Here is a 57,671-nt window from a genome sequence, read left to right as displayed (position 1 = left end):
TGATGTAGCCGAGACCAACATCGACCAGCGTCTTGAGCTTGATATGGATCTTCGGGATCGGTTCGAAAAAGGTAAAAGCCTCCTCGACGCTCATTGCCAGGACATCAGCTATACTCTTGCCTTTGTAGAGAATTTCCAGCGTCTGGGCATTGTAGCGCGTGCCGTGACAGGCATCACACTTGACCATGATATCGGGAAGGAAGTGCATCTCGATCTTGATCTCGCCCTCGCCCTGACACTTCTCACAGCGGCCGCCCTTGACGTTAAAGCTGTATCGTGATGCTGTATAGCCGCGGATGTTGGACTCTTTGGTCTTGGCAAAGAGATTACGGATCTCATCCATCACACCCGTATAGGTCGCCGGATTGGAGCGCGGCGTACGGCCGATCGGGCTCTGGTCGAGGTAGATTACCTTGTCAAGCTGCTCCAGACCGTTGATCTCGACGCCGGCGACCTTGTTGACCTTGCGTGCATGGTTGAGCAGCTCGCGAGCCGTCGGCAGCAGTGTCTGCAGGATCAGCGAGCTCTTGCCGCTGCCGCTCACACCGGTGACACAGACGAAATTTTCCAACGGAATACGGGTAGAGAGGTCCTCAATATTATTGATACTGACATTCTTGATCTCCAGCCAGTTCTCCTGCCGACGACGGTGGAAGTACTCGACCATCTTGCGGCCGGAAAGGTAGTCCGCTGTGACCGTCTTCGCCTTCTCAAGCTGTTTACGCGTCCCGGCAAAGACCACCTCGCCGCCGAATTTACCGGCACCCGGGCCGATGTCAATGATGTAGTCGGCATTGTCGATGGTCTCTTTGTCATGTTCGACGACGATGACGGAGTTGCCCTTCTCCTGCAGAGAGCGTAGGGTACGGATCAGTTTCAGGGTATCGCGTTCATGCAGACCGATACTCGGTTCGTCCAGCACATACATCACCCCGGTCAGACCCGAACCGATCTGCGAAGCGATACGGATGCGCTGCGCCTCGCCGCCGCTGATAGAACGGGCATCGCGATCAAGGGTGATGTAGCCCAGTCCGACGTCGTAAAGGAAGAAGAGACGCTCTTTGATCTCATTGAGGATAGGCAGTGCGATCATGCTGTTCTGGTCATTCAGAAAATCAAAGGTCTTTTCATCGGCAAACCATTTGTAGCTCTTATCAATCGGCAGGTTGATCACTTCAAAGATCTTCTTGCCTGCCACATCGACGGCAAGCGATTCCCGGCGAAGACGGTTGCCGTTACAGACATTACATTTCTTCTCGCTCATATAGTCCTGCAGCTCTTTGTCGTCTTTGAACATATCGTAGGCGATACGGGTGATTCCCGGCCATACCCGCTTGATGGGGTGCCCTTTCCATTCGAACTCGATCTCGTCGATACCGCCGTGGATGACCGCTTTCTGCTCGTGCGGCTTCAACTCGCCGAACGGCACGGTGATATCTATATTGTTATGGGCACACATCCCTTTCAGAAAGGTGAAATAGTAGCCCTTGTTGAAACCGTAGATGATCTTGACGGCCCCCTTCTCAATCGGCAGGTCGACGTCGATGATCTTCTCCTGGTCAAGCGCATAACGCACGCCGAGACCGTCGCATTCGGGGCAGGCGCCCTTGGGCGAGTTGAACGAAAAGGTGAGCGGCTCAAGCGGCTCGAAACTCACTTTACAGTCGAAACAGGCATTGTGTTCCGAGTAGTGGATGATGTTCTCTTTATAACCCATCTCGGCATGGTTCAGAAACTCCAGTTCCACCTCGCCGTAGCTCTCTTTGAGCGCTTTTTCGACGTCCTGGGCGATACGGTCCTGGTTGTCCTCTTTGATGACGATACGGTCGATGACCACTTTGATGGTATGTTTCTTGGTCTTGGAGAGTTCGATCTCCTCGTCCAGACGGGTCATTACCCCGTTGATCATCGCACGGACATACCCTTTGTGGCGCAAAGATTCAAAAAGATCCTGAAAAGTCCCCTTCTTCTCACGGATCAGCGGTGCCAGAATGACGATCTTTGCACCCACCGGCAGTTTTTTGACCTGGTCGATAATGTCCGACGCAGACATCTGGGAGATCTCTTTGCCGCAGAGATGGCAGTGCTGCACCCCGATGCGCGCGTAGAGCAGACGGAGGTAGTCGTAGATCTCGGTGATGGTCCCGACGGTCGAGCGCGGGTTTTTAGAGGTGGTCTTCTGGTCGATTGCGATCGCCGGCGTCAGCCCTTCGATCTTGTCGACGTCGGGCTGTCCGATACGGTCAAGGAACTGGCGGGCATAGCTTGAGAGGCTCTCCAGGTAGCGGCGCTGACCCTCGGCGTAAAGTGTACCGAAAGCAAACGTCGACTTGCCACTGCCGCTCAGCCCGGTACAGACGACAAGCTGATTTTTGGGCACCTCAAGCGAGATATTTTTAAGATTATTTTCACGCGCGCCTGTAATTTTGATCTTATCCATTTTGACCTACCAATCTGTAAAATAAATATGCTGAGACACCGATGTAGAAGACCATCAGTGCGATCCTGTGCTGTTTGTCTACCACCTGGTGCTTCAACCAGATACCGCCGGCCACACCCGCCAGAGAGGCCAGCCCGATGACGGTACCGCTGTAGTAGTCGATCTGCCCTACCGCAGAGAGTCCGATAAGGCCAGACAGCGAGGAGAAGACGACAAAAAAGAGCCCGGCCGAGACCGCCTTTTTAAGCGGCACATGCAGAAAACCGACCAGCAGAGGTACCAGCAGGATCGAACCGCCGACCCCGATGGAGATGGAAAAAGCACCCAGCATCGCACCGATCAAAAAGAGAATGACCGGATGCGCGCTGCGTTCATCTTGGTGCTCGGTCGTCTTGAAGAACATTCGTCCCAGCGCAAAAAGGACAAAGCCGAGGAAGATCGCTTCAAGGGTCTTCGAGGAGAGTGTCATGATGATGTAAGGGCTCAAAAGCGCTCCCGCGAACCCGCCGAATCCGATCATCATGACCATCTTGATGTCAAGCGTCCCTTTGCGAAGGTTCAGGTAGGAGCCGTAAATCGAACTGAAGACCATCTGCACCACCGAGATACCGATAGCCGTCTTGATGTCATAGCCCATGAAGAGCAGTGCCGGCACAAGTATCGTCCCCCCGCCTATACCGAAAAAGCCCGAAAGCACACCGACGGCAGCACCCAGAAAAAGAAGTTCAATAATCTCTAGCATAATCTATATAAGTCCTTAGTAACCATTTCGCGCGATTATAACGGATAACGGCTTTGGAGGGGGTTATTGTTTGTAAGGTGGGTTTTGGGATTAAGGATAGAACGCACATGAAGCGCGGCAGCAGACCGGAAGACGCAGGCAGCGCTCCAGGCGGTCCGACGCGTTTAGGACATTTTCAGTGCGCAGGCCTCATCGTATGTCAGTTTCGGTGCGCGCAGTGTTGAGGCTTTCAGACCGTCGTAGAGCGTGTCCAGTTTCTCTTCGGCACCCATGCGCTTGAGTTCGCGCTTCTCCAGGTCGGCGTGATCGATAAGTTCGTTCCAGACCGAACTCTCGTCTAGAGAGAAGGCGTAGACAGGAATCCCCTCGTAATCAAAAAGAGCGTCGCTGAGCAGGTCATTGACAAACAGTGTTACCAGGGTATCGGCAGTCAAAAGACTCTTATAGCCTTCAAAAGCCGCGGCGAAATCATCAAAGCTCTCCAGCTCGGCGGCAAGCATCAGCATCGCCGCATCATCCGTAATGGCGATGGCATGCTTAAGCATCACCTTGGGCGGCATCTGTTTCTCGGGTGAGATAAACTTGCCCGGTGTGACGACAAGTGCGCCGCGATAGCCGAAGCGGCCGGGTACTTCTAATGCGCCGTTAAATGATGGCTGCCACTGCAGCTTGTTCTCATAGATATAATCGATCGGTGTTCCCATAGGAGGTCCTTGGTGTAGCAATATTTCCGTTCAAGTTATGTTCGAGCACCGTAAGAAAATGGTGTATGCATGCTGTTGCGCTTAAAAGAATACTTATATCAATGCATATAGTGTGCCCGAGTTAATGCGACATTAATGTTGGTAAAAGATTTAAAAAGAGAAAACCGGTACAAAAACAACGCTGCGAACATGCGTTCCGACTATAGTGCACTGTAACGCGGCACAGGCTATAATGGAAAAAATCTAAATTCCGGAGACACTATGCTCGGCCACTGGTTCAAACAACTTATACGCTATATCTTTGTCGGGGCACTCTCGCTCTTTCCTCTCGTATTGGTTCTCATCGTTGTCAACTTCCTCAAAGACATCGGTATCAGCGCCTATTTCAGCCTCCACCAGTACACCGACTCTTTCGGCATCACCGTTGGGCTGATGATCACGGTAGTCCTTCTCTTCGCCATGCTCGGCTATACCATAGAGAAGTACGGCCGATCCATCATCATCTCGACGATCGACCGTCTCTTTGACTACGTCCCTGCTATCAGGACCATCTACTCCGTTTCGAAGAAAGTGGCCAATATGCTTTCAGGGAATGAAGAAGGCGGCAAAAAAGAGGTGGTGCTGGTGGAGTATCCAAAACCGGATGTCTGGGTCCCGGCCTACGTGCTCAACAGGCACAAAGGGGTCTGCGTCCTCTTTGTACCGACCTCGCCGAACCCGACCAGCGGCTATACGGTGATCGTAAAAGAGGCGTTAGTGGTCTCGACATCGCTGAGTCTTGAAGAGGCATCGTCCTTTATCATCAGCATGGGCGCGGATTTTGTCAAAAAAGACGAACTCGCCGAGCTTATCAACTCGCATTACCCGTAAGCGTAGTCTCCACTCTTTTCTAAAAGAGCGGAAGCTTCCGAAGTGACTGAAATCACATGATTATCACGCTATGTAATATATTTTACGAATACCTGTCTTATAACGCTTTATTGATGTATCATACCCGACTTATTACATCTAAAAGCGGGGTATCCTATGCGTCTTTCCATTCTATTTATACTATCTATCAGTAGTATAATATTTGTGCCAAGCAGCGATGCTGCCATCTACAAAGGGCGTATAGCCTATGTTGAGGATTGCCAGTCCTGTCACCAGAGAGGTGACGAGCTCTTGTCATCCAGGACAAAAAGCGAATGGCAGACACTCATGCGGGATCAGGGCAACGGGTTGGCAAAACGCCATCTTTTGTCAAAAGATTCTATAAAGTCATGGGCGTACTTCGAAAGCCCGATCTATATTAAAAAGTCCAGACACCTCAAAGATTTTCTTACCGAATACGCCAAAGACAGCGGCAATATCCTGGCCTGCGAATAGATAAACATACCGTTATTACTCTTTAACACTCTTGCACGGCGGAGTGTCGGCATTCGGAGGCTGAGCCAATGAACGACGATTTCCAAGATTCTGCCTGGAAAACGGAATAGATGCCGGAAACAAAAAAAAGTTGACGGACCCGGGGGAGAACCGGTTTTTGAGTTTTGAGGTGTAAATGTAGCTGTGATCCAGTTTTCTGCAGATTATAGTCAAACGGTGAGCGGCACCGCCTGATATTAAGCCAGGGCCCCGTTGCCGAAAAAGTCGTTCAGAATTTTTCGGTACTCATCCATATCGTCGATGCGGTTCACACGGTCACGCATCGCAGAGGCACCAAGGTAGCCTTTTGAGTAGGTATGCGTGTGCTTTCTGAACATCGCCACGCCGCGGGGGCCGTAAAACTCGATCATCTTGTCGTAATGTTCCATGATGATCTCATGTTTAAGGTCGAGCGATATTTCGGCAGAACCGCTCTTAAGCTGATGAAAGATCCACGGTGCGCCGACTGCGCCGCGGCCGATCATCACACCGTCCGCTTTGGTGTGTTCAAGCACCCATTGCGCTTTTTCAAAACTGTCGATATCGCCGTTGGCGATAACAGGGATATTGACAGCCGCCTTGATCTCGGCAATAGCGTCATAGTCAACCGGTGCTTTAAATTTTCCGGCACGGGTGCGTCCATGGACCGCAATAAAGTCGACACCCGTTGCTTCAATCTCCTGTGCGATCTGAACATGATTCTTTTCGTTGACGCCCAAGCGGATCTTTGCTGTCAACGTCGACTTGTTGGATGTCTCTTTGATGGCACGCAATATCGAGGTCAGACGTGGCAAATCGTCAAGCAGTGCTGAACCGGAACCGTGACCGAAAACCTTAGGGACAGGACACCCGCAGTTGAGATCAATAACATCGATACCCTCTTCACCGTTGAGCACCTCGACAGCCTGGCGTGCCACATCGGCATCAGAAGCTGAGATCTGCACGGAATAAGGATCTTCAAGTACCGATTTTTCGAGCATCTTAAAGGTTTTTTGGGAACCGTGGGAGAGCGCGTTGGAACTGATCATCTCACTGACGGTAAGATCGGCACCGAACTTCTTTACGACACTGCGAAACGGCAGGTCGGTAAAGCCGGCAAGCGGAGCCAATACATAAAGCGGTTTGTCAAATGAGATCTTATCTGTCATGTTCTGCCTAGGAAATTAGATGTGGAATTATAGCAGAATATTGCTACGCAATGGTGAATGGTGAATGGTGAATGGTGAATGGTGAATGGTGAATGGTGAATGGTGAATGGTGAATGGTGAATGGTGAATGGTGAATGGTGAATGGTGAATGGTGAATGGTGAATGGTGAATGGTGAATGGTGAATGGTGAATGGTGAATGGTGAATGGTGAATGGTGAATGGTGAATGGTGAATGGTGAATGGTGAATGGTGAATGGTGAATGGTGAATGGTGAATGGTGAATGGTGAATGGTGAATGGTGAATGGTGAATGGTGAATGGTGAATGGTGAATGGTGAATGGTGAATGGTGAATGGTGAATGGATTATAGAAAGATGGCGAAGCTCATCTTCAAACAAACTGAACTTGAAAAAGTTTCAGATTTCAAGGAAACATCGCTACGCGAGCGGTACCCTTGTTTTGGTGCAGATTGTGCCGAAGTGAACCCGAAGGCGTACATCGGTACGTCGAGTGGTGAACTTCGGTGCAAGGTGTGCCAAAGCTGGAACTTTTACTAGTAGACTTTGTGAGGGATGAAGAGGTCGATACTGAAGTTCTGGTTACAGTCTTTAAGCGCCTTGTAGGCCTTAAAGTAGATGAACTCATCAGGCTGCGAGTTCTCAAGAATATCTTCCGCAGGTGCCAGCATCTCCAGGTCAAAAAGCGTGTAGAGGTATGCCGGCGTAGCAACTTCGCTGTTTTCAGAGAGCTTTTGGAAAAGCTTGATACGTTCATCAGGCAGCATATGTTCAGAAAGTGTTGCCGAGAGGTTGACAAGATCCTCTTCGTTCAACTCGACTTCGCTGAACATCGCGATCAGAGAGTCTGTCGAGATATCAAGAATATTTTCATCGGCATTCACCCGTGCCACGATCTTGAAGAGAACCTCTTTGTTCAAAAATGCTTTATATTTCTCAATCAGGTGAAGCGGTGCAGTTTTTGCATAGTTGGTAAATGCCAGCGAGACAAGTTCGTCTGAATATTTGTCGGCATTATTCAGGACCTGTTCTTCAGAAAGCTCGCTGTTTTTATAAGCATTCATGTCATTTTGCTGCACTAAAGGGTTTTCAAGTGAAAGGCGGTATTTTTTCAGATCTACGTTTTCACCGTTTTTAATCTTCGTCACCAGTTCGATCACATGGTCGAGTTTCTCGTCACCGGTAACACGGATGGCATTGATCATCTCAAGACGTGAGTTGTCAAGAACGTTTCCAAAAAGAGCATAACGGTCTGTTTTATATTGGTGATTGCGTTCCAGTCTTCCGAGGAGTGCATCTTTTATCGAGTCGGCAAATGTCTCTGAATCTTTACGGTATTTACGCAATTTGAATGAACCGATGATCGAATAGTAAAGCATATGCCCGACAGAAGCCAGGTAAAGGGCGAACATGGAGAGAACGACCCAAAAGGCCAAAGGAAGAACCGGAAGGTTTATTCCCAACACCACTACAGCGAGTTTCTCACTAGGAAATGAGATATAAAAATATGAGCCGACTAAGGCCATCAAGATAAATGCAGCTATAGTGTAGCGTTTAATATACATCGTATATCCTTATTGGTGTTGTTTTTCTACGATCCCCCGACAATCAATGCAGTACTTTGCATGCGGCTTCACTTTAAGACGCTGAATGGAGATGTTTTCTTCACACATCTCACAAATACCGTATTTCTTGTCTTTAATTTTACCCAAAGCAACTTCAATCTCTATCAATTCCAATTCCTGCTGCATCCCAATCGCCATCTCGCGCATATTTTCGTTACTGACAGAAGCATAATCGCCTTCATCATTAAGCTCTAACGTATGTAATTCGCCGAGCTCTTTTTGAACACCGGCGATGTTCTTTTCGATCTGTGCTTTGCGTGACTTTAGTAAGTCAACGAAAAATTCTAGTTCACTGTTGCGCATTTAATGTCCTATTTGTGATATGGATGGTTGCTTAAGATAGAAAATCCGCGATAGATCTGTTCCAGCAAGACCACTTTGGCGATCTTGTGGCTCATCGTGATCTTCCCGAGAGAGATCACCTTATCGCACTGTTTTAAAAACGGATCTTCAAAACCGTAGGCACCACCAATAAAAAATTTAACTGACATTTTATCTTCTAAAAGCTTACTAAAGTCAGTAGAACTGATTATTTTTCCATCAGGGTGCAATGCAACCGTGTAAGCACCCTGCAAATATGGTTCTAAAAGTTTTGTATAAGCCTTCTGTGCGGCCTCCGTAGAGAGGGTGTGTGCTTTCGTAACATCTTTGTTGAAAAGTTCGATATCGTTAATTTTTGCGAAGCGTGATGACATCTTTATGAGCTCTTTATTAAGCGGATCGTATAAAGATCGCTCTTTTTTGGCGATAGATATGACATCTACGTTCATTTAATCCTCTCCATACAGTGCACTGCTTATCACCCGGTACTTGACATTCTCGAACACATCTTCGAAACGGACACCGCCGATAGCGGCCACAGGGTGTTTTGAGCCTGCGGCTAGCGCATCCAACCGCTCTTTAAGCGGTGCGGCATCCTCCTTTGTACGGGTGGCTCTGAAGGCGCCTAAACCGATATAATCAAGGTCCAGCCGGTTTGCCTGGTCGATCTCTTCTTTGTTATGCGTCGAAAGCCCGATCAGCTTCTCTTTTCCGATAGCGCTACGGATCTTCTTGAGCGCGGTCACGGGATCACGATCGACTTTATAAAGGTCCTCTTGCCCCAAATGAACACCATCGCAGAAAGGGTGCAGTAAAAAAGTATCGTTTATGATCAGTGTCTTGGACCATAATGCCCGTAACGTCTTAAGCTGTTGGGTGATAACGTCAAGGTCTCCGCTTTTATTGCGGTATTGAATGATCTGGGCATCATGTCTGTTGCAGAGCGCTACAAATGCCTCCAAGGTGTAATTCTTTTTATCGAGTGTGGATTGATCGCAGAGGGCGTAAAGTTGCATAAATATTAAATCAGTGTGTTGGGCCTATTTGCCCAACATCATCTTAAGGAGATTGCTCAGAGTATCTTTCATCTCGTTACGGTTTACAACCATATCGATAGAACCCTTTTCAAGCAGGAATTCTGCTCTCTGGAACCCCTCAGGCAGGTCTGAACCGATAGTCTGCTTGATAACACGCTGACCGGCAAAACCGATCAATGAACCTGGCTCGGCGATAATGATATCGCCCAGTGTCGCAAAAGAGGCACTAACGCCGCCCATCGTCGGATCGGTCAAGAGTGAGATATACGGAAGTTTCGCTGCAGCGAGTCTGCCAAGTGCTGCCGACGTCTTTGACATCTGAAGCAGCGAGAAGGTCGACTCCTGCATACGCGCACCGCCTGAAGCAGAGACAATAATAAGCCCCTGACGTTTGTCAATGGCTCGGTTGATAGCGCGAACGATCTTTTCGCCCTCGACAGAACCGAGTGAACCGCCCATGAAACTGAAATCGAAAACGACCAGTTGTGTCCCGATTCCGTTGATGTCACACTCGCCGCTGATCACAGAAGAGTGGCGTCCCGTCTTTTTGACCCCCTCTTCCACACGTTTGACGTAAGACTTTTTGTCGACAAACTTCAGCGGATCGACGGGTTTGAGGTTCGCATCGTATTCGACAAAAGTATCTGCATCGGCAAGCAGTTTAATACGTGCATCAACACCAAGACGCAGGTGATAACCGCATTTTGGACAGACATAGTTCTGGTTCTCAACCTCTTTGTAGTACATCAAAGACTGGCAGGACGGGCATTTGATCCAGTGAGCCGGTGCTTCGCTTTTTGATGCTTGTTGTTTCGTTGAGTTTGAACTGCTAAAAAGGTCAAAAAGATTCATTCACTTGCCTCAGATAAATTAAAAATTGTCAGTATTTTAGCAAAGACATCCTTATTATGCGATACGATTAGGATATCTTTGCTTCTATAGGTGTACAGATCTTCGCACAAATAGAGCCCTGCCTCGACATCATAAAGACGCATAGGACCTACAAACACCATATACAGTGCAGAGTGGGCATACGCCAGAGAAAGGGCTACAGCCCCCGGAGAACGGAATTTAAACCCCGTATCCATCAAGGTGCGTGCTGCATCAGGATGAAGCCCCGGCTTCTCAAAAAGACCGACTTTCGCATGAATGTTGGCATGCACATCTTCACGCTCATCTTCTCTGAAAAGAGAGCGGCGGTAGTGTTCATTCTCCGTGCGCACAAAACAGTCACCGTTGGCGAAATTACAGACAATACCTGCCACTGTCCTGTTATCACGTTTGAGTGCGATGGAGGTGCCATAATAGGGAAATTCGGACATCAGGTTATCACTGCCATCGACGGGATCGATGATGATCAGATCCTTCCCCTCACCGATACTGCCGCTCTCTTCCGAGAGGATCTTACCGAAAGAGGAGAGATGTTTGACAAAAATTTCTTCTGCCAGAAGATCGTAATTGATGCTAAGGTCACCCCCGGCACCTTCAGTTTGCGGTTCACAACCGTAATGATGTTCGGTCGAGCGGATAAACGCTTCCACTTCGATAGCCGCTTTGAAACACGCTTCAATAAAAGCGTCCATAACTATCCGAGAAGTGACTTGATCATCTTACGGGCAGCTTCACGTCCATCAAGAGCCGCTGTAACAACCAGGTCCGCACCGCGATAACAATCCCCGCCGGCATAAACACCGGCAGTCGTCGTCTCGTAGTTATCATTGATCACAACACCGCCCCAAGCATTCGTCTCAATACCGTTTTCAGCGAGGAAAGAAGGGACTTCAGGATCAAAGCCCAAGGCTAAAATAACGATATCAGCTTTGACTTTGAACTCACTGCCTTGTACCTCTTCCATCCGTTGACGGCCGCTCTCGTCTTTGGCACCAAGTACCGTTTTGATCATCTCGACACTGACTGCTTTGCCGTTTTCATCAAGAATGATCTCTTTCGGTGCGGCGTAAAAGGTAAAATCAACACCCTCTTCCACCGCATTTTTGTACTCTTTTTGCGATCCCGGCATATTGTGGGCATCACGGCGGTAAAGACAGGTAACCGATCTTGCCCCTTCACGTTTGGAAGTACGCACACAGTCCATCGCCGTGTCACCGCCACCGATCACGACAACAACCTTGTCTTTAAAATCGAAGGCTTTGTCATAGCTCAGGCCAAAGTTTTTACGCTGAATCGCCGTAAGATACTGCATCGACATATAGACGTTATCGGCATTCTCGCCTGCGAGTCTGGCGCCTTTGGCTTTAGTCGCACCAAGGCCTAAAAAGATGGCGTCATGTTTGTCGGCGATCTCGTCAAAGCTGATATCTTTGCCCACTTCGGTATTCACGACAAGTTCCATGCCCGCATCTTTCAAAATAGAGAGACGGCGCTCGATCACTTTCTTGTCAAGTTTGAAGTTAGGGATCCCGTATGTCAACAGGCCGCCCGCACGATCACTGCGCTCATAAACCGTCACGGCTATCCCTGCACGAAGAAGATAGGTCGCAGCGGAAAGGCCGGCAGGACCTGAACCGATGATCGCGACTTTCTTATCGGTGGTGATACCCGGGAATTTAGGTGCCAGTCCCGCTTTGAATCCCTCTTCGTTGATAAAGGTCTCAACCGACCCGATGGTGATGGCACCGTGGCCGTCGTTAAGGGTACAGTCACCTTCGCAGAGGCGGTCGTGGGGACAGACACGCCCCATAACTTCCGGGAACGGCGACGGCTCATTCGAGAGGTTGAACGCAAACTCCAGATCTTTTTCAGCAACAGCCTTCAGCCACTGCGGAATATAGTTATGAAGGGGACATTTGTTTAGACAAAAGGGATCGCCGCACTGAATACAACGATCACTTTGAGAAGAGGCCTCTGCTTTGTCAAACTTTTCATAGATCTCTTTGAAATCCTTAGTGCGTTCGACAACTAAACGTTTTGACGGGTCAATACGACCTGTAGTTAGAAAGTTTCTCATATTAATCCCCTTTCTCTTGATTTAATGGTAGTTTTTTAAGGTTTTTAGGACGTACAAGCCAGAAATTACGGATCTCGATACGGAACGTGTCCAGAATCTCTTTTGCTTTCAGACTGCCTGTCGCACTCACATACTCTTTAAGAAGACGTTTCAGGTAATGTCTTGCCTCGTCCCCTTCGTCGGTATCGATACGGATCGCCTCAACCAGTTCACGGTTCACGTTCTCGATAAAATCATGATCTTTGTCATAGACAAAAGCGATACCGCCCGTCATACCTGCACCAAAGTTACCGCCTGTTTTACCCAGGATCGCAACAATACCGCCTGTCATATATTCACAGGCGTTATCACCGGTACCTTCGACAATCGCCAAGGCACCCGAGTTACGTACAGCAAAACGTTCGCCTACGGAGCCGGAGATAAAGAGTTTACCGCCTGTCGCACCGTAAAGACAGGTGTTACCGCCGGCAGAGAACGCTTCACCCTGGTGGATAGGGTTGATAATGATCTTACCGCCGCTCATACCTTTACCGATATAGTCATTGGCGACACCGTCGAGCTCGATAGAGACTCCCTTGATCAGGAAAGCACCGAGGGCTTGACCGGCGATACCGTTAAGCTTGACCCGGATCGTATCTTCTTTGAGTCCCTGATCACCGTAATACTGCGCTATTTCACCCGATACCAGCGCACCGAAACTTCGGTGCACGTTTTTGATCGTGCGCTCAATGCGCACCGGATGTTCCGGATGTTTGATCGCTTCGTAGGCCTCTTCAAGGACACTTTTTTCAAAGGCATTGTCATCGAACGGCTCGTTAAACGGCACCTGGCAGGTGTTGACGCCCTCTTCAAGGTGGAGCACCGACGAGAAGTCGAACTTCTTCGCGAAGTCGTCGTCAACGACTTTCAGGATATCGGAACGACCGATCATCTCTTCCATCGTTTTGAAACCAAGCTCGGCCATGATCATGCGCACATCTTCTGCCAGGAAGGTGAAGAAGTTGATGATCTGCTCAACCGTACCGTTGAAGTGCTCTTTACGCAGTCTTTCGTTCTGCGTTGCAATACCCACCGAACAGCGGTTGACATGGCAGATGCGCAGCATCTTACATCCGACGATCGTCAGAACGCCTGTACCGAACCCGTAGGACTCGGCACCGAGGAGAGCAGCTTTGACGACATCCAGACCCGTTTTGAGCCCGCCGTCGGTCTGCACTTCTACCAGGCCGCGCAGGTTGTTCGCTTTAAGCGCGTTGTGCGCCTCAGAAAGACCGAGTTCCCACGGGTTACCGGCAAACTTGATCGATGTCAGCGGTGCTGCACCGGTACCGCCGTCACCGCCGGAGATGATGATCTTGTCGGCATAGGCTTTGGCTACACCCGCTGCGATCGTACCGACACCGGCCGTTGAGACCAGCTTGACCGCGATTTTGGCCTTCGGATTGACCTGTTTCAAGTCAAAGATAAGCTGGGCAAGATCTTCGATCGAATAGATATCATGGTGCGGCGGCGGCGAGATCAAAGTCACACCCGGAACCGTATGGCGCAGACGTGCGATCAGACCGGTGACCTTATCGCCCGGAAGCTGCCCGCCTTCACCCGGCTTGGCACCCTGGGCGACCTTGATCTGGATCTCTTCGGCTGAACGCAGGTAGGCAGGTGTTACCCCGAAACGACCCGAAGCGACCTGCTTGATCTTCGAAACCCGGTTGGTGTTGTAACGTGCGACGTCCTCGCCACCCTCACCCGAGTTTGACTGGGCGCCGATGGTGTTCATCGCCACGGCGATCGCTTCGTGCGCCTCAGGCGAGATAGAACCGAGGCTCATCGCTGCTGATGCGAAACGTTTGAAGATCGCCTCTTTCGGCTCGACTTCGGAGATATCGATCGGTTTGCGGTCGGACTTGAACTCCAGGAAGTCACGGATAAAACGCAGACCACGGCTGTTGATGATATTGCGCAGCTTGGCGTAATCTTTCGGATCACCCGATTTGCTGATCGCATGGATCGCATGAATGGTGTCCGGACCGAAGTCATGATACTCCTGACCGTTGTAGAACTTGTAGAACCCGCCGATTTTGAGAGGGAATATCGTACTGAACCCTTTCTCCTCAAATGCCTCATCGTGAACGCTTTTCATACGGGCATCGATATCTTCGTACCCCAGACCCGGAATAAGACAGTGTGAATCACCGAAACAGTCATCAACGATCTCCCGGCTAAGCCCCATAACATCAAAAAGACCGGAGTTACGATACGAAGCGATCGTCGAGATACCCATCTTCGACATAATTTTCAAAAGTCCGGCATTGATCGCAGAGTGGGCATTCTTCTGCGCTTCGGCGCAGCTGATATCAAAGTTGTTCTTCTGATTAACACGGTGAATGACCGAAGCGAAGAGCAGTCTTGGGAAAACAGCGCTTGCCCCATAGGCCAAAAGTGTCGCGGCACTGTGCGAATCCATCACCTCGCTGGTGTCAGCGATGATCGAGACAAGGTGACGCACTTTTGCGTCAAGAAGTTCACGGCTCAGACGTCCCACTGCCAACAGCATCGGAATCGTGCGTTTCTCTTTTGAGAGTTCGCTGTCACTCAGGACGACAATACGGACGCCCTCTTCTTTGACCGCCGTAACAACTTCTGCTACAAGCGCTTCTATCGCGGCTTTCAGATCATTCTTATAGGCTACCGAGAAGGTCTTGTTTTTGTAAAAGTCCTGATAACGCGGCGAGTTGCTGTCACCGAACGATTTAAGCACTTCAAGCTTCTCATAGGTGATGATCGGAGATATCGCTTTCAGACGGTGTGCATGTGACGGGATCTCATTCAGGATGTTGTGTGTCTCGCCGAAACCGGTGTTAAGACTCATCACCACTTTTTCACGGATCGGGTCGATCGGCGGGTTGGTTACCTGTGCGAACTTCTGTTTGAAATAGTCGGAGAACGAGCGCTGTTTTGTACTGAACGCTGCAAGCGGCGTATCGTCACCCATAGAGCCAACTGCTTCCTTGCCGTCCGTAATCATCGGCTCAAGAACCTGCTCGACGACCTCCTGCGTGACATTGAAGTAGCGCTGACGATTGATCAGTTCACTCTCTTCAATACTGCAGTTTGTCGTATACTGGTCATCGACATGCTCCTGAAGATAGACCATGTGCTCATTCAACCACTCCATATACGGGTTGGATGATTTTAGGTAGTTATTGATCTCATCGTCTTTAAGCACTTTTCCAAACTTGAGGTCAAGTCCGATCATCTGGCCTGACTGCAGTCGTCCGCGCTCTTTGATCTGATCATCGGGAATGTCAACAACACCGTACTCGGAAGCGATCAGAAGATTATCATCATGTGTGATAATGTATTTTGACGGACGAAGACCGTTACGGTCCAGAACACAACCGATATAGCGGCCGTCTGTCAATGAGAATGCAGCCGGACCGTCCCAGGCTTCAAAGACTGTTGACTGGTACTCGTAGAAAGCACGGAGTTCCGGGTCCATGTGCGGTGCATTCTGCCATGGAGCGGGGATGACCGCACGTGCGGCCTTGAAGAAATCCATACCGTTGACGATCAGGAACTCAAAGAAGTTGTCACCCGAAGCACTGTCTGATGAACCCGGCTGAAGGATAGGTAGAATACGTGCGATCTCTTCCTCTGTAAAGACTTCACTCTTGATCGACTCCGATTTCACCTCGACGTTGAAACGGTTGGCTTCGACCGAGTTGATCTCACCGTTATGCGCAACAGCACGGAAAGGCTGCGCCAAACGCCACTCAGGTAGCGTATTGGTAGAAAAACGCTGGTGAAAAAGAGAAAAAGAGATCTTGAAACGCTCGTCCTGAAGATCTTTATAGAACTCTTTGATGTGCGTCGGCATCACGAGCCCTTTGTAAGATATGACACGTGATGACATCGAAGCGATATAGAAATCTCTCACAGAGACCAGTTTATGTTCAGTCTCTTTACGCGAAAGGTAAAGCAGCGCGTCAAAACGCTGATTCGCCATGATCGAATTAGCGGTGACAAAGACCTGTACAATATTTGGCAGTGAGGCAAGGGCCTGATCACCCAGTGCATTTGTATCTACCGGAACATCACGACGGTATACTATTTTAAGGTCGTTGTTGTTACAAACTTCCTCCAGCGTCTCCAAATGTTTTTTGTCTTTTGTAAAAACAGTCGCGACAGCAAATTGATCCGGCAGTTCGACACCCGCCTCTTTGGAGACGTGGCGCATAAACTCTGTCGGCATGGACAGCAGCAGACCGCTACCGTCGCCTGTCTTGCCGTCCGCAGCAACCGCACCGCGGTGCATCATACGTTCAAGTGCTGTGATCGCATTTTCGAGCGTTTCGTGTGAAGCGCGGTTTTTGATGTTAGCTACAAGCCCGAAACCGCAATTATCTTTAAATGATCGCAATAAATCGTGATGTTCCATCATATAAGATACCTTTTATATAAAATTTCGTTGAAATCTCTAAACTTTAAGCATTTTTAAAGCTTATTTAACATATTTAGAAATCGTACATTTGCTAATATTATACTGGCTGTCAGGTTAAACTTCTATTTAAGAGTTATAATTGCAAAAGAAAAAAAATTAAAACGTGTAGGTAAGAAACAGAGATGCAGGGCTTTATCATCAGTCTCAATCGCGCACGAGACGAAGATCTTGTTGTTACTATTCTATCTCAGAATCGCTTAGATACGCTTTATCGTTTCTATGGAGCGCGTCACGGCGTGATCAACCTCGGTTTTAAAATCGATTTTGAGATCATCACCAATGTAAAATCCAATATCGGCCAACTGCGCGATGTGCTCCACATCGGTTATCCATGGCTTACCGATCACCATCAGCTGCGTACATGGCAGCAGTTCACCGCCCTTTTCTACCCCCATCTGCGCGAGTCGGAAGATACCGGGTCATTCTATTTTGAGCTCTTGGATCAAGCGGCCTCGTCCTGGGGAAAACAGAACCCGAAACGTGTTGCCGTCGAGTCCTATGTTCGGCTTCTTGAACATGAAGGTCGTCTGCACAGCGAGTTAAACTGTTTTTTCTGTGATGCACCCATCACCAAAGAGGTCTCGCTGATCCGTTCCTACCTGCCCGCACATCCCAACTGCGCCCATACGCTCAGTATTGACCAAAAGGGGTTGATGGAGTTGTTTGAAAATCACTCCAGCCTCTTTTTAAGTGATAAAGAGGTGGAAAGGCTGTGGCTGGTTCTACTTGAAGGTCTTTAGAGTGTGATCCGAACGGTGAAGGTACGGTAGGGTTCTCGACTACGCTCTAATTCACATACTCGACAAAATAATATTTGAGATCCCATAAGCCGACACGTTTCGCTTCGTATGCAAGCTGTTTCTGGTTACCGAACAGTTTTCCGATCTCATCTACATGTCGCTTGCTTCTACCGATATAGAGACAGCGTCCCAGTTTCGGAATCGAAGACAAAGGGGACTCCATGGCAATCCCCTGATCGTCATGACGCCAGATGTTAAACTGTGAAAAACGTGCAGTATTAAGCACCAGTACATTGTTGTAGCGTCTAAAGAAGTAAGCCACTTCGGAGCCGTGGTAATCATCGATAAGGAGGTAGTCATACCGGTCGAGATCGAGGTGCATCGCTTCGATCTCCTCCTTGAACTTGTCAATATGACCCAGACGCAGATGGAGTCTCTCTATCGGCGGTATATAGTCTCCGATCGGCGTTTTGAGTATGATCAGCAGAAACGTACTGAAAGAGACCCCTGCGATCAAAAGCTTTCGATAGTTGTATTTGGCAAGATAGTGCCCCAATAAAACAGCAGCGCTCAGATAGGCGCCGGCCGCCCACTGCGCATTGGCCTCTTTGAATGCGGCGTTATAGCTGAAAAACAGCAGTACAAACAAAAACGGCAGAAGCAGATAGACTTTTTGCCGGCTAAAACGCTCTTTGTCCCGGAGAATAAAGTAGAGCAGCGGCAGAAGATAGAGCGGATGAAAAAGAGCGAACTGCAGCCCGACAAACGTGAAAAACGCTTTGGGATGAAACACTTTTTCCTCGGCCACACCGTGATGCAGCTGAAAAGTGAAAGAGATAAACTCATGCAGATAGTTCCAGTAGAGCACCGGCGAAAAGACGATCACCGCCAAGGCTATGGCCCCGTAAAAATACTTGTCTTTAAAAACAGCTCTTTTGTAAAGCAGTATATAGACAAAAATAGTAAAGAGCGGCAAGATCCCGGTATATTTTGACAGCAGCAGTGCGCCGGCCGAGAGACCCGTCAGCAGTGCGTATTTTTTATTGTCCTCTTCAAGATAGATATAGGCGCTGTAGAGCGTCAATGCCCAAAAGAACATCAAAGGCGTGTCCGGCGCGATCACCGTCGATGCCGCCAGCACCAGTATGGAGCTTAAAAAGATATAGAAGGTATAGACCGCCGCTTTCTCGTCAAAGATCTTTTTCGCCAGCATATAGAGAAAATAGGCCGTTGCCGAGACCAGAAGGGCAGCAGAGAGACGTACGAACATCGCTTCATCGCTAAAAAGCGTGGTCATCTTTATAAAGTAGGCGACCATCGGCGGATGGTCAAAGTAAGATAACCCCAGTTTTTTGGACCAGAGCCAGTAGTAGGTCTCATCGGAGTAAAAGTTTATGAACTGGTTGGCTATCGCGTTAAAGAGCGTGTAGAAGAAGAGGACGATTTTTTCTCTATAGCCCATCATTTACCCTCAAGGATATCTTGTTTATGCAGGCGCAGCGTCACTACGTTCAGGAGCGCTTCTATAAATATCTTTTTGGACATCTTAGACTTGCCTGCGACCCTGTCTTCAAAAACAATCGGTACCTCTTTGACTTTGAACCCTTTAAGGATTGTCCTGTAGTTCATCTCAATCTGAAAAGCGTATCCGGCACTCATGATGTTGTCGAGGTCAATGGCTTCCAGGACTTCGCGTCGGAAGCATTTGAAGCCGCCTGTGACATCTTTAATGGAAATGCCGAGGATCGTACGGGCATAGGTACTGCCGCCGAAACTGATGAATTTTCGCAGCAGCGACCAGTTGACAACACCGCCGCCCTTGACGTAACGGCTGCCGATCACCAGGTCGTACTCTTTAATCTTCTCAATAAACGCGGGGAGGTATTTCGGGTCATGAGAAAGGTCCGCATCCATTTCGATCACAAAAGCGTACTCTCTGGCCAGACACCACTTGAAACCCTCAATATAGGCTTTGCCCAGCCCCTCTTTCTTTTGTCTGATAATGAGATGGAGTTTTTCGCCGTAGAGTTTGGTATCGATAAGTTCCTGTACTTTGGCGTAGGTCTTATCGGGTGAGTTGTCATCCACGATCAGGATATCCAGCTCCAGTTGAAGATCAAAGACCTTTTTTAAGATTACTTCTATATTATCGATCTCGTTATAGGTTGGGATAACAACAATGCCTCGACTCATATCTCTTCCTCCTTATGGTGTGCAAAAATAATCAGATAGCTTCCTAAAAAATTAAAACCCATCGCGACGGCGATACCGGCAATCTGCCCGGCGATCTGTATCAACTTCTCTTCGCCGAAATTCAGGACCACGATGTTAAGCACCAGCAGGTTCAGCAAAAAGCTTAAGAAATTCAAAGCCAAATATTTGGGAAATTTCTTTCTTGTCCTTGTCTTGTGATCGCGGAATGTCCATTTTTTGTTGAGCTGATAATTCTGTGTCACCGCCACCAGAAAAGCGGCAATGGAAGAGATATTGTAATGGACATTCAAAAAGGTCAAGGCACTGAATACAGTGATATTTGTCAGTGTACCCAAGGCACCGACTGAGCCGAATTTAACGATTTTTCTTACTATGGGAGATCCTAACTACGTTTATTACCTGAATTATATACAATTCTTCTCGTTATTTCACTGTCGGGAGCGTGAAACAGCGGAATTCCCGCCAAAGCTTCCCGTCTACGTTATAATTAAAAAAATCCGAGGATGAAATTGATGCTGAAGATCTACCTTGCCGGGCCAGATGTCTTTGAACACAATGCGATCGAAAGAGGGGCTGCTTTAAAAGAGCTCTGCCGACAATACGGTTTTGAAGGCTGCTTTCCTCTCGATAATACAGTGGTGTTCGATGGCACACCATCCAACATCGCCAAAGCGATCAGAGAGGCCAACATCGCCCTGCTTGCATCCTGCGACATCGTGCTGGCGAACCTCAATCCCTTTCGCGGGATCGAACCCGACTCTGGCACCGTGTATGAGGTCGGTTACGGTGCCGCACTTGGCAAAAAGGTCTACGGTTACGCTGCGGATCGCCGCCCCATGATAGAGCGCGTTCGCGACGCGCAAAAGCTTGCAGCCGATGCCACCGTCTGCAGAGACGGCATGAGTATCGAAGATTTCGGTCTGTCGCACAACCTGATGATGCTCGATGTGGTTATTGCCGATGATGCAAAAGAGGCCCTGGCGTATATTCGGTCTGTTTATTAAAAACAGCTCAATACAGTTTTGATCCATCCTCATATTTATAGAAGTGGTTTTCGAGACGCAGGCGTTTCATCTTGTAACCGTCTTTTGTGATCGCATCATCATAAAGGTAAAGGTAGTGCTTGCACTCTTTTTTATCCGCATCGCTGTAGATCGGACGGGTGATCTTTAGAAATTCGTCAACACTCATATCGCGGCCAAAGAGTTTGTTCAGCCCTTTGTATTTTTTCAGCTCTTTCTCACGGTATTTTGGCCATTTCGGCGCAACTTTGATGCTCTCTTCACCGATGGTGACAGAAAAGATATATTCCGCTTTCCCGCTTTTTTTATTGGCCCAGCACGGCGGCAGTTCATTGCCGCCGCCCATATTGAGCTTACGGGTAAGATAGACGATCTGCCCTTTCAGTATATCCTGTTCATATGCCAGCTGCTCTTTGGTCATAGAGAAGTGCTCTTTGAGTGATTTTTCCAAAAATGCATTTTCTTTCAGAAGTTCCTTCTCTTTTTCAACGGCTGCTGCAAGCGCCGTTTCAAACTCCAGGTTCTTTTTCTGCGCAATGTCCAGATCGGAGACAAGCGTGTGCAGCTCTTTTGTGGAGTTCAGCTCTTTCAGCTCCTGCAGCAGTGCCGCTTTTCTGGCTATCTCCGCATTGATATCCGCATTGACCTCGATGAGTTCTGCGCTGTTTTCATAACGCTCTATCTCGGCTTTCAGCGCTTTGTTTTCAGCGATCAGAACAGTCTGGTTACTCAACTCTTTAAAGATCGATTTAACCTCTTTTTTCAGATCTTTCTCTTCATAATCTTTGAGTTTGAAACGCAGGGCGCTGTTGACCATCTCTTCTGAAAGCTTTTGGTTCATACGGTTCTTTATCTGAAGATGCCGGTTCTCTTCGGCAATACGTTCCTTCTCTTTATGGAGCTGTATGATCTCACTCGATTTTTCAACAGAGATAAACGCCGAACTGAGGAGAAGAATGAAAAAGAGCATCAATATCAGCTCGGTAAGGGTGATACCGAATAAGAAATCGCCGTTGTTATTGCCGCTGTATTTCATGGAAATGATATCCGCTTACTGTTTGGGTAGCTTGACGTTCCCATGGGAACGCATCTTCTCGTTCACAGCAGGTGTCTCTTCTCTTTGTCTTCGAAAAAGCACTTTCTCTTTATCCGTCTCCTCTTGCACCATAAACTTGTTGTTCAAAGCTTCAAGCATCCGCCTGTTCTCCTGAAGCATCGTTTCGACCAGCTTTATATTCACTGCCGGCGTTTCCTCTTTTGGACTTTGCGAAAGCACATTATCTTTAATAGCCGCCTGCTGGAGCAGAAGTTTTTCGCTCAATGCGTCAAGCATTCGTCTGTTCTCCTCGACTATTCCATCGATCATCGTTTCATTCTTCTGTGCCTGTGAGCTGATAAAGTTGCCGAGGACTTTTGTGCTCGAGGTCATAATAGCGTCAACGACCTGGTTATGAAGACGTTCTGTTTTAGAACCGATGGACTGGATGACTTTATTGTTTAAGACGGTGATATCGTTAATGATCTTCTCGTTGCCCGCTTCTCTGTTTTGCACAAAGCTTTCCATCATCTGCCTGTTAAAGCTGTTGAGCTTTTCCAATATCTCTTGGTTACTGTTGACGCCGTTGGCGATAAAGCTGTCGATCACTTTTTGATTTTCCCCTAAAAGACGTTCGATCAGGATCTTGTTCTGCCTGTCTTTCTGCTGAGCATAGGCTTCTATCAACGCTCTGTTTTTCTCTGAGAGGTCATCGGTGAGAGTCTTCGAACTTTCGGCGAACATGTCATTGACCTGACGAAACAACATCGGAAGATCGCGTACAAACTCGTTGAAAGAGCTGATGACTTTACGCATCTCCGCATTGGAGTTGGCGATGCTTCCCGCCGAAGAGCCCATGGTGGAGTTGAACTCTTCGATCCACTTCTCGCTCTCTTTCATCGTCTTTTGGAAAGATTGGGCAGAGGCAAGATTCTGCTCTTCATAACTTTTATGCAAGGCCGTGATATTCTCATAGATCTCACTCACCCTGCTCTCTTCTTGCTGATGAATCTTGTCCATGTCATCATAGATCTTGGTGAAAATATTGTTTATGCTTGTCTGTTCCAGACTTTCAACAAGGCGCTGATTGTAACGCTCTACCGACTTAAGCGTCTGGTCCGTAAAGATCTCCAGCTTTTCGTCAATAACCCGCGAAAAGGTCTTTGTCTGATCGATACTGTGGCCGATATGGTCATTAAGCAGCTGCAGTTTCTCCATGATCATGAGGTTGAAACTCTCGATGTTTGAGCTGATGTTGGGACTGAAGCTCAAAAGATAGATACGCATGGAAAGGCCCACAATCGTTGTCGAGATCGAAATACCGAACTGACCGATCAGGCGTGTCAGCAGCCCCCCTGCCAACAGATCGGAAGAGAGCAGGTAAAGAGAACTCGCCAGAGAGATCAATGTAAATAAAAAGCCTAGGTAGTAGTTGCTGTCGGCAAACTGCTCATTGGTCAGCAGCTCTTTGTCGACAAGTCGGCGGCCTGTCAAAAAATAACCGATCATCACTGCGATCGTCATAATCACAGAGAGATAGAGCATACCGAAAACGGAGCCGAGCAGGATGAAAAAGATACCGCTTACAAAAGCCGCAACAAAGAGGTGTTTGATCTGAATACCGCTGAAAAAAGTGTCTTCGAATTTAAGTTTATTGCCTATCATGCTTAACCATCTGTCATTTTAACGCTCTCTACGTTAGCGTTCATGTTTTCTAAAAGATTGATCCAGAAATCGATATGGTCCCGGCTTTGAAACCGCTCCAGCTTGTCACGTCTTACCACCACAATGTCCACATCCACCCCTTCAAGATCGGTACGGACCTTGAAAAACTCTTTTGAGTCTACGAACGATTCCAGTTTCCCGTTTGAGGATTTAAAGAAAGAGAGTGCGGAGGAATTTTGAATCATGTCGGAGATGATCGTTATCTTGTAATGGATAGAAGGATCTTTCACATAGGGAAATGCAATATTGTTGACGACCTGAATCGTCTCTATGATCGGCGACGTGGTACACGTGTACTCATCGGAAAGCGATGCCATCTCTTTCATCAATGGATTGTGAAACTTCTTTTCCCAACGTTTTTTTAACAGTTTAGGGTTGCTGTAGAGCTCACTTTTTCCGGCCCCGTCACCCGGATTACAAAGCGTGACCTGTGACTGCATCTCAGCCGGCAAGGTGCTGTCGATAAAAAAAAGCTGGATCTGCTCATCAATCTTCAGATTCGCTATGATATTCATGATGATATGTTTGATCTGTGTGACCTGGATACTGTTATAGTTGTCCGTCATGTCAAGAATGATGACCTGTCTGTCAAATTGCCCATCAACGCGGCACATGCTCTCTTTATCAATGTCCGCACGCTGGTTACTGGCTATAAAGACGGTAATCGACAACAAAATGGCGACGACAACACCGATAATGATGTAGCCGAGTTTGTCTTTTTTTTCTCTTTTCGCCCGCCTACGCATTTACTGTTCCCGTTTCAGAGTTTTCGCCGAGCTCCGTAATCACCTCTTTAAGTGTCGCATTGATCTTCAGTTTCTGTTCGCCGATAATATGCGGCAGTTCCTGGACTTCTTCCTGGTAACGGACTAAATCTTTTTTGAACTTGGGCTCAACTATCTTTATCGCGAAATCGGCATCAAGTTCTTCTCTCTGGTTGAAATAAGCCGGTGCTTCATCACTTCGGTGCTCTTTGTTCGTCTCCCTGTAGACATTCAACATCGCGTTGCAGGTGTTGTTGAGATAGTTATAATACTCTTTGTAGTGGTCATTCAGTTTTTGTCTGAAGATCGGTATCTCCGTCAACTCCTGCATAATAACGCGGCTGGTCATCTGACGTGTTTCAAGTTTATTAAGGATCGATTCCGACATCTTCTCTATCTCATTGAGAAGCTCCTCTTTCAACTCGGTATACTCGAGCAGTGCTTCCTGGTACTTTCGGTCAAGAGCACCATAGTTCGGATATTCATCATCCATCTTGTAAAAATCCGTGAAAGCGATTAGAAAAGAGAGCAGTCCCACAAGGACCAGGACGATCGAATCAAACTCATGCAGACCGAAAGGGTTTTGCTGAAAAGAGATGATGGAGTTGACATAGGCATTTTCAGGATCGATGCCAAGCTGCACACGCAGATGCCCTACAAGGAGATTGAACAGCAGGATAAGGAGTGCAGAGAGGGCCAGGATCAGAGCGATGCCATACTTGTAAAGCGCACTTTTGTTTACAAGGTTGAGCCGCTTGACCAAAAAACTGCCCAGAAAAAAAGCGAGCGTCATATTGATGACCGAGATGATCAAGGCCTGCGCCGCCCCTCCGATGAGTCCGAGTTCATTGCCTTTGGCAAAGAAATAGGCATTGAGCATGGTCTCACTCAAGAGAATAAGCATGATAATGCCGATGTAGAGGATCTTAGAGCTGGGATACGAAGCTTCTCTCGTCAATGCGTTGGCAATCTTAAAGTTTTTCAGATCGTTTTTTTTGACGTTGAGTTCCTGTTTAAGGTCCTTTATACGCTGTTTGGCACTTTCCTGAAAGGTCGTGATGTTTTGCAGAAACTCTTCACTTGCATATTTGGCTTCAGTCAATGTCGCCGTAATATCATTCACACGCATCGCCATGTGTTCATACGAGGCGATCTTCTTAAAGATCTCCTGTTTGACCTGGGAAAGTCTTTCCGTGAAGTAGTTGATGATCTTCTGTTCGTTGGCATCAAGGCTGAGACTCTCCGATGGCGGCTTACCGGACATCGCCTGCTGTTTTGCCAGCATCTCCACATTGAGTTCGTCTTTGACCTTATCAAAATCTAATTGTTCAAAAAGTGTATCATCATGATCGAGTTGTTTCTTTTTCGCCACATTCTACCTTGTTTGTGAATAGACCGGAAAAATCACATTATGGATTTTGCCAGGCCCTTTCTTTATAGTTCAAATTAATAAAAAATACATTCTACAATGTTTATATTTATGTTTATGTAAATAACGCGAATAATGTGTTTTAACGGTGCAGGGGTCTTGTCAGTTTTCAGACAACAACATATTCTTCTTTCAGAGAAGAGAGGTAATGTTTCACATTTTGCTGATGAATAAAGAGCTTTTGTAGCGAGTCATGATGTTGTACCGCGGCATAAAAACTGATAAGAGCCGATGATATACCGCCGGAACCAAGGGTCGACGAAGTCCCTGTGATCGTATGCACGATCTCTTCAAGAGACTTATAATCCCCGTTGGTCAGAGCCATGTCTATTTTTGGGACCTCAGCTTCGATCGCTTTAATAAGGTCAAGGACAAAGGCATCAGCATCTTCCTGGCTCAGACCCATCTCATCGACGGCTCTGCTATTGTCAAACTTGGGATAAATCTTTGTCGGGATTGTGATCTCCAGAGAATCAAACTGCTCTTCCAGCGTCTTCTCTTCCTTTTTCACTTGCAGCGCATATTCATCCAGTAGTTTCTTGAGTGATTCGGCCTGCGACTCTGCTGACTTTGGGTTTAACGATCCGGATGAGAGAAGAAGAGAGTAGATAATCAACCCAAGCAGGATTATAATGGCAATGGCAAGCAGTAGCGTTTCAGTGTTGTTCATAATTAGGCATCTTTCATGCTGGATAACGCTAAGTTACTATAAGAAGACTAAATAGAAATTGAAATCAAAAAAAGTTCAAGAAAAAGTTCTGCAGCTGTTTATATATCGTAATGATATGGCTGGAATGATTGATCAAGTTCTGAAAGTTTCAACATAAAAAGCTCTCTGACCTTCTCGTGAATATCGGACCAAAAATACTCCAGTATCACACTGGCACCTACGTTGCCATCTATCTTGCAAAGGGGGCCTTCAAGGACCTCTATGATCTCAAGAACAGTGATTTCATGTGCCGGCCGGGCAAGCTTATAGCCGCCATTGGCCCCGCGTATACTTATCACAAGTCCGCCTTTACGAAGTGCAGAAAGAAGCTGCTCAAGATAAGAGTGCGACACCTGGGTCATCGCAGCGATCTCTTTGATCTGCATGGCACGGTTGCGGGGTGCATGGCTCAGGACATGCATGGCCGCAAGACCGTAGATGCCGCGTGTCGATATACCGGCCACTATCTTCTCTCCGGAACAAACTTGCGGTAGATGAAATAGATCTTGCAGCCGATACAGTAACCGAACAGAAGTTCCAGCGAGAGGCAGAAAAGAAAAACAGCCACTATGGCATACATCACCTCCGTCAGACCTGCCAGATGGGAAACCAACGCGGCAAAAACAAAAAAGAGGCCGAAATGGGACGCCAGACGTTTTGCACCGGCATCAACCATCTCAGACTTGAGACCCAATACCCTTTGCAACAGTGTCGACACTTGAAATACCGGGCTGAAACGTCTGTTTCCATAGAGACGTATCATAAAGTCAAAGCCTAAAACAAGCAAGATCAGGGGTTCCGGTATAAAAACAGACAAAAGCGACAGTAAAAAAACTGACATGGCGTTTATGCGGGCGATCGTTCCGTCGATCTGCCGAAATGCTAGCGGACAGGATTGTGGCATCTTTTTTCCTTATGTTAGATAACTATACCTAATATTATGAGGGTATTCTAACGATAGATTTTTTCAATGTCAACCATCCATACCAGTTTAGTCAGGAATATAAAAAAGTAATACGAAGTACCTTTTGCTATGCCTGAGCCGCCGAGCTCAGGTGAAGAGCTCTTAGCCGAAGAGATTATGGACGTGCAGGGATAGGATGGTGTTCAACCACAAAGTCAATGTCTTTGTCACCCCGGCCGCTCAGGTTGACCAGGATGGCATCTTTCGGGTTCTCTTTGGCCAGTTTCATCGCGTAAGCCACGGCATGGGCCGACTCCAGTGCCGGGATGATCCCTTCGAGCTGTGAGAGTTTATAAAAGGCATCGACCGCCTCAGCATCATTGCATGTACCGACAATCGTTCGCCCAATATCGCGAAGGTAGGCGTGTTCCGGTCCAACCGACGGGTAGTCGATGCCTGAGCCGATGGAGTAGACCGGAGCCGGTTCGCCTCGTTCATCTTTCAGCATGACGGAGTTAAAGCCGTGCATGATCCCCTCTTCCCCGTAAGTTAGCGAGGCAGCATGCTGTCCCAGCTTGGTGCCTACGCCCAGAGGCTCGACCCCATGCAGTTGAACCGGATCATCGATAAATCCGGCAAAAAGCCCCATCGCATTTGAGCCGCCGCCGACACATGCCACGGCATGATCAGGCAGCATTCCCGTCATCTCCAGGAACTGCTCACGCGCTTCCATTCCTACGACACTTTGAAAATCGCGTACCATCTGTGGAAAAGGGTGTGGACCGACGACGGAACCAATGGCGTAAAGTGAATTTTCCGCATCACCGACATACGCCTCAAATGCCGAATCGACAGCCTCTTTAAGCGTTTTCAGACCATGTGTCGCCGGAATAACCCGCGCACCGAGTATCTGCATACGTACGACATTCGGATGTTCCTTGGCAATGTCCACTTCCCCCATATAGATGTCGCATTCCAGACCGAAATAGGCGGCGGCCGTCGCCAAAGCCACACCGTGCTGCCCCGCCCCCGTTTCGGCTATAAGCTTTTTCTTTCCAAGGTGTTTGGCAATAAGGGCTTCCGCCATACAGTGGTTGAGCTTATGGGCGCCGGTATGGTTCAAGTCCTCGCGTTTCAAGTAGATCTGTCCGCCGCCGCAATACTCGCTCAGATTCTTTGCATAGTAGACCGGCGTCGGTCTCCCCTGGTAATGTTTACGTATCTTTTTGAGCTCATGGCGGAATTCATGGGATTTTGAAAGCTTTTCGTAGGCTGCAGTGATCTCTTTAAACGGCTTTTCGAGCTGCGGCGGTATGAAAGCACCCCCGTATTTTCCGAAATAACCGTTCTCATCAGGCGTCGAAGCAAGATAAGATTTTTTCATAAATGGTCCTTGATAATGTAGTCTTTGCGGCCATTCTAGCAAAAGTCAAATAAAAGTGGCTATCGTATCACCCTGATGCCGCAAGTACTGTTATTCAGAGCTGTTTCCACCCTGACACCTCCTCTTTAAGTGCCTTATACATGGCCTTATAGGTATAGCGGCTAAAAAGATACTGTTTGGCATTAAACAGCGTCTCGAACATCACTTTCCACAACCGTGAAAAATTGTCATCGTTGCGTCTATCGCACAACTTTATCTGTATCTGACTTTCAAGATCTGCGAGGACTTTTGCATGAAAAACATACCTTTTCAATATGTCATGATCAATGCCCACCTCTGCAAAGTCTTCTACAAGCCTGACAATAGATGCTTCTCTGTCCGTATAGTCATCCTCTCCTATCGGCATCAGAATACCATCGTTCAACAGCATATCCAACATCCCGGCATCAAAACCGTGATGTTCCGTAAATTCTGCTTTGGAGTAATGTTTTTCGCCGACAGGTATACCGCTAAGCGTCTGCATCAGCGGTGCCAACATGGTAAAAGAACTTGAAAATGACTGGTTTTTCTGCTGCAGTATACTCTTGATCTGCTCGATCGAGCTGCCCATCTCCTGCTGCATGTATTTGATGTACCTGATCAGTTCCAGATGTTCTTCATTGTATCGGTGCACGTTCGATTTCAGCTTTTTCGCCTCAGGAAGCACGCCCTCTTTGATGTAATAGAGAATAGTGGATTTCGGTACATTGGTCTTTGCTACAAGTTCGGATATTTTATATTCCATACCCCGCCTTTTTGTAATACAGGGCATCTTTAAGAACCCTACTAATTTTAAGAATTATAACCTATAATTCAAAACGTCAAGTTCAACTTAACGTTATTAGACTTGAGCAAAAAAGGAACCCTACTATGAAACACACACTTTTGCTTCTCTTGGCACTCCTTGGTACCATCCAGGCACAAGAGTACAAAGCCGTCTTTGACTGCAGTTCTGATGATGCCCGCTATATCAGCGGCCGAATGATGCTGGTTGAGAAGACGATTGAGATGATCGAAAAGCGTGGTGATAAAGCCACTGTTGCCATTACACTTCACGGCGGTTGTGTGCCGATGGCCTCACGTGCCTTCGAAGAGATCATCTATGATGAAGATATGCCCTACATCCAAAATGCCCAGAATGTCATTACCCGCCTCGCAGAGAAAAAAGGTGTTGAGATCGTCGCCTGCGCCATGTCGCTGGACGCGAACGCAATTGAGCAAAAAGAGGTGCTGCCTTTTGTGCATATCTCCAAAAACAGTTTCATCGACACCATCGCTTATCAAAACCGCGGTTACGCCGTTATGACTTTTAAATAAGGAACACCATGCAGATCAATTTTACTAAACTCTACCGTCTCTGGTATCTACTGACCACGGTCAGTGTATTCGGGATTTTCACCACGTACTTTACGGGCTACAATCCCCTGGACAACCTCTGGAGCGAACCCCTGCACAATCTCCATACGCTCTTTATCGGCATGCTTTTTGCAGCTGTGATGGCACGCGTTTATATGGCGCTCAACAAGATCAATGCCGTACCCCTGATGCATCTTGTCCGTGCAAAAAATGTCTTGGAAGCCCTTGTCGCGCTTGGGTATATCGCCATGTGTACGGCGCTGCTGATTACGTTGTTCAGTGATATTTATCTGCTTGTCGTAGCGAAAGGAGAGGCCATTCTATGGGTGCGAGAGCTTAGAGATGCAACACAACCGGTCTTTGCCGCGATGGTAGCTGTTCATGTTCTCTATGTACTCTATCTTAATGGTGTCAAGAAAAGGGGAACGCTGCGCAAGCTCTTCCTTGCTGCTGACGCCTAGCCTGTTTCGCGGGCTATTTTTTGCAGATATCGACACCGCAAAAGTTGTCACTGCTTAACTGGCCGTACTCTTCTATGTACTCCATGCCCCACTTGTACATCTCTTCGAGAACCGGTTTCAATTTTTTGCCGATCGGCGTCAGGGAGTAGACCACTTTCGGCGGTACTTCCGGAAATACCTCTCTGTGAATGATGTTCTTCTCTTCGAGCTCTTTGAGCTTGACCGTCAATGTTTTTTGCGTTATTTCACTGATATCTTTGTGCAGGTCTTTAAAACGCTTGTTCTCTTCGAGCAGATACCAGATAATTGCAAGTTTCCACCGGTCGTTGAAGATGTCGAGCGTGACCGAAACAGAACACTTGTATTCTTTGCCATTAATAAAATGCATCACAATCCTTAGTTATGGGCACCTCAAAAGACCCTAGTTGACTTCAGCGATAGAGAGAAGTTCACAATCAAGGCGACCCTTTGAAGCCCTAGCCATAGCTAAGACGAAAAGAGGCAACGCGGAGTGTGGATTTCTCTCTATCGCCCGAAGGGAGGGATAAAGAGAGCGATCTTGCACACAATTTTCTATCCTCATAGCTACGGCTATGACTCAAGAAAAATTCTGCACAATTTCATCTCTCTTTCTTCCCTCTGAAGCCTGCTAGGGTCTTTAGAGGTGTCCATATGTAATTGTAACATAAAGTCAACATATTCCCATTACTTACCTAAATTACTGTAAGGGATATTTAAGTCCATAGGACCTATAATTTTCAAAATCTACCGACAGAGGACGAAAATGCACGACTTTACCTATTACAACCCGACCAAGATCGAATTTGGCAAAGACAAAGAGAACAATATCGGCCGATACATTAAAGAAAACGGCATCGAAAATGTCTTATTGGTCTACGGCACAGGCAGCATTAAAAAGAGCGGTCTCTATGAACGGATCATTAAATCACTTAACGAAAACGGCGTCGGTTACCGCGAACTCGACGGCATTGTCAGCAATCCGCTGCTCAGCCGGGTCAATGACGGCATCAGTATCGCTAAAGCAGATAAGCTGCAGGCTGTTCTCGGTGTCGGCGGCGGTTCGGTTGCCGACTCCGCCAAGGCGATTGCCGCCGGTGCCAAATACGACGGCGATGTCTGGGACTTTTTCATCCATAAAGCAGAGATCACCGAAGCCCTGCCCGTCTTTACAGTCATGACACTTGCCGCTACGGCCAGCGAGATGAACGGTAACTCCGTGGTCATGAACGATGCGACAAAACAGAAGTACTCTATCGGTTCCGTCCTGGTCAACCCGGTTCTCTCTGTCGTCAACCCGGCCTTAATGGCAACCGTAACACCAGAATACCTGGCCTACTCTGCCGTCGATATCATTGCCCACAGTATTGAGGTCTACTTTACCGCGTCAACACACCCGCATTTTAACTCCAGACTTGTCGAGTCCATTGTCAAAAGTGTCATCGAAACAACGGAAATTCTTTTAGCAGATCCGGACAACTACGAAGCCAGAGGCGAATTTGCCTGGGTGGCGACACAGGCTCTGAACGGCTTGACCCCTGCCGGAACTGCCGGCGGAAGTTTTCCAAACCACATGATCGAGCACTCCCTCTCCGCACTCTACAATGTCGCTCACGGCGCCGGTCTCTCGATTGTAATCCCGGCCTGGATGAAATGGTACAAAGAGCAGAACATCACACAGTTCGAACGCTTTGCAAAAGAGGTCTTCGGACTCGACAGCGCTGATGCAGGTATCGAAGCGCTTGAAACCTGGTTTGCCAAGATCGGCTCGCCGGTCCGCCTGGCAGATGCCGACATTCCAAGAGACGGCATCGACGCCCTGGCTGACAATGCCGGTGAACTGGCAAAGGTATGGGGAATGGCTGAACAGTACCCAAAAGAGACCATCGCTGAGATCCTAAAAAAGGCGTAAAGGAAAACCGCATGAAAAATGTACTGATCATCAATGGACACCAATACTATGAAAACATCGCCGAAGGAAAATTGACCGCTATCTTTATCGATGCGGCCAATGCTTTTTTAACTGACAACGGGTTCAATGTCAAAAACACGGCGATCGACAGCGGCTATTCGATCCAGGAAGAGGTCGACAAGTTCGCATGGGCGGATTATATTTTGTTCCAGTACCCTGTCTACTGGATGGGCGTTCCATGGATCACCAAAAAATATATTGATGAGATCTTCTCTGCCGGCGTACAGACAGTGACCTACCAAAACGACGGAAGAAGCAGCCTGGACCCCTCCAAAAAATACGGCAGCGGGGGTCTGATGCAGGGTAAAAAATACATGCTCAGCCTGACCTACAACTGCCCGGCGACAGAGTTTGACAATGCCGAAGGTTTTTTCGACGGCCTCTCTGTGGATGAAGCCAACATCGCCACGCACAAGACCTTCCAGTTCTGCGGTGCAACGCCGCTTGAGACCTACTCTATTCACGACATCTTCAAGGGAGACCTTGATGTGCCGTCAGAAGTGGAAAAGTTCCAGACGCTACTGAAGAAAAATTTCATAAACGACTAAAAGGAGATGCACATGACAAATGATTTTACAAAAGCAATGGAGTTCAGACACGCCTGCAAGGCCTTTGATACAACGAAAAAGATCCCTGACGAGGCGATGCGATACATTTTGGAGGCAGGACGCAAGTCACCCTCCTCTTTCGGCATGGAAGCGTGGAAGTTCCTGGTCATCACGAATGAAGATCTGAAGGTGAAACTGCGTCCTTTCTGCTGGGACCAGGAGCAGATCACTTCTTGCTCTCACCTGGTCGTTGTGCTTGCCGGTATTGAAAGTGTCAAAGTCGAAAGCGGTATTCCCGAAAAAAGATTCTTGCGCAGAGAGATGCCGCAGGAGAAGCTTGACTTCTATCTGAATAAATATGCTTCTCACCTGGAAAAGACCTTGAGTTCTGATGAGAACATCTACTGCTGGACAGCGAGACAGAGCTATATCGCCGCAGGGAACATGATGACGGCAGCCGCTTTCGTTGGCATCGACTCCTGCCCGATCGAAGGTTTTGAAAAAGAGAAGGTCGAAACCGTCCTGGAACTTGACACCGGCAGATACCAGGTCGCAATGCTTCTGCCTTTCGGCTACAGGGTCAATGCGCAATCCAAACAGCTGCGGCTGCCGTTTGACGAGGTCGTTGAGTTCATCGACTGACCGAACATACGATCGATTCGCAGGCGTTCGTTGCCTCTTCTGCCTGGGAGAAAGATTTAGATTGAGAAACCGTGCGGCGCACCGCTTTTTACCATGACGCCTGTGGAGATGTCAGCGGTGAGACCAGTCCCGGTCGCGCCACCGGCCGACAATCCATACGGCAAGGCTGATCAGCAGTAGCGCTGTAATCACCCAAAATTCGTACTGTTTTATGTTGCCGATAAGCAGCTCCAGCGCTTTACCGAAATAGTACCCCGACACACCGATGATGACTGCCCACAACAGTGCCCCGCAGATATTCAGAATGAGAAAGCGTACAGGGGAAATACCGCTTGCCCCCAATACCACCGGTGTGATCGTCCGAAGACCATAGAGAAAACGGAATCCGAGGATCAGTACCGTCTGATGTCTGTGCATCAGCTTAAAGATACGCTCGGCTTTTGAGCGTAAAACGGGTCTTTTGTTGACCAGTTCGATCCCTTTGATCCGCCCTGCATAAAAAAAGAGTTGATCGCCGGCCAGACTGCCCGTAAACGCCGCCACGATGACATAGGGTAGTTTCAGATAGCCGAGATGTGCAAAAAAGCCTGCTATCAGAAGAACGGTCTCCCCCTCAAAGAAGGTCCCGATCAGAACAGCGATGTAACCGTAATTCGCAATCAGCTCTTCAGCACCCACTGGAACTCCATTGTAAAAGTAGAGAATAGATATCCGCTGTTGTCACCATCGTCTGTCCCTTGCCCGTATTCTTCTCACCTCTGCTTTCCGGGCAACACTGTCCGAAAGATCATGAGTGATTAGGCATGATAGCATTTTTACGTCTGTGCAAAAAGTGACAGTGTCATAAATAGTGCGAACATAATACTTCCTGCAAAAACGAGAACATTCCATCACAAAGTAATCACATTGTTTTAGATGGATATCAATTTAAAGCGGTAAAATTGCGACAAAATTCGGGGGTATTTCAAGGCAATGACATCGGCATTGTCTTCAAAATATTCCTAAATATTCAAGGAATTCGAATGAAATTTTTTCTTTCACTGATGCTTCTTATCGGTCTGGCACATGCCTATGAAGACGATGTAACTGCTGATGTAGCGTACAAGATGCAAAAAGACGGCGAAGCGATCATCGTCGATGTCCGCACGACGATCGAGTATCTCTACACCGGCCACGGCGAAGGGTTCATCAACATCCCGGCCTACTACTGGACCTATGATGAAAAATCCATCGATGCCCGTGTCAAGAGCGCCCAGTATGAAGTCGAAAAGAGCAAGGTCAAAGACCATAAATCGGTCCAGAAGCTCTATGCGGCAAAAGAGGTCATCAACAAGAACTTTGTCAAAGATGTCATGAAGGCGATGAAACTTGCCGGTGTCGACAAGGTCATCCTGGTCTGCCGCAGCGGCCCGCGCTCAGCTGCCGCAGCCGACAAACTGGCAAGTGAGGGGATCACTGCATACAACCTCGAAGACGGTTTCATCTTCGGCTGGAAAGAAGAGGGAATGCCCTGGGGCGGCCAGTAAGCCCTCCTCCTCTTTTTCTACCCTTCTATCAGCTTTGAGAGTTCTTCCAGACTCGGCACTTTTCCTGTCATAACCACTTTGCCGTCGATCACCAGACCCGGCGTACTCATCACACCGTACTCCATGATCTTCATCAGGTCATCCACCTTCTCGATCTGAACGAACCTGCCGCTTTTGGCAACCGCCTCTTTGACCTTCGCCTCAAGCTCATTGCACTTCGCACACCCCGTTCCTAAAATCTCTATTTTCATATGTACTCTCCTTTTTGTATCTAATTTTACCTGCCGTTCCTATCTTAAAACTGTAACACAGCCTGATAGAGAAAATAACCGCCGAAGCCCAGCAGCATCAGGGCAAAGCCTTTGTTGATCCACTCCGACACTTTGGCCAGGCTCTTGTTCGAAACGATGCTCTGGGCGAAACCGACCGAGATGCCGGCGCCGAGCAGCAGCAGCGAGTGGCCCAGGGCGAAGGTGAGGATCAGGCCGTAGGCCAGAAGGTAGCCGCTGGAAGCCGCAGCTGAGATGATCGCCACCAGCGGCGCCGAAGCGCAGGGGGTGCTGACCAGGCCGAAGATTATGCCGATCAGAAAGCCGCCGAAAAGACGCAATCCAACAAGGCGCCGCATCATCCCCGATTTGTCGACAGCCGGTAAGAGACCGAAGGCATAGAGCGCGATGACGATGCTCAACACCCCTGCCGCCAGATAGGCCCAGACCGGGGCGACGGAAAAGAGGCCGCCGAACTTTGCGACCACAAAGCCCAAAACCGAAAAGCTGATCATGACGCCCAGGGCGAAAAGAGAGGCGAAGAGATAGGTGTAGATCACTTTTTTTCGCCCGGTAAGGTCTTTGTTCAATGCCACGGCGCTTCCTACCAGAAGCGGTACCGTGACAAGCGAACAGGGGGCGGCCGCCGTGATTGCGCCGGCACCGAAGGCACCCAGAAATGCCAGGTAGGTGTGGGCCTCAAGCAGTGCCAGTACCGTCTCCTGCATCAGAACCGCCTACTTCGCATCGAAGCCGTATTTTTGCAGGGTCTGCATGAACCCGTCGGTCGTGAAACCGCCGACATGACGGTAGACTTCTCTGCCCTCTCCGTCGAAAAAAAGCTGGGTCGGGATCATCCTGATACCGTTCTCCGCCGCCGCTTTTCGGTCTCTGCTGACATCGATATAGAAAAGACGGTAGTGCGGACGGCTCTTTTTAAGCCGGAAGATCAGCTCGCCCATCTCCTTGCAGGCTTTGCAGCTCCCTTTGCCGAACTCGAACATCACAGGCTGACCCTGGCCAACAGCTTTCGCCGCATAGACATACGGTGTAGCCGGTTCGCTGCCGCGCACCTCTGAGGCTTCTCTCCCCTGCGGACTGCAGCCGCCAAAGAACAGCGGCATAAGCAGCGTTGCCATAAGCAGTAATAGACGTTTCACAACTTCTCCCTAGATGATGGCGTTGAAGAGGTAGCCGATCACGATGATCCCCGACCCCACGATCGCAAAAAAGAGTGCGATCAGCTTTGTATGCAGCAGCTTTTTCAGGATGATCGCCTCAGGCAGGCTCAGCGCGGTCACCGCCATCATAAAGGCAAGCGCCGTCCCCATCGCCATCCCCTTGAGTGTCAGTGCTTCGATCATCGGAATGATCCCGGCGGCATTGGAGTACATCGGAATGCCCATGACGACCGCGACGATGACGGCGAAAGGGTTCTCCTGCCCGGCATACGCCACGATCATATCCTGAGGCACATAGCCGTGGATGAAGGCACCCACGCCGACACCGGCGACCACGTAGGGCATCACTTTGATCAGCAGTTCACGGGTGTTCTTCCAGGCCTCTTTCGCACGCACCTTCAAAGATATGTTCGCTTCCTCCGGCACGGTGATCTCCCCTTCGAGCGGTGTGACCGGGATCAGGATGTAGCGCTCCACCTTCATCATACCGATGACCAGCCCCCCGATAATGGCGACCAGCAGACCGAAGCCGATGTAGATCGCCGTGATCTCCCAGCCGAAGAGTCCAAAAAGCATCGCGATCGCGATCTCGTTGTTAAGCGGCGCGCTGATCAGGTAGGAGAAGGTGATCCCAAGCGGAATGCGCGCCTGCAGGAACCCCAGGAAAAGCGGGATGGCCGAACAGGAGCAAAAGGGGGTGATGATCCCGAAGAGCGCTGCGAAGACATGGCCGGTCACCCTGTGTTTTCTGCTCAGATAGGCCCGTACCTTTTCGGTATTCATATAGGAACGTAAAAACGAGATGATAAAGATGATGGTGACCAGCAGAAAGGCGATCTTGACGCTGTCATAGATGAAAAAATTCAGGGCATCGGCTAATCTGTCACCTTCTGCCATCCCCATGATCTCATAGACAAGCGTGTCGACAAAGTCCTTCCACATCACCGGCAGAGCTCCGATTCGACAACCGGCAGCAGCTCTTTTTCGATCCGATCAAGCGTCACTGCGTACTCTTCGACAGCTTTACCCGACGGGTCCTCGAACGCCATATGGATCGTCTTCACCACCTTTGGAAAAGTTGGACAACTCTCGTGCGCATGATCACAGACGGTGACGACCAGGTCAAACGGGGTATCGAGCACCGTTTCGATCACTTTGGAGTGGTAGGCCTCCCGCCAGAGCCCTCTCTCTTCAAGCAGCGCCTTGGCATTGGGGTTGACCCTGCCGCTCGCCTGGACGCCTGAGCTCTGCGCCTCGACGCAGTCGCCCATTTTCGCATTGATCAGCGCTTCGGCCATGATACTGCGGCAGCTGTTCCCCGTACATAAGATCAATACTCTCTTCTTTTCCATGATGAGACCTCCAAAATTTTCAATAGTATAGCAGATTGTTCTCTAAATATCAATATATGTTGATGTAATGATGATTTTCTTCTGCTTTAATCTGACTCTGTTGTTTTAGCGCCTATAATAGGAAGAGCTATTACAGGAAAAAAGGAGCGCTGTTGAGCGGACATCACCATCACGAGGTCAAGGGCATGCGCCTGCTGATCACGATCTTTTTGAACATCATCATCACTGCCGCACAGATCATCGGCGGTATCTACTCCGGCTCGCTTGCCCTTCTGAGCGATGCGCTGCACAACTTCAGCGATGTGATGACCCTCGTGATCACCTACATCGCCAACCGTATGGCGGGACGTACACCGACCCAGGAGAAGACCTTCGGCTACAAACGTGCAGAGATCATTGCCGCGCTTTTTAACGCCAGCGTCCTGGTCGGGACCGGTTTTTATCTGATCATCGAGGCAGCCCGGAGAGTTGTCAACCCGGAGCCGGTCGGTTCGGTGGTCGTCATCGCGCTGGCACTGCTGGGTATCGTTTTCAATGCCGCCGGTATGCTGCTGATCAAACAGGACGCCCACCACAACATCAACATCAAGGCCGCCTATCTCCATCTGTTGACCGATGTGATGACCTCCGTCGCCGTACTGGCAGGCGGTATTGCCATGTACTACCTGCAACTCTACTGGATCGACCCTCTGATCTCGATCCTGATCGCGATCTATCTGATCTACGCCGCCTACGATATTCTGAAGGACTCCGCCTGTATCCTGATGCAGTTCGCCCCCGCACATATCGATCTCGCAGGCATCGAGAGAGTGGCGTGCGGGCACCCCGAACTGAAAAACATCCACCATATCCATGTCTGGCAGCTCAATGACCGTGAGATCTTTTTGGAAGCCCACGTCGATTTCAACGAGAACCTCCCGCTTGAAGAGGTGATGCGCATCTGCGACGCGCTGGAAGAGAAGCTAAAGCGTCTGTACGGGATCACCCATGTCACGCTGCAGAGCGAATTTCAGAAAAAGGATGACAAGGCGCTGGTCTGCGGGGCACATTGACGCTCATGACAAGGCTGCAGTGCCTTCTCTAGCGCCTGGTTAGCTTGACCCCCATCTCCATATGGCCGGTGTAGGGGAACTGGTCGAACATCGCCATCGCATCGATGGTGTGTGTCTTTGTGAGGTACTCCAGATCGCGTTTGAGCGACTCGGGATTGCACGAGATGTAAAGAATGTGCTCAAACCGCGAGGCGAAATCGCACGAGGCCTCGTCCATCCCGGCGCGCGGCGGATCGACGAAGATCGTACGCAGCTCGTAGCTTGAGAGGTCGATCTCCTTCATGCGCCGGAACTCGCGCACCCCGTCAAGCGCCTGAACGAACTCTTCGGCGCTCATGCGCACAAATTCGATCTTCTCTTCCCCGTTGAGCGCCATATTGGTCTTGGCCGCGTTGATGGAAGACTTGGAGATCTCGGTCGCCAGCACCTTCTCAAACTGCGAGGCGAAGGGGATCGTGAAGTTGCCCGCCCCGCAGTAGAGTTCCAGCAGGTCGCCGCTGATGCCCTCGAACTGTTTCAGGGACCAGCCGATCATCTTCTCGTTGACACGCGGGTTGGGCTGGGTGAAGCTGTTTTCGATATGTCGGAACTTGAACGGCTTGCCGTTGATGGTCAGTGTCTCGGTGACGAAATCCTCGCCGATGACCACCTTCTGTTTGCGCGAACGGCCGATCACCTTGATGTTGTGTCTATCTGCCAGTACGTTTGCCTGCTCCTGCCACGCCTCATCGAGCTTGCGGTGATAGAGCATGGAGACGGCGATCTCCCCCTCGGAGCTGCTGAGAAAGTCGAGCCCAAAGAGCTTGAAGCCCATCTCCAGCTCCTTGATGCTCTCCAGCAGCGGCCACATCAGCTTCTCTATCGGCTCGATCACCATCGGGCACTCGTCGATGAGCACCATCTTTGCACCGCGCTCCAGCGGGTTCATCGCATAGCGGATATCATCGCCGACATGCCATACCTTGAACTCGGCACGGGCACGGTAGTGGCTATCAGGCGAAAAGAAAGGGGTGATCTCGCCGCTGTAGAGCTCCTTGAAAAGATCATGTATCCCATCTGATTTCAGTTTGTGCTGCGCCGCATACCCGCCATCATACAAGCGGCAGCTGCCGCATTCGCCAAAATGTTTACAATCCATATCTTCTTCACCTGTTTTTGATGACGGCATTATGCCTGATTGTCGGTTCGAGTTGATTTAGAGTTGCCTTCATCTGTCGACAAATTCTCATCTTTTATATTTGTAATACTTTATAAATTCGCAACTAAGATTTAAAATTAGATTTGATAGAGGTTATGTCAGTTTTCTTCTTTGCTTGCACAAAGCAGAAAGCTAACGGTAAAGAAGAAAGTGCAAGATCCTTCGGCCAAAAATTACTGCTCGAACTTTGTTTTGTCTACCGGTGGCATTCCGTCACTGCTGCCGGAATTAATCTTCTGACGCATAAAGGATAAGCTACTTCTGCTAACGCATTGACTTGTTAGAAAAACATAATACAATAGAAAACCAGCTGATGCGCACAAAAGAAATAGAGCGCCTCTCTTCTTTCCCTCAAGATTTCTTCTCTGGCGCGACAGAGAAGAAAGGTTGAATCTGCGACAATCCAAAATGGATACAAATTCACTATCGTTTAGAAGTTGAATTCACCGACTTCCTTGACAAAAACCGTCTCACCTACCTACGAAAAGCGCACTCTAACCTCAAATCCATCTTCTTACGGTAAAATAGCAATAAAAAATCAAAGAACCTTAGATGAACCAAGAACTTTCAATCGTTATTCTCGCTGCCGGCAAAGGCAGCCGCATGAAATCGCCCAAGGCAAAGGTATTGCACACCATCAGCGGCAAGCCGATGATCTATCACTCCGTTAAAGCCGCATTAGAGCTTACCGATGACGTCATCGTCGTAGTCGCCCATCAGAAAGAGGCCGTGACCGAAGCGATTAGTTCCGAGTTTGACAATATCACCTTCATCGAGCAGGATACCGAGAACTTTCCCGGAACCGGCGGTGCGGTCATGGGGATCGAACCGCGTTATGAGAAGGTGCTGGTGCTTAACGGTGACATGCCGCTGATCACCGCCGATGCCCTGCACGGGTTTGTCGAGAGCAAAAGCAACATCGTGATGTCCATCTTCAACCTTGTCGATCCTTCGGGCTACGGGCGCGTCGTCATCGGCAGACACGGTGTCGAACGCATCGTCGAACAAAAAGACGCCACCCAGGAAGAACTTGCCATCACTTACGTCAATGCGGGCATCTACAGTTTCAAACGCAGTGTCCTTGAGAAGTATGTCCCCCGTCTTTCCAGCGACAATGCGCAGAAAGAGTACTATCTTACCGACGTCATCGCGCTGGCCAAGGCTGATGGGATCAACATCGAACCCCTCGAAGTCGATGAAGAGCACTTCAAAGGGGTCAATTCAAAACTCGACCTTGCCAATGCCGAAGAGATCATGCAGGATCGTATCCGCAACAGATGGATGAACGAGGGGATCATCATGCAACTGCCACATACGATCTATATCGAAGCCGGTGTCGAGTTTGAGGGCGAATGCATCGTCGAGAACGGCGCGCGCATCTGCGGTAACTCCAGGATCGTAAGCTCTCACATCAAGGCACACTCCGTCGTCGAAGACTCAACAATGGTCAACTCCGATATCGGTCCGATGGGCCATCTGCGCCCGCTTTCGCATCTCACCGACACGCATGTCGGCAACTTCGTCGAGGTCAAAAAAGCAACGCTCGACGGGGTGAAGGCAGGCCATTTAAGCTACATCGGCGACGCAGAGGTAGGCCGCGGTACCAACATCGGCGCCGGCGTCATCACCTGTAACTATGACGGCATCAGAAAACATAAGACCGTTATCGGCAAAAATGTTTTTGTCGGTTCCGACACCCAGATCATCGCACCGTGCACCATCGAGGACGATGTAATGGTCGGCGCCGGTACGACCCTGGCAAGCGACCGTGTCAAGAGCGGTGTCCTGGTACTCAGCCGCCCTAAACTCAAAGTGATTGAAAACTTCTTTTACAAATTTTTCGGCAAGGAAAACTAATGCTCATTCCTGAAAATCTTTTAGCGGGCAAAAAGATCCTCCTGGGTGTGACCGGTTCGATCGCCGTCTACAAGTCCCTGGAACTGGTCCGTCTCTTTGTCAAAGCGGGTGCCGATGTCAAAGTGGTCATGAGCGAATCGGCCAAGAAGTTCGTCGCACCGCTGAGTTTTGAAACGCTTTCGCGCAACAAGGTGCTCGATGAAGCGAGCGAATCGTGGGCGGACGACCATAACCACATCAAGACAACGCAGTGGGCGGACCTTTTTGTCATCGCTCCCTGTACCGCCAACACCATTGCCAAACTGGCCAACGCCATCGCCGACAATATGCTGTTGCAGTGCGCCCTTGCCTACCCGGGCATCAAGCTTATTGCCCCCTCTGCCAACACCAACATGTTGCAAAACCCTATCACCCAGGGGTCGCTCAAGATGCTGAAGGTCTCGAACTACGAGGTGGTCGACACCCAGGTCAAAGAACTCGCCTGCCAGACAACCGGAGACGGTGCGATGGCGGAACCGATCGATATCTTCTGGTACAGCGCACGCACACTCCTGCAGGAGAGTTTCTGGAAAGACCGTATGGTCATGGTGACCGGCGGCGGCACGATCGAAAAGATCGATGATGTCCGCTACATCTCCAACTATTCCAGCGGTAAAATGGCCTCGGCGCTTGCAGCCGCCCTCTTTTTGAAAGGGGCCGATGTCAACCTCATTGCTACCCGTTTTGATGAGAACCTTCCTCTCAATATCCACACCATCCACGTTACGTCTTCCGATGAGATGTACGACTACCTTAAAGATTCGATCCGCATCGCCAAAAAAGGGAAGATGAGCAGACCCTCACTCGTCAATGACGAGGCGCTGCGCCTGATCCAGAAAGAGCCCTATCTCTTCATGGCTGCGGCGGTGAGCGACTACATCCCTGCGTTCCCGCAAGAGGGCAAGATGAAGAAGAGACAGATCGGCGAAAGCTGGAATCTTGAGCTCAAACAGAACATCGATCTGCTTGCGACACTTGACAGGAGCGGCGTCCGGACCGTCGCCTTTAAAGCGGAGATGGATGCTGATGACGCTACCAAAAACGCTTCGGAAATGATCGGCACCAAAGAGGTCGACGCCGTCTGTCTGAACCTGCTCAAAGACAGCAGCAGTTTCGGTACAGCTGATAACCAGATCGATTTCATCACGGCTCACGGCATTGAAAGCCTGCCGAAAATGGACAAACTTTCTCTCTCATTGGCTATCCTGGACAAGGCTGCCGCACTATGAGTCTCAACACCCCGCGCCACATCGCGATCATCATGGACGGAAACGGCCGCTGGGCGCAGATGCAGGGAATGAAGCGCGTAAAAGGGCATGAAGCCGGAGCGGAGGTCGTTCGCAATGTCACCAAATATTGTGCCAATCACAAAGAGATAGAGCGTCTTACCCTCTATGCCTTCAGTACCGAAAACTGGAAACGGCCGAAACTTGAGGTCGAATTCCTGATGAAACTGCTTGACCGTTATCTGCAAAAAGAGCTCTCTACCTATATGGAAAACAATATCCGTTTTCAGCCTATCGGCGACCTTTCCGGTTTTTCACGTCCGCTGCTGACGACGATCGAGACGGTTGAGGAGAAGACAAAACACAATAACGGACTTGTGCAAAGTCTTGCGTTGAATTACGGCGCAAAAGATGAACTTGTACGTGCCGTCAATACCCTTGTCAACAACAAGATCAAAGTAACGGAGACGACACTGAACGACGCCCTGGACTGCCCGCAGCAAGTCGACCTTCTCATTCGTACCGGCGGCGATCACCGCCTCTCAAACTACCTGCTTTGGCAGGCTGCTTATGCGGAACTTTTTTTCACAAACACCCTATGGCCCGACTTCTCAACCACTGAGCTCGAAACCGTTATTCAGCAGTTCATGACCATTGAACGCCGCTTTGGAGGATTAAAATAGTGTTAGCACTTGTCACATTCATTTTCGGTGCCGTTATCGGCTCCTTTTTAAACGTCGTCATCTATCGTCTGCCCCGCGGCGAGAGTGTCGCTTTTCCGGCTTCACACTGTCAAAGCTGTCACACCCCGCTCAAGCCATGGCATAACATCCCCGTCTTATCATGGCTCTTTTTACGCGGCAAGTGTGCCTTCTGCGGCGAGAAGATCTCCATACAGTATCCGCTGATCGAGATATTGAGCGGCCTGCTCTTTATGAGCATCTTTTTGAAAAACGACCTCTCGCTTGCCACCTTCGGCATTGCGGCGGCATTTTTAACCCTGCTGACACTCTCGATGATCGACTTTTACTATAAGGCCGTGCCCGACAGCCTCAACCTGCTTGCATTGACCCTGGCGGTCTTCAGCGTCAACGACGTCCAGATGCTGGGCATCAACTTCGTCAACGCCCTGCTGCTTGCCGGCGGTTTCACCCTGTTGCGTTTTTATCTCTCCTACTACCTCTACGCACGGACCAAAGCCTTTGTCAAACCGACAAAAAAAGCCGCCTGGGTACGAAACTACAACCCCATGCCGCTCTATTTCGAGGCGATGGGCGAAGGCGACATCATGGTTGCGGCAACCATGGGCGCGCTTATGGGTGTTCAGCTCTCTCTGGTCGCCGTCTTTCTGTCGGCACTGATCGCGTTGCCTGCCATCTTGCTGACACAGGGCAGAGATGCCGACAGCCACAGACTGCCGTTTGTCCCGTTTCTGGCACTGGCCGCTTACATCGTCTACATGCTTGACGCACCTGTATTAGCTTACTTGAAAGGACTTTATGGATAAGTTGCGCCGGTACATCATATCGAACTTCTCACTCTCGTTTTTTTCGATATTTCTACCTCTGTTTGCCATCGCCTCTGTCATCTTTATGATCAAGCTGGCTGCCTTCACGGCCTATATTCAGCTCAATGCATGGGAGATGTTCAAACTCTATCTCTTTGTCCTGCCGGAGCTCTTTTTCTACACCCTGCCCATCACTTTTTTCGTCGCGGCAGTCCTGGCACTTTTTCGCCTCTCCACTGACAACGAGATGGTCATCCTCTTTACGCTCGGGATCAGACCCAACTATCTACTCAAAGTGCTGATGGTACCGGCACTGATCTTAAGTACGGTACTCTTCTTTGACTTTTTCTATCTTTTTCCGCATGCAAAGACCCTCTCGATCAACTTTGTCAAGCAGAAAAAGAGTGAAGCAAAATTCAACCTCAGTGCCTCGGAGTTCGGACACAATTTTGGATCATGGCTGCTCTACATCGGCGAAGACAACAAGGATAAGACTTTCGGCGATGTCGTCCTCTTTCACAAAGACAAAGAGGAAGAGATCATCATCGGAGCCAAAAAGGCAGAGATCACCAACAACAATGGTCTACTGCGCCTTAAACTCGATGAGGGGATCGGCTACAGTTACGATACCGACACCTTGACACAGATGAAATTCGAGACCCTTTTTATCAACAACATCATGACGACGGATCAGAGAAAGCATCTCTCGGCCTACGACTACTGGTTCCATAACGAACCCAAGCTGCAGAAGATCCATACCAAAAAGCTGATCAGCGATATTCTCTTGTCACTCTTCCCGGTGTTGAGCCTCTTTATGGTTCTGGCCATCGGCGTTGCCCATGTACGCCACCAAAAAGCCTATGTCTATCTCTTTCTGTTCGGATCTATCCTTATCTACTACGGTTTGAGTATCGGCCTGGTCAACACACTCGGATACTACACCATCGCTGTTGTGCTTTTGGGTTGGCTTGGCATAACCTACCCCTACTACCGGCGCAAGATCGTCAAACGGTTCTAAATGCGCGTCAAGATGACCATCGCCTATAACGGCGCCGATTTTTTCGGTTCACAGGTGCAAAAAGAGACCGAGCAGACCGTCAACGGCACCATTGAAAATGCCCTCCGACAGCTCCAGATCGAAGACAAGGTCACCGCTTCGGGACGCACCGACAGAGGCGTGCACGCCACACGGCAGGTGCTCCACTTCGACCTTCCCCCGTTCTGGAACGACCTTGAGAAGCTGGAGAAAAACCTCAGGCGGATGCTCCCCAAAAGCATCGCCATCCGCCGGCTCGAAAAAGCGGACGACAGTTTCCATGCCCGCTACTCCGCCAAAAAACGCAGCTACCGCTATCTCCTCTGCACCCAGACACCCAACCCCTTTCTGGCCGACCTGATCACCTATGTCGACGCACTGGACGAAGCAAAGATCAAAGAGGCGATCAAGCTCTTTGAGGGAGTGCACAACTTTGAGTACTTCAAAAAGAACGGCAGTGACACGACTAACTTTGTCCGCGAAGTCTACAAGACAAGGGTTTACAACCACAAAGGCTGCACCGTCCTCTACTTCGAAGCCAACGGTTTTCTCCGCTCGCAGATCCGCCTGATGGTCGGTTTTCTGCTCGAGATCAGCGCCGGCAGATATACTAAAGAAGATCTGAAAACACAGCTTTCACTTGAGAAGCAGTTCAAACTCAAACCCGCCCCGCACGAAGGGCTCTACCTCTGCAACATCAAGTACTGATACATTCAGTACACATTTTTCTGCCAGTTATCGGGACCTATTACGGTTGATTCATATACTATATTGGATATAACTAGATATAGAGATGTGTATGCATAGACGATAGGAGTCCTGTTCTAGCCGGGAATTCTATTAAAGTCTGTAAAGGAGCAGCAAGATGACAAAAACGATCAAGGTCGGCGCCATACAGATGACCTGCGTACCGGGAAGGGTGGAACAGAACCTGGAACATGCCGAGGCCTTGATACGGCAGGCAGCAGAAAAAGGGGCAGAACTTCTCCTGTTGCCCGAACTGATGCCCGGCGGTTTTATGCTGACAGAAGAGGTATGGGAGACGGCAGAGACCATCAACGGACGTATTGTCCGGTGGCTGCTGGACACGTCCAAACGCTTCGGTCTCTATATCGGCTTTAGTTTTTTAGAAGCAGATGGCGAGGACTTTTATAACAGTTTCATACTTTCAGACCCCAAGGGAAAACTACTCGGCCGCGTACGCAAGAAACCGCCCGCTTCTGTCGAATCCTATTTTTACAAAGCCGGCAATGACCGTCACGTCATTGCAACTGAACTCGGCCGCATCGGCGTGAGCATCTGCTACGAGAACCTCCTCTACGACCATATCTGCTTTCTTCACAGTGAAAATGCCGATCTTCTCCTCTCACCCTTCGCCGCCGGCAGGCCAAATCCCTTCATTCCCGGAGATATCAAACGCTTTGACAGGATGATTACCGGCAGTCGTGCGATCTTGTCCCGGACACTGGGTGTTCCGGTAATAATGGCTAACCAGACAGGCCCTTTGGAAACAGACCTTCCCGACAATCTGCCCTACTTGAAAAGCAGCTTCCCTGGCTTGTCATGCATCGTGGACGCAGACGGCACTGTGAAACAGGAGCTTGGAGATGAAGAAGGTGTAATTGTCGCCGATGTCTCAGTAGGGGGTCACCATACCCGCGCCATGTCTCCTGCGAAATACGGAAAGATGTGGGCAGTACCCGTTCCCTGGTACGCCTTTATCTGGCCATTAAGCCAGAGATGGGGTGAGAAGTCCTATGCCAAGAATCCACGTCGGAAAAAACGGGCCCTAGCGATAAGCGGTGGCACGAAGAACACGTCGTCCAAATAAAACAGATCAACAGAAAACGCCAGCTAAAATGAACATAGAAGGACAGTCCCCCAACTGTTATCGGCATCCTGTTTGCAGGTTTGTCTGTGACGGGAGCAGCGGATGGTTCAGCCCTGTAAGCAGGATGACGCGGTATAATTCCGCCAAAGCATTCGATCTTTTTTCATGCCGATAAAATCATCCAAGGAACATTAATGACCATAACCAAGGACGCGCTCGTCACCCTCAACTATCGTCTTACGAACAGCGAGGGGGAGCTTCTCAACCCCGATCAGGAGCCGTTGATCTACCTTCACGGCGGCCATGGCCATATTTTCAAGAAAGTCGAAGAGGCCCTGGAAGGGAAAAGCGTCGGTGATAGCATTTGTATCACGCTCTCTCCGGCCGAAGCATTCGGGGAGTATGACGAAGAGCTGGTTGTCGAAGAGCCCCTCACCGAGCTTCCCGATGAGCTCTTTGTCGGGATGGAGATCGACGGGTACATGGAAGAGTCTCCCGATGATGTCATCATCTATACGGTCAGAGAGATCCATGATGACCGCGCCCTGCTCGACGGCAACCATCCGATGGCCGGAGAGACGCTCACCTTCGAGGGAACAATTGAAGATATTCAAGAGATAAGTGAAGAGGCGATCCGCGAAATCCTGGAACACCATCACCATCATTGATCAAAACCCTTCCCTGCAAAAAGAGCAGGCGGCTACGATTTTACCGAAGGTCTTTCTCCGTTACAACCGGAAGCGGTACTCGCGCTGGGAGTGGTTTTTGACGTTGAGTGTGCTTGGCCGCTGTGCAAGGTATTCGTCGACCGCGTGGGCGCATTCACGCCCTTCCAGGATGGCCCAGACGACCAGAGACTGTCCCCGTCGCGCGTCGCCCGCGGCGAAAACCCCTTTTTTTGAACTCGCGTAGTTTGCATCCGTCCTGACATTGCCCCGTTCGTCGAGTTCGACATCAAATCCTGCGACGGCCCCATAGGGTTCCGGACCCAGAAAGCCCATTGCCAGCAGGACGAGGTCGGCCTTGAGCACGAAGCCGCTCCCTTCGATCTCTTTGAAGCCGCCCAGGATCCCTGGCGACTTCTCTTCCCACGCTATCTTGACACAATTTATCCCGCAGACGTTTCCCGCTTCGTCTTTGACAAACGATTTAGAGAGGATCCCGAACTCCCGCACGCACCCCTCAGCCTGTGAACTGGAGACACTGAAAAGCCTAGGGTAGGTTGGCCATGGCATCGCCTCTGTTCTCTCGCCGGGCGGTTTGGGCAGCAACTCAATCTGGATAACGGAGGCCGCGTTCTGCCGCACCGACGTGCCGACACAGTCCGACCCTGTGTCCCCGCCGCCAATCACGACAACGTGCTTGCCGGTCGCCAGAACCTCCTTCTCTTTAGGGATCGCCTCACCTTCGATGCGGCGGTTGTTCTGAGCGAGAAACTCCATCGCGAAGTGGACACCTTTCGCGTCGCGGTTTGCTATCGGCAGATCCCTCGGCATCGTCGCACCGACGGCCAGAACAACAGCATCGTGGTTCTCTTCGAGTTCCTTAACCGGGATGTCGACGCCGATATAGGCATTGGTGACAAATGCGATCCCCTCCTCTTTCATCAAATCGATGCGGCGTTGAAGGACTTCTCTCTTCTGCAGTTTAAAATTGGGGATACCGTAACGCAGCAGCCCGCCGATCCGCTCATCGCGTTCATAGACACTGACCCAGTGGCCTGCCTTGTTGAGTTGGGCGGCACAGGCGAGTCCCGACGGTCCGGAACCGATAATGGCGACCTTTTTTCCGCTGCGTTTTTTAGGAGGGATGGGCTGTATCCACCCTTCGCGGTACGCCCGATCGATGATAGAGAACTCGATGTTCTTGATGGTCACGGGGTCATCATTGATCCCCAGGACACAGGCCGTCTCACAGGGTGCGGGGCAGACGCGGCCGGTAAATTCAGGAAAGTTGTTCGTCCCCATCAGCGTCACAAAGGCGTCTTTCCATTCCCCCCGGTAAACCTCGTCGTTGAACTGCGGGATGACATTTCCCAGCGGGCAGCCGCTGAAGCTGTGGCAGAAGGGAATACCGCAATCCATGCAGCGTGCACCCTGCTCTTTCATCTCTGCTTCGGGAAGGGGCGTGATAAACTCCCTGAAATGCGTTATGCGCTTTGCGACAGGCGCATAGGCGAACTCTTTACGTTTGAACTCTCTGAAACCGGTTACTTTTCCCATAGCATAGCTCCTTTATGCGGTGACATCCTGCTCGTCCCTGCGTCTTGGCAGGGCGGCCAGCGCCCGCTTGTAATCGCTCGGCATTACCTTGACGAACCGCGCCTTCGCCTTCTCCCACTCCTGGAGTATCGCCACCCCTTCTGAACTTTGGGTGTACTGCACATGCTTTTCGATCATCGCTCTGACCTCCTCGCACTCCAGCGGATCTTCCAGCGTTTCAAGCTCCACCATGGCAGGGTTGATATGCTCCCTGCGGAATGCTTCATCCTTGTAGATATAGGCGATCCCGCCGCTCATCCCCGCCGCGAAATTTTTGCCGACGGCACCGAGGACGACAACCCTGCCGCCGGTCATGTACTCGCATCCGTGGTCGCCGACAGCGCCGACGACGACCTTTGCACCGGAGTTGCGCACGCAGAAGCGCTCGCCGGCAAGCCCGCAGATGTAGGCTTCGCCGCCCGTCGCCCCGTAAAAGGCAACGTTCCCGACGACGACATTCTCTTGAGCCCTGAAGAGCGAGGCCTTCGGCGGGTAGAGGATCAGCTTGCCGCCGCATAGTCCCTTGCCGAAGTAGTCATTGGCGTCTCCCTCGATCTCGAAGGTGATTCCCCTCGTAAGAAAGGCGCCGAAGCTCTGTCCGGCGCTTCCCTCCGCCTTGAAATAGACGGTATCCTCTCCAAGCCCGGCTGCGCCGTAGCGACGCGTCATCTCAGAAGAGAGCATCGTGCCGACGCTGCGGTGGATATTCCTGATCTCGATCGCCGCCCTGACCGGGACAGCCGCTTCGAGCGCCGGCTTCGAGAGGGCGATAAGCTCATTGTCGAGCGCCTCTTCCGTCCCGTGCTCCTGGGCAGTCGAACAGAAGGGGGTATCGTTCGAACGTACATGCATCCGGTAAAGCAGCCGCTCGAGTTGAAGGTGTTTCGCCTTCCAGTGGTCGACACCGCTTCGTGATGAGAGTTTGTCGACACGTCCGATCATCTCCTCTACGCTCCTGAAACCGAGCTCGGCCATTATTTCACGCAACTCCTGTGCCATAAAGGTGACATAGTTGACGATATGTTCCGGTTTTCCCCGAAAATGCTTTCGTAGCTCCTTATCCTGGGTTGCGATGCCGACCGGACATGTATTGAGATGGCACTTACGCATCATGACGCACCCTTCAACGACCAGTGCACTTGTTCCGATTCCCCACTCTTCGGCGCCGAGGAGTGCAGCAACTGCAGCGTCGCGTCCTGTCCTGATCTGCCCGTCGGTCTGCACGGTGATCCTTGAACGCAGGCCGTTTTTCACGAGGGTCTGATGAGTCTCCGCGACGCCCAGTTCCCAGGGAAGGCCGGCATGCTTGATAGAGGTCTGCGGCGAGGCACCCGTCCCCCCGTCGTACCCTGAAACCAGTACGACATCGGCATGCGCCTTGGCGACGCCCGCAGCGACCGTCCCGACGCCGACCTCGGAGACAAGCTTGACACTGATCCTGGCTGCCGTGTTGGCATTTTTGAGGTCATGGATCAACTGTTTGAGATCTTCAATAGAGTAGATGTCATGGTGCGGCGGCGGCGAGATGAGCCCCACGCCCGGGGTCGAGTGGCGTGTCCTGCCGATAGCCTCGTCGACCTTGTGGCCGGGAAGCTGTCCCCCTTCGCCGGGTTTTGCCCCCTGAGCCATCTTGATCTGGATCTCCCCGGCATGGACGAGGTAGTCCGAAGTGACCCCGAACCTTCCGCTGGCCACCTGCTTGACAGCCGAGTTCATGCTGTCGCCGTTGGCCAGCGGCACGAAACGTCTGGGATCCTCGCCCCCTTCGCCGGTATTGCTCTTGGCGCCGATGCGGTTCATCGCGATCGCCAGGGTCGTATGCGCCTCTTGGGAGATGGAACCGTAGGACATCGCCCCCGTCGCAAATCGCTTGCGAATCGCCTCGACACTCTCGACCTCTTCGATAGGGATCGGCTCTTTTTTGACGAACTCAAGAAGTCCCCGCAACGTGAAGAGTTCTCCATTCTGGTCGTTGATCAGTGCAGCGAACTGCCGGTAGGTCTCATAGCTGTTCGTTCTTGTCGACTGTTGTAATAGGAAGATCGCCTCCGGGCGCAGCAGATGCCTCTCGCCTCCCTCCCTGTAGTAATATGTCCCGCCGGATTCAAGATCGTTGGCCTCCGTCTCCTCTTCCGGGTAGGCATTGCGATGATTTAGCAGTGCCTCCTCCTCGATCGTCTCGAGACCGATGCCGCCAAGCCGCGAAGGGGTACCGCTGAAATAGCGTTCCACCACCGTTTCGCTGAGCCCCAGCGCCTCGAAGATCTGTGCCCCCGTATAGGAGCGGACCGTTGAGATCCCCATCTTGGACATTACCTTGTAGATCCCTTTGGCGACGGCATGGATGTAGTTTTCAACCGCCTTCTCGCCGGATATTCTCTCGTCGATCATCCCGCGCCTGCGCATGTCCTCGATCGTCTCGAAAGCCAGGTAGGGGTTGATGGCGTTGGCCCCGTAGCCGATCAGCGTCGCGAAGTGGTGGATCTCTCTCGCCTCCCCCGTCTCCACGACGATCCCGCATTCGGTCCTTACCCCCTGGCGGATCAGATGATGGTGCAGCGCGCTCGTCGCCAGAAGGGAGGGAACCGGGGCCTGTTTTTTGTCCGTACCGCGGCAGGAGAGAATAAGGACGCTACAGCCGGATTTGACCGCTTCCAGCCCCTCCGTTTCAATGCGGTCCAGTGCCGTTTCAAGAGAGCCCCTCTTTCCAGCATCGAAAAGAATACTAATCGTTTTTGCCCGGAAACCAAGACGGTCCACGCCCCGCAGCTTCTCCAGCTGGACGTTTGTCAGAATCGGCTGCGGCAACTCGATGAACTTTCTGTTCTCACCGCTCTGGTCGAAGAGGTTGCCCTGCTGACCGATAAGCGAGCGCAGCGACATCACGCTCTCCTCGCGGATAGGATCGATCGGCGGGTTCGTCACCTGGGCAAAGAGCTGGTGAAAATAGTTGAAAAGATTGACGGAGCGGTTCGAGAGGACACTGAGCGAAGCGTCGTTTCCCATCGAACCCGTTGCCTCGTAGGCTTCGTTCGCCATCGGCGTCAGGATGATCTTGAGATCCTCCTGGGTATACCCATAGCACTTCTGTCGCTGCAAAATCGTTTCGTGGTCAGGCTGTCTCACCTCACGGTTGAGCGCCAGCGCGTCGAGTTCGATCCTTTTCTCTTCGACCCATTTTTCATAGGGATGTTCCGAGGCGATCTGCGCTTTGATCTCTACGTCAGGTACGATCCGCCCCGCTTCAAGGTCGGCAAGGAACATCCGTCCCGGCTGCAACCGCCCTTTTAGAAGAATCTCTTCGGGCGGGAATGCCAGTGCCCCCTGCTCCGATGCCATCACCAGAATGTTGTCCGTGCTCAGGCAGTAGCGCGACGGCCTCAGACCGTTACGGTCAAGTGTCGCCCCGATGACCCTGCCGTCAGTGAACGCTATCGAGGCGGGACCGTCCCAAGGCTCCATGAAGGTCGCGTGATAGGCATAAAAGGCTTTACGCTGCGCATCCATCTCGCTGTCTTTTTCCCAGGCTTCGGGGATCAGCATCATCAGCGCATGCGGCAGTGAACGTCCCGCCAGGGTGAGCAGCTCGACGGCGTTGTCGAGGATGGAGGAGTCAGAACCGCTGATATCATTGATCATGAAGGGGTAGATCTTTTCCAGCTCCTCTTTTGTAAAGAGCTCTGAGGCGAGCATCGACTCCCTCGCCCGCATCCAGTTGACATTACCGCGCAGCGTGTTGATCTCGCCGTTATGGGCGAGATATCGGAACGGCTGCGCCAGTGCCCAGGAAGGAAACGTGTTCGTTGAAAAGCGGCTGTGAACCAGAGCGAGAGCCGATTCAAAATCCGGGTCATCAAGATCCCCGAAGTACCCATTCAACTGTTCGGTGACCAACTGTCCTTTATAGACAACGGTCTTATAAGAGAGCGAAGGCATATAGTAGTTTTGCGTGCCGGCAACGACGGAGTCGCCAATGAGCGACTGAGCATGTTTTCGCACGACATAAAGCTTGCGCTCAAACGCATCGGCGTCAAGCCCCTCCGCCCTTTTGACAAAGACCTGATGCACATAAGGCTCGACCGCGCTGACGCTCTCCCCCAGACTGGTATTGTCGGTCGGAACTCTCCGCCACCCCAGACACTCCAGGCCGACATCGCGGATGCACTGCTCCACGATCGTCTCGCATTCGATGTAGGCTTCGGGATCTCTGGGAAGAAAGACGACGCCGACACCGTAGCTGCCAAAACCTGGCAGATCGATACCGAGCTCTTTGGCAACTTTACGGAAAAAACGGTCAGGCATTTGCGTCAAAATCCCCGCACCGTCACCGGAATTTCTTTCCGCTCCGACCGCGCCGCGGTGTCTAAGGTTGAGCAGCAGCTCCATCCCTTTTTGCACGATGTCGTGCGATTTTTCGCCTTTTAAATGAGCGACAAAACCGACGCCGCAACCGTCATGTTCGAACCGTGGATCATAAAGACCCTCACTGGAAGGCAAATATTTTGGTAACATGTACATCTCTGTTTCTGTGTCCGGGCGGACAGAACACGCCGGACGCATGCGATATAGTAGAGAAGACCTCAAAAAACTCGGATCCGTCTTTACCCCGGATCTTCAGAGCTCTCCTGTTTGCAATATAGTAACGAAATTATCACTGTTCTTCAAAAGAAAAACATAGTTATGTGGAGTATTGCTTTTGTCAGAGCTGTTAAGCCCGACATTTCTTCCACAAAATACCTGGGCCATGGAATGATTATAACAGATTAAGCGAAGCAAATGCTTTTTCTACCTGCTTAAAAATTCATCTGCTAAATGTCCTCTGTTCTCTATATCAGCAACAGATCCAACATCTCTTTTACACCATAGAGATATTAACAATAAAAACAGTTTAGTCATACAGGCTAAAGAAAGATGATACTTCTTGCATTATTGTTTTAAATTTGTTAAAATCCCGGCCTAACATAATTCACATCTATATCTATTGGAGAAAAACATGGCAAAACATCAATTTCAGACGGAAGTCAATCAACTCTTACAACTTATGATACACTCCCTCTACTCCAACAAAGAGATCTTTTTGCGCGAACTCGTCTCCAACGCGTCGGACGCGATGGACAAACTCAACATGCTGGTCCTTACCAACGAAAACTACAAAGGCCTTGCATTCAACCCGCGTATCGACATCAAGCTCAATAAAGAGACCAAGACCCTGACCATCAATGACAGCGGTATCGGTATGAATGATGAGGACCTTGTCGCCAACCTCGGTACCATCGCCAAGTCGGGTACGAAAGCCTTCCTTGAAAACCTTTCGGGCGACCAGAAGAAAGATTCGCAGCTTATCGGCCAGTTCGGTGTCGGTTTCTACGCGGCGTTCATGGTCGCGGACAAGGTAGAGGTTACCTCCAAAAAAGCGGGCGAAGAGAAGGCTTACAAATGGATCTCTGCCGGTGACGGCGAGTACGAGATCGAAGCAGCGGAGAAAGAGAGCTACGGTACGTCGATCGTCATGCACCTCAAAGATGATGAAGATGAGTTCCTCGAGCCGCACCGTATCGAGAGCATCATCGAGAAATATTCGAACCATATTCCGTTCCCTATTTTCATGGACAAAGAACACTTCGTTCCTGCAGAAAAAGATGACGAAGGCAACGAGACAAAACCGTCATCGACCGAGATCAAGAATGAGCAGGTCAACAAGGCGTCGGCACTCTGGACCATTGCCAAATCCGAGCTTAATGACGACGACTACAAAGACTTCTATTCAAGCATCGCCCACGACTCTGCCGAACCGCTTATGTGGATGCACAACAAGGCCGAAGGCGCCCTCGAGTACACGACCCTCTTCTATGTGCCGTCAAAAGCGCCGATGGACATGTACCGCGTCGACTACCAGGCGGGCATCAAGCTCTACATCAACCGCGTTTTCATCACCGATGACGAAAAAGAGCTTATGCCGACCTACCTCCGCTTCCTTCGCGGGGTGATCGACTCCAAAGACCTTCCGCTCAACGTCAGCCGTGAGATCCTGCAGTCCAACCCGGTCATGAGCAAGATCAAAAACGCTTCGGTCAAGAAGGTGCTCTCCGAGTTTGCCAAGATGATGAAAAAAGATGCCGACAAGTACAATGATTTCTACGCGCAGTTCGGCAATGTACTGAAAGAGGGGCTCTATTCCGACTTCGGCAATCGCGAGAAGATCCTTGAGCTACTGCAGTTCAACACCCTCAACTCCGACGAGAAGACAACGATCGCCGAGTTCGTCAAAAACGTCAACGAAGAGAAGAAAGAGATCTACTACATCACCGGCAAGATGGCACTCAACATGCTCAAGAACTCACCGTCTCTTGAGCGCTTCAAAGCCAAAGGTCTTGACGTCCTTGTGATGAACGAAGAGATCGACACCATCGTCTTCCCGATGGTCAGCGAGTACAAAGAGTACAAGTTCGTCAACGTCACGGACGCCAAGTTCGAAGAGTCTGAAGAGGATAAGAAGAAAGAAGAGGAGCTCTCTAAAGAGTATGAAGGACTCATCGGCGAGTTCAAGACAAGCCTCGGCGACAGCGTCAAGGAGATCGAGGTGACAACGGAGCTGACAGAGTCTCCGGTCGCGCTCAAGATCGACAAAGAGGACCCGAGCTATATGATGGCGCAGATGATGCAGCAGATGGGCCAGGCCGGTGAAATGCCGCCGATCAAACCGATCCTGCAGATCAACCCTAACCACGAGCTGCTTGCGAAGCTGAAAGATTCGGCCGACCAGAATCTTATCAACGATGCGGCGCACGTCCTGTTCGATCAGGCCAAGCTTTTCGACGGTATGGAGCTCGACGACACTGCCGACTTCATCGCCCGCATGAACCGTATTATGAGCAAAGCGCTATAACAACTCCCATCCATGCACCCGCATGGGTGCGTCATATCACGAAAACTCCCTTGCAGCGCTTCTAATACATAATAATTAGTATCTATATTGTCCATCTATGTTTTAAATGTTATATTAGTACGAAAGATAGTAATAATAACGGCTATCTCCCTTTGAATTTATGCGAAGAAAAAGTAGCTATGTTTGGAAAATCATTTCAAATCTTTTTGTTTATTATCGTATCCATCATATTTACTTCGTGTTCGGACACTTCCGATGGCGATGGCGCATATGTGTACAATCCTGCATGGGTAACGATCACCGTTCCCTCAACAAATCCCTATACTCTTGATAAAGAGCTTGTGCATCTAACGGGAGGAGCCTTCATCAGTGACGGTTGGTCCCGATGTTGCAGCGGTTCTCCATCGGACACAGGTGTGACAGTCACATGGCGCAACGCAACAACCGGCGCAAGCGCACAGGCTACGCAATATGTACAATATGGCTCATTTCTAGGAACGCCTTATATTAAAAGCCATTCATGGGCTGCTGACATTCCTCTTGTTATGGGGAGTAACAGTATCAGCGTTACCGCGTATGAT

56 protein-coding genes (2 of these 56 only partly in view) are annotated in these 57,671 nt (G+C 50.0%); 21 read left to right on the top strand and 35 right to left on the bottom strand.

The features are described 5' to 3' along the window. The 3 genes from uvrA to WCY20_RS06055 form a co-directional block, all read right to left on the bottom strand. Positions 1–2,440, bottom strand: partial view of an excinuclease ABC subunit UvrA gene (uvrA, locus tag WCY20_RS06065; RefSeq protein WP_345977813.1) — the 5' portion only. 380 nt of this gene lie to the left of the window's left edge; only the first 2,440 of its 2,820 coding nucleotides appear in the window; its start codon is at positions 2,438–2,440; its stop codon lies off the left edge, out of view. Continuing rightward, positions 2,433–3,182, bottom strand: a complete 750-nt coding sequence (locus tag WCY20_RS06060) for a sulfite exporter TauE/SafE family protein (RefSeq protein ID WP_345977811.1) — start codon at positions 3,180–3,182, stop codon at positions 2,433–2,435. Before WCY20_RS06060 ends, uvrA begins: the two co-directional genes overlap by 8 nt. A 164-nt stretch (positions 3,183–3,346) precedes the next feature. Further along, positions 3,347–3,886, bottom strand: a complete 540-nt coding sequence (locus WCY20_RS06055) for a hypothetical protein (RefSeq protein ID WP_345977810.1) — start codon at positions 3,884–3,886, stop codon at positions 3,347–3,349. Between the two features lie 261 nt (positions 3,887–4,147). Between WCY20_RS06055 and WCY20_RS06050 the strand changes: the two genes are divergently transcribed. Both WCY20_RS06050 and WCY20_RS06045 read left to right on the top strand, forming a co-directional pair. Continuing rightward, a complete protein-coding gene (locus WCY20_RS06050) occupies positions 4,148–4,756 on the top strand; it encodes a DUF502 domain-containing protein (RefSeq protein WP_345977808.1) in 609 nt (202 codons plus the stop codon). 204 nt (positions 4,757–4,960) lie between these two features. After that, on the top strand, positions 4,961–5,251 hold the full coding sequence (locus WCY20_RS06045) for a cytochrome C (protein ID WP_345977806.1): 291 nt from the start codon (positions 4,961–4,963) through the stop codon (positions 5,249–5,251). A 236-nt stretch (positions 5,252–5,487) separates the two neighbouring features. On the opposite strand, the gene dusB is transcribed toward WCY20_RS06045, so the two are convergent. The 10 genes from dusB to gltB (WCY20_RS05995) all read right to left on the bottom strand — a co-directional run bounded on the left by dusB (position 5,488) and on the right by gltB (WCY20_RS05995) (position 16,846). Next, positions 5,488–6,438, bottom strand: coding sequence for a tRNA dihydrouridine synthase DusB (gene dusB / locus WCY20_RS06040; RefSeq protein WP_345977804.1), 951 nt, complete (start codon positions 6,436–6,438; stop codon positions 5,488–5,490). A gap of 43 nt (positions 6,439–6,481) precedes the next feature. Next, positions 6,482–6,835: a hypothetical protein gene (locus WCY20_RS06035; RefSeq protein ID WP_345977802.1), complete on the bottom strand. Its 354-nt coding sequence runs from the start codon at positions 6,833–6,835 to the stop codon at positions 6,482–6,484. Between the two features lie 155 nt (positions 6,836–6,990). Further along, positions 6,991–8,019: a hypothetical protein gene (locus tag WCY20_RS06030; RefSeq protein WP_345977800.1), complete on the bottom strand. Its 1,029-nt coding sequence runs from the start codon at positions 8,017–8,019 to the stop codon at positions 6,991–6,993. Between the two features lie 9 nt (positions 8,020–8,028). Next, positions 8,029–8,382, bottom strand: a complete 354-nt coding sequence (gene dksA, locus WCY20_RS06025; protein WP_345977798.1) for an RNA polymerase-binding protein DksA — start codon at positions 8,380–8,382, stop codon at positions 8,029–8,031. Between the two features lie 8 nt (positions 8,383–8,390). Further along, a complete protein-coding gene (locus WCY20_RS06020; RefSeq protein ID WP_345977797.1) occupies positions 8,391–8,849 on the bottom strand; it encodes a 23S rRNA (pseudouridine(1915)-N(3))-methyltransferase RlmH in 459 nt (152 codons plus the stop codon). Then, a complete protein-coding gene (locus tag WCY20_RS06015) occupies positions 8,850–9,416 on the bottom strand; it encodes a thiamine phosphate synthase (RefSeq protein ID WP_345977795.1) in 567 nt (188 codons plus the stop codon). It abuts the gene before it with no gap. A gap of 24 nt (positions 9,417–9,440) precedes the next feature. Continuing rightward, complete coding sequence (accD, locus tag WCY20_RS06010; RefSeq protein ID WP_345977793.1) at positions 9,441–10,289, bottom strand: acetyl-CoA carboxylase, carboxyltransferase subunit beta; 849 nt, start codon at positions 10,287–10,289, stop codon at positions 9,441–9,443. After that, positions 10,286–11,020, bottom strand: coding sequence for an inositol monophosphatase family protein (locus tag WCY20_RS06005; RefSeq protein ID WP_345977792.1), 735 nt, complete (start codon positions 11,018–11,020; stop codon positions 10,286–10,288). The genes accD and WCY20_RS06005 overlap by 4 nt, the downstream gene beginning before the upstream one ends. Positions 11,021–11,022: 2 nt before the next feature. Next, positions 11,023–12,405: a glutamate synthase subunit beta gene (locus WCY20_RS06000; protein WP_345977791.1), complete on the bottom strand. Its 1,383-nt coding sequence runs from the start codon at positions 12,403–12,405 to the stop codon at positions 11,023–11,025. A 1-nt stretch (position 12,406) separates the two neighbouring features. Next, positions 12,407–16,846 carry a glutamate synthase large subunit gene (gene gltB / locus WCY20_RS05995; RefSeq protein WP_345977789.1) on the bottom strand — a complete coding sequence of 1,480 codons (4,440 nt, stop codon included), beginning with the start codon at positions 16,844–16,846 and terminating at the stop codon, positions 12,407–12,409. 182 nt (positions 16,847–17,028) lie between these two features. On the opposite strand from gltB (WCY20_RS05995), the gene recO reads away from it, so the two are divergent. Next, positions 17,029–17,646: a recombination protein RecO gene (gene recO / locus WCY20_RS05990; RefSeq protein WP_345977788.1), complete on the top strand. Its 618-nt coding sequence runs from the start codon at positions 17,029–17,031 to the stop codon at positions 17,644–17,646. Positions 17,647–17,692: 46 nt separating this feature from the next. Here recO and WCY20_RS05985 read toward each other — a convergent pair whose 3' ends face one another. Genes WCY20_RS05985 through WCY20_RS05975 form a run of 3 tightly spaced genes read right to left on the bottom strand, consistent with a single transcriptional unit; the run spans position 17,693 to position 20,222 of the window. Further along, entirely contained in the window at positions 17,693–19,111 is a 1,419-nt protein-coding gene (locus WCY20_RS05985; protein ID WP_345977786.1) for a glycosyltransferase family 39 protein, read from the bottom strand. Further along, positions 19,108–19,839 carry a polyprenol monophosphomannose synthase gene (locus WCY20_RS05980; protein ID WP_345977785.1) on the bottom strand — a complete coding sequence of 244 codons (732 nt, stop codon included), beginning with the start codon at positions 19,837–19,839 and terminating at the stop codon, positions 19,108–19,110. The genes WCY20_RS05985 and WCY20_RS05980 overlap by 4 nt, the downstream gene beginning before the upstream one ends. Then, on the bottom strand, positions 19,836–20,222 hold the full coding sequence (locus WCY20_RS05975) for a GtrA family protein (protein WP_345978222.1): 387 nt from the start codon (positions 20,220–20,222) through the stop codon (positions 19,836–19,838). Before WCY20_RS05975 ends, WCY20_RS05980 begins: the two co-directional genes overlap by 4 nt. 141 nt (positions 20,223–20,363) lie before the next feature. Between WCY20_RS05975 and WCY20_RS05970 the strand changes: the two genes are divergently transcribed. Beyond that, positions 20,364–20,864, top strand: coding sequence for a nucleoside 2-deoxyribosyltransferase (locus WCY20_RS05970; protein ID WP_345977784.1), 501 nt, complete (start codon positions 20,364–20,366; stop codon positions 20,862–20,864). A 7-nt stretch (positions 20,865–20,871) separates the two neighbouring features. Here WCY20_RS05970 and WCY20_RS05965 read toward each other — a convergent pair whose 3' ends face one another. The 9 genes from WCY20_RS05965 to WCY20_RS05925 form a co-directional block, all read right to left on the bottom strand. Beyond that, entirely contained in the window at positions 20,872–21,918 is a 1,047-nt protein-coding gene (locus WCY20_RS05965; protein ID WP_345977783.1) for a hypothetical protein, read from the bottom strand. Positions 21,919–21,933: 15 nt separating this feature from the next. Then, positions 21,934–23,583 (bottom strand): hypothetical protein, encoded by a 1,650-nt coding sequence (locus WCY20_RS05960; protein WP_345977782.1) that lies wholly within the window; start codon positions 23,581–23,583, stop codon positions 21,934–21,936. A gap of 2 nt (positions 23,584–23,585) precedes the next feature. Further along, complete coding sequence (locus WCY20_RS05955) at positions 23,586–24,389, bottom strand: hypothetical protein (protein ID WP_345977781.1); 804 nt, start codon at positions 24,387–24,389, stop codon at positions 23,586–23,588. Further along, positions 24,382–25,779, bottom strand: a complete 1,398-nt coding sequence (locus WCY20_RS05950) for a hypothetical protein (protein WP_345977780.1) — start codon at positions 25,777–25,779, stop codon at positions 24,382–24,384. Before WCY20_RS05950 ends, WCY20_RS05955 begins: the two co-directional genes overlap by 8 nt. Before the next feature lie 166 nt (positions 25,780–25,945). Next, positions 25,946–26,506, bottom strand: coding sequence for a hypothetical protein (locus WCY20_RS05945; protein ID WP_345977779.1), 561 nt, complete (start codon positions 26,504–26,506; stop codon positions 25,946–25,948). Positions 26,507–26,604: 98 nt separating this feature from the next. Beyond that, entirely contained in the window at positions 26,605–27,009 is a 405-nt protein-coding gene (locus WCY20_RS05940) for an Rrf2 family transcriptional regulator (RefSeq protein WP_345977778.1), read from the bottom strand. Next, entirely contained in the window at positions 27,009–27,449 is a 441-nt protein-coding gene (locus tag WCY20_RS05935; RefSeq protein ID WP_345977776.1) for a DUF4395 domain-containing protein, read from the bottom strand. The genes WCY20_RS05940 and WCY20_RS05935 overlap by 1 nt, the downstream gene beginning before the upstream one ends. Before the next feature lie 175 nt (positions 27,450–27,624). Continuing rightward, on the bottom strand, positions 27,625–28,833 hold the full coding sequence (trpB, locus tag WCY20_RS05930) for a tryptophan synthase subunit beta (RefSeq protein ID WP_345977774.1): 1,209 nt from the start codon (positions 28,831–28,833) through the stop codon (positions 27,625–27,627). Positions 28,834–28,927: 94 nt separating this feature from the next. After that, entirely contained in the window at positions 28,928–29,617 is a 690-nt protein-coding gene (locus tag WCY20_RS05925) for a MerR family transcriptional regulator (protein WP_345977772.1), read from the bottom strand. 125 nt (positions 29,618–29,742) lie between these two features. Here WCY20_RS05925 and WCY20_RS05920 point away from each other — a divergent pair, with 125 nt between their 5' ends. Further along, on the top strand, positions 29,743–30,189 hold the full coding sequence (locus WCY20_RS05920) for a DsrE family protein (protein ID WP_345977770.1): 447 nt from the start codon (positions 29,743–29,745) through the stop codon (positions 30,187–30,189). A gap of 8 nt (positions 30,190–30,197) precedes the next feature. Continuing rightward, the gene (locus tag WCY20_RS05915; protein WP_345977768.1) at positions 30,198–30,689 is read left to right on the top strand and encodes a hypothetical protein; all 492 of its coding nucleotides are present in this window, start codon (positions 30,198–30,200) and stop codon (positions 30,687–30,689) included. Positions 30,690–30,702: 13 nt separating this feature from the next. Here WCY20_RS05915 and WCY20_RS05910 read toward each other — a convergent pair whose 3' ends face one another. Beyond that, positions 30,703–31,077, bottom strand: a complete 375-nt coding sequence (locus WCY20_RS05910; protein ID WP_345977766.1) for a helix-turn-helix domain-containing protein — start codon at positions 31,075–31,077, stop codon at positions 30,703–30,705. Between the two features lie 396 nt (positions 31,078–31,473). Between WCY20_RS05910 and WCY20_RS05905 the strand changes: the two genes are divergently transcribed. Genes WCY20_RS05905 through WCY20_RS05895 form a run of 3 tightly spaced genes read left to right on the top strand, consistent with a single transcriptional unit; the run spans position 31,474 to position 33,869 of the window. Further along, complete coding sequence (locus WCY20_RS05905) at positions 31,474–32,619, top strand: iron-containing alcohol dehydrogenase (RefSeq protein ID WP_345977765.1); 1,146 nt, start codon at positions 31,474–31,476, stop codon at positions 32,617–32,619. 11 nt (positions 32,620–32,630) lie between these two features. After that, the gene (locus WCY20_RS05900) at positions 32,631–33,227 is read left to right on the top strand and encodes an NAD(P)H-dependent oxidoreductase (protein WP_345977763.1); all 597 of its coding nucleotides are present in this window, start codon (positions 32,631–32,633) and stop codon (positions 33,225–33,227) included. A gap of 12 nt (positions 33,228–33,239) precedes the next feature. After that, a complete protein-coding gene (locus WCY20_RS05895) occupies positions 33,240–33,869 on the top strand; it encodes an NAD(P)H-dependent oxidoreductase (RefSeq protein WP_345977761.1) in 630 nt (209 codons plus the stop codon). A 111-nt stretch (positions 33,870–33,980) separates the two neighbouring features. On the opposite strand, the gene WCY20_RS05890 is transcribed toward WCY20_RS05895, so the two are convergent. Next, a complete protein-coding gene (locus WCY20_RS05890; RefSeq protein ID WP_345977759.1) occupies positions 33,981–34,547 on the bottom strand; it encodes a DedA family protein in 567 nt (188 codons plus the stop codon). Positions 34,548–34,891: 344 nt separating this feature from the next. Between WCY20_RS05890 and WCY20_RS05885 the strand changes: the two genes are divergently transcribed. Next, complete coding sequence (locus WCY20_RS05885) at positions 34,892–35,395, top strand: rhodanese-like domain-containing protein (RefSeq protein WP_345977758.1); 504 nt, start codon at positions 34,892–34,894, stop codon at positions 35,393–35,395. 17 nt (positions 35,396–35,412) lie between these two features. Here the strand turns inward: WCY20_RS05885 and WCY20_RS05880 are convergent, their stop codons facing one another. The 5 genes from WCY20_RS05880 to WCY20_RS05860 are packed head-to-tail and all read right to left on the bottom strand — an operon-like array spanning position 35,413 to position 38,197. Further along, a complete protein-coding gene (locus WCY20_RS05880; protein ID WP_345977756.1) occupies positions 35,413–35,646 on the bottom strand; it encodes a thioredoxin family protein in 234 nt (77 codons plus the stop codon). Between the two features lie 44 nt (positions 35,647–35,690). Beyond that, complete coding sequence (locus tag WCY20_RS05875) at positions 35,691–36,392, bottom strand: cytochrome c biogenesis protein CcdA (protein ID WP_345977754.1); 702 nt, start codon at positions 36,390–36,392, stop codon at positions 35,691–35,693. Positions 36,393–36,401: 9 nt separating this feature from the next. Beyond that, a complete protein-coding gene (locus WCY20_RS05870; RefSeq protein WP_345977752.1) occupies positions 36,402–36,824 on the bottom strand; it encodes a thioredoxin family protein in 423 nt (140 codons plus the stop codon). A gap of 9 nt (positions 36,825–36,833) precedes the next feature. Continuing rightward, on the bottom strand, positions 36,834–37,787 hold the full coding sequence (locus WCY20_RS05865) for a permease (RefSeq protein ID WP_345978221.1): 954 nt from the start codon (positions 37,785–37,787) through the stop codon (positions 36,834–36,836). After that, positions 37,787–38,197 (bottom strand): arsenate reductase ArsC, encoded by a 411-nt coding sequence (locus WCY20_RS05860; protein ID WP_345977751.1) that lies wholly within the window; start codon positions 38,195–38,197, stop codon positions 37,787–37,789. The genes WCY20_RS05865 and WCY20_RS05860 overlap by 1 nt, the downstream gene beginning before the upstream one ends. A 152-nt stretch (positions 38,198–38,349) precedes the next feature. Between WCY20_RS05860 and WCY20_RS05855 the strand changes: the two genes are divergently transcribed. Then, complete coding sequence (locus tag WCY20_RS05855) at positions 38,350–39,249, top strand: cation diffusion facilitator family transporter (protein WP_345977750.1); 900 nt, start codon at positions 38,350–38,352, stop codon at positions 39,247–39,249. Between the two features lie 28 nt (positions 39,250–39,277). Here WCY20_RS05855 and trmA read toward each other — a convergent pair whose 3' ends face one another. Next, positions 39,278–40,417 carry a tRNA (uridine(54)-C5)-methyltransferase TrmA gene (trmA, locus tag WCY20_RS05850; RefSeq protein ID WP_345977748.1) on the bottom strand — a complete coding sequence of 380 codons (1,140 nt, stop codon included), beginning with the start codon at positions 40,415–40,417 and terminating at the stop codon, positions 39,278–39,280. Between the two features lie 582 nt (positions 40,418–40,999). On the opposite strand from trmA, the gene glmU reads away from it, so the two are divergent. The 8 genes from glmU to WCY20_RS05810 all read left to right on the top strand — a co-directional run bounded on the left by glmU (position 41,000) and on the right by WCY20_RS05810 (position 48,611). After that, positions 41,000–42,304, top strand: a complete 1,305-nt coding sequence (gene glmU, locus WCY20_RS05845) for a bifunctional UDP-N-acetylglucosamine diphosphorylase/glucosamine-1-phosphate N-acetyltransferase GlmU (RefSeq protein ID WP_345977747.1) — start codon at positions 41,000–41,002, stop codon at positions 42,302–42,304. After that, positions 42,304–43,572, top strand: coding sequence for a bifunctional phosphopantothenoylcysteine decarboxylase/phosphopantothenate--cysteine ligase CoaBC (coaBC, locus tag WCY20_RS05840; protein ID WP_345977746.1), 1,269 nt, complete (start codon positions 42,304–42,306; stop codon positions 43,570–43,572). Before glmU ends, coaBC begins: the two co-directional genes overlap by 1 nt. Next, positions 43,569–44,252 carry a di-trans,poly-cis-decaprenylcistransferase gene (locus WCY20_RS05835; protein ID WP_345977745.1) on the top strand — a complete coding sequence of 228 codons (684 nt, stop codon included), beginning with the start codon at positions 43,569–43,571 and terminating at the stop codon, positions 44,250–44,252. The genes coaBC and WCY20_RS05835 overlap by 4 nt, the downstream gene beginning before the upstream one ends. Beyond that, positions 44,252–45,076: a prepilin peptidase gene (locus WCY20_RS05830; protein WP_345977743.1), complete on the top strand. Its 825-nt coding sequence runs from the start codon at positions 44,252–44,254 to the stop codon at positions 45,074–45,076. The genes WCY20_RS05835 and WCY20_RS05830 overlap by 1 nt, the downstream gene beginning before the upstream one ends. Then, positions 45,069–46,094: an LptF/LptG family permease gene (locus WCY20_RS05825; protein ID WP_345977741.1), complete on the top strand. Its 1,026-nt coding sequence runs from the start codon at positions 45,069–45,071 to the stop codon at positions 46,092–46,094. Before WCY20_RS05830 ends, WCY20_RS05825 begins: the two co-directional genes overlap by 8 nt. Further along, positions 46,095–46,820, top strand: coding sequence for a tRNA pseudouridine(38-40) synthase TruA (truA, locus tag WCY20_RS05820; protein ID WP_345977739.1), 726 nt, complete (start codon positions 46,095–46,097; stop codon positions 46,818–46,820). It begins immediately after the preceding gene. Positions 46,821–46,977: 157 nt separating this feature from the next. Next, positions 46,978–47,943, top strand: a complete 966-nt coding sequence (locus WCY20_RS05815) for a carbon-nitrogen hydrolase family protein (protein ID WP_345977737.1) — start codon at positions 46,978–46,980, stop codon at positions 47,941–47,943. Between the two features lie 194 nt (positions 47,944–48,137). Continuing rightward, on the top strand, positions 48,138–48,611 hold the full coding sequence (locus tag WCY20_RS05810; RefSeq protein ID WP_345977735.1) for a peptidylprolyl isomerase: 474 nt from the start codon (positions 48,138–48,140) through the stop codon (positions 48,609–48,611). Positions 48,612–48,671: 60 nt separating this feature from the next. Here WCY20_RS05810 and WCY20_RS05805 read toward each other — a convergent pair whose 3' ends face one another. Together WCY20_RS05805 and gltB (WCY20_RS05800) are read right to left on the bottom strand one after the other, a co-directional pair. After that, entirely contained in the window at positions 48,672–50,165 is a 1,494-nt protein-coding gene (locus WCY20_RS05805) for a glutamate synthase subunit beta (protein WP_345977734.1), read from the bottom strand. A 12-nt stretch (positions 50,166–50,177) separates the two neighbouring features. Then, positions 50,178–54,716: a glutamate synthase large subunit gene (gene gltB, locus WCY20_RS05800; protein WP_345977732.1), complete on the bottom strand. Its 4,539-nt coding sequence runs from the start codon at positions 54,714–54,716 to the stop codon at positions 50,178–50,180. A 481-nt stretch (positions 54,717–55,197) separates the two neighbouring features. Between gltB (WCY20_RS05800) and htpG the strand changes: the two genes are divergently transcribed. Continuing rightward, positions 55,198–57,090, top strand: a complete 1,893-nt coding sequence (htpG, locus tag WCY20_RS05795) for a molecular chaperone HtpG (RefSeq protein WP_345977731.1) — start codon at positions 55,198–55,200, stop codon at positions 57,088–57,090. A gap of 179 nt (positions 57,091–57,269) precedes the next feature. Next, positions 57,270–57,671 carry the 5' portion of an Ig-like domain-containing protein gene (locus WCY20_RS05790; RefSeq protein ID WP_345977730.1) on the top strand. The gene runs 372 nt beyond the window's last position, so only the first 402 of its 774 coding nucleotides appear in the window; the start codon lies at positions 57,270–57,272; its stop codon lies beyond the right edge, outside the window.

It is taken from the genome of Sulfurimonas sp. HSL3-7, assembly GCF_039645985.1.
GTDB classification, from domain to species: domain Bacteria; phylum Campylobacterota; class Campylobacteria; order Campylobacterales; family Sulfurimonadaceae; genus Sulfonitrofixus; species Sulfonitrofixus jiaomeiensis.
The sequence above is the reverse complement of the archived record's forward strand: the minus strand, read 5'-3'. Positions and strand labels throughout refer to the sequence as shown.

Coding starts and splice junctions, on each gene's coding strand:
- WCY20_RS06060 (WP_345977811.1), bottom strand. CDS start 3,182: ATGCTAGAGATTATTGAACTTCTTTTTCTGGGTGCTGCCGTCGGTGTG.
- WCY20_RS06055 (WP_345977810.1), bottom strand. CDS start 3,886: ATGGGAACACCGATCGATTATATCTATGAGAACAAGCTGCAGTGGCAG.
- WCY20_RS06050 (WP_345977808.1), top strand. CDS start 4,148: ATGCTCGGCCACTGGTTCAAACAACTTATACGCTATATCTTTGTCGGG.
- dusB (WP_345977804.1), bottom strand. CDS start 6,438: ATGACAGATAAGATCTCATTTGACAAACCGCTTTATGTATTGGCTCCG.
- WCY20_RS06030 (WP_345977800.1), bottom strand. CDS start 8,019: ATGTATATTAAACGCTACACTATAGCTGCATTTATCTTGATGGCCTTA.
- dksA (WP_345977798.1), bottom strand. CDS start 8,382: ATGCGCAACAGTGAACTAGAATTTTTCGTTGACTTACTAAAGTCACGC.
- WCY20_RS06020 (WP_345977797.1), bottom strand. CDS start 8,849: ATGAACGTAGATGTCATATCTATCGCCAAAAAAGAGCGATCTTTATAC.
- WCY20_RS06015 (WP_345977795.1), bottom strand. CDS start 9,416: ATGCAACTTTACGCCCTCTGCGATCAATCCACACTCGATAAAAAGAAT.
- accD (WP_345977793.1), bottom strand. CDS start 10,289: ATGAATCTTTTTGACCTTTTTAGCAGTTCAAACTCAACGAAACAACAA.
- WCY20_RS06005 (WP_345977792.1), bottom strand. CDS start 11,020: ATGGACGCTTTTATTGAAGCGTGTTTCAAAGCGGCTATCGAAGTGGAA.
- WCY20_RS06000 (WP_345977791.1), bottom strand. CDS start 12,405: ATGAGAAACTTTCTAACTACAGGTCGTATTGACCCGTCAAAACGTTTA.
- gltB (WP_345977789.1), bottom strand. CDS start 16,846: ATGATGGAACATCACGATTTATTGCGATCATTTAAAGATAATTGCGGT.
- recO (WP_345977788.1), top strand. CDS start 17,029: ATGCAGGGCTTTATCATCAGTCTCAATCGCGCACGAGACGAAGATCTT.
- WCY20_RS05985 (WP_345977786.1), bottom strand. CDS start 19,111: ATGATGGGCTATAGAGAAAAAATCGTCCTCTTCTTCTACACGCTCTTT.
- WCY20_RS05980 (WP_345977785.1), bottom strand. CDS start 19,839: ATGAGTCGAGGCATTGTTGTTATCCCAACCTATAACGAGATCGATAAT.
- WCY20_RS05970 (WP_345977784.1), top strand. CDS start 20,364: ATGAAATTGATGCTGAAGATCTACCTTGCCGGGCCAGATGTCTTTGAA.
- WCY20_RS05965 (WP_345977783.1), bottom strand. CDS start 21,918: ATGAAATACAGCGGCAATAACAACGGCGATTTCTTATTCGGTATCACC.
- WCY20_RS05960 (WP_345977782.1), bottom strand. CDS start 23,583: ATGATAGGCAATAAACTTAAATTCGAAGACACTTTTTTCAGCGGTATT.
- WCY20_RS05955 (WP_345977781.1), bottom strand. CDS start 24,389: ATGCGTAGGCGGGCGAAAAGAGAAAAAAAAGACAAACTCGGCTACATC.
- WCY20_RS05945 (WP_345977779.1), bottom strand. CDS start 26,506: ATGAACAACACTGAAACGCTACTGCTTGCCATTGCCATTATAATCCTG.
- WCY20_RS05935 (WP_345977776.1), bottom strand. CDS start 27,449: ATGCCACAATCCTGTCCGCTAGCATTTCGGCAGATCGACGGAACGATC.
- trpB (WP_345977774.1), bottom strand. CDS start 28,833: ATGAAAAAATCTTATCTTGCTTCGACGCCTGATGAGAACGGTTATTTC.
- WCY20_RS05925 (WP_345977772.1), bottom strand. CDS start 29,617: ATGGAATATAAAATATCCGAACTTGTAGCAAAGACCAATGTACCGAAA.
- WCY20_RS05920 (WP_345977770.1), top strand. CDS start 29,743: ATGAAACACACACTTTTGCTTCTCTTGGCACTCCTTGGTACCATCCAG.
- WCY20_RS05915 (WP_345977768.1), top strand. CDS start 30,198: ATGCAGATCAATTTTACTAAACTCTACCGTCTCTGGTATCTACTGACC.
- WCY20_RS05910 (WP_345977766.1), bottom strand. CDS start 31,077: ATGCATTTTATTAATGGCAAAGAATACAAGTGTTCTGTTTCGGTCACG.
- WCY20_RS05905 (WP_345977765.1), top strand. CDS start 31,474: ATGCACGACTTTACCTATTACAACCCGACCAAGATCGAATTTGGCAAA.
- WCY20_RS05900 (WP_345977763.1), top strand. CDS start 32,631: ATGAAAAATGTACTGATCATCAATGGACACCAATACTATGAAAACATC.
- WCY20_RS05895 (WP_345977761.1), top strand. CDS start 33,240: ATGACAAATGATTTTACAAAAGCAATGGAGTTCAGACACGCCTGCAAG.
- WCY20_RS05885 (WP_345977758.1), top strand. CDS start 34,892: ATGAAATTTTTTCTTTCACTGATGCTTCTTATCGGTCTGGCACATGCC.
- WCY20_RS05880 (WP_345977756.1), bottom strand. CDS start 35,646: ATGAAAATAGAGATTTTAGGAACGGGGTGTGCGAAGTGCAATGAGCTT.
- WCY20_RS05875 (WP_345977754.1), bottom strand. CDS start 36,392: ATGCAGGAGACGGTACTGGCACTGCTTGAGGCCCACACCTACCTGGCA.
- WCY20_RS05865 (WP_345978221.1), bottom strand. CDS start 37,787: ATGTGGAAGGACTTTGTCGACACGCTTGTCTATGAGATCATGGGGATG.
- WCY20_RS05860 (WP_345977751.1), bottom strand. CDS start 38,197: ATGGAAAAGAAGAGAGTATTGATCTTATGTACGGGGAACAGCTGCCGC.
- trmA (WP_345977748.1), bottom strand. CDS start 40,417: ATGCCGTCATCAAAAACAGGTGAAGAAGATATGGATTGTAAACATTTT.
- glmU (WP_345977747.1), top strand. CDS start 41,000: ATGAACCAAGAACTTTCAATCGTTATTCTCGCTGCCGGCAAAGGCAGC.
- coaBC (WP_345977746.1), top strand. CDS start 42,304: ATGCTCATTCCTGAAAATCTTTTAGCGGGCAAAAAGATCCTCCTGGGT.
- WCY20_RS05835 (WP_345977745.1), top strand. CDS start 43,569: ATGAGTCTCAACACCCCGCGCCACATCGCGATCATCATGGACGGAAAC.
- WCY20_RS05825 (WP_345977741.1), top strand. CDS start 45,069: ATGGATAAGTTGCGCCGGTACATCATATCGAACTTCTCACTCTCGTTT.
- truA (WP_345977739.1), top strand. CDS start 46,095: ATGCGCGTCAAGATGACCATCGCCTATAACGGCGCCGATTTTTTCGGT.
- WCY20_RS05815 (WP_345977737.1), top strand. CDS start 46,978: ATGACAAAAACGATCAAGGTCGGCGCCATACAGATGACCTGCGTACCG.
- WCY20_RS05810 (WP_345977735.1), top strand. CDS start 48,138: ATGACCATAACCAAGGACGCGCTCGTCACCCTCAACTATCGTCTTACG.
- WCY20_RS05805 (WP_345977734.1), bottom strand. CDS start 50,165: ATGGGAAAAGTAACCGGTTTCAGAGAGTTCAAACGTAAAGAGTTCGCC.
- gltB (WP_345977732.1), bottom strand. CDS start 54,716: ATGTTACCAAAATATTTGCCTTCCAGTGAGGGTCTTTATGATCCACGG.
- htpG (WP_345977731.1), top strand. CDS start 55,198: ATGGCAAAACATCAATTTCAGACGGAAGTCAATCAACTCTTACAACTT.